General features: G+C 38.8%; 49 protein-coding genes (1 of these 49 running past the window's edge). 17 read left to right on the plus strand and 32 right to left on the minus strand.

Annotation, left to right across the window (positions count from 1 at the left end):
* Positions 1 to 486 precede the first annotated feature (486 nt).
* Positions 487 to 759 (plus strand): hypothetical protein, encoded by a 273-nt coding sequence (locus Q4546_RS09565; protein ID WP_303446172.1) that lies wholly within the window; start codon positions 487 to 489, stop codon positions 757 to 759.
* Positions 760 to 1,380: 621 nt separating this feature from the next.
* Positions 1,381 to 2,586 carry a site-specific integrase gene (locus Q4546_RS09570; protein WP_303446173.1) on the plus strand — a complete coding sequence of 402 codons (1,206 nt, stop codon included), beginning with the start codon at positions 1,381 to 1,383 and terminating at the stop codon, positions 2,584 to 2,586.
* Positions 2,587 to 3,572: 986 nt separating this feature from the next.
* Here Q4546_RS09570 and Q4546_RS09575 read toward each other — a convergent pair.
* From Q4546_RS09575 to Q4546_RS09605, 7 genes are all read right to left on the minus strand, one after another.
* On the minus strand, positions 3,573 to 4,862 hold the full coding sequence (locus tag Q4546_RS09575) for a site-specific integrase (protein WP_102476811.1): 1,290 nt from the start codon (positions 4,860 to 4,862) through the stop codon (positions 3,573 to 3,575).
* 111 nt (positions 4,863 to 4,973) lie between these two features.
* Positions 4,974 to 8,360, minus strand: coding sequence for a PAS domain S-box protein (locus Q4546_RS09580; protein WP_303446175.1), 3,387 nt, complete (start codon positions 8,358 to 8,360; stop codon positions 4,974 to 4,976).
* Positions 8,347 to 9,570 carry an EAL domain-containing protein gene (locus Q4546_RS09585; protein ID WP_303446176.1) on the minus strand — a complete coding sequence of 408 codons (1,224 nt, stop codon included), beginning with the start codon at positions 9,568 to 9,570 and terminating at the stop codon, positions 8,347 to 8,349. The genes Q4546_RS09580 and Q4546_RS09585 overlap by 14 nt, the downstream gene beginning before the upstream one ends.
* A gap of 182 nt (positions 9,571 to 9,752) precedes the next feature.
* Positions 9,753 to 10,136, minus strand: coding sequence for an STAS/SEC14 domain-containing protein (locus Q4546_RS09590; RefSeq protein ID WP_102476814.1), 384 nt, complete (start codon positions 10,134 to 10,136; stop codon positions 9,753 to 9,755).
* A gap of 303 nt (positions 10,137 to 10,439) precedes the next feature.
* On the minus strand, positions 10,440 to 10,742 hold the full coding sequence (locus tag Q4546_RS09595; protein WP_102438623.1) for a YkgJ family cysteine cluster protein: 303 nt from the start codon (positions 10,740 to 10,742) through the stop codon (positions 10,440 to 10,442).
* Positions 10,743 to 10,941: 199 nt separating this feature from the next.
* The gene (locus tag Q4546_RS09600) at positions 10,942 to 11,631 is read right to left on the minus strand and encodes a pseudouridine synthase (RefSeq protein ID WP_102438621.1); all 690 of its coding nucleotides are present in this window, start codon (positions 11,629 to 11,631) and stop codon (positions 10,942 to 10,944) included.
* 43 nt (positions 11,632 to 11,674) lie between these two features.
* Positions 11,675 to 12,427: a hypothetical protein gene (locus tag Q4546_RS09605; protein WP_102438619.1), complete on the minus strand. Its 753-nt coding sequence runs from the start codon at positions 12,425 to 12,427 to the stop codon at positions 11,675 to 11,677.
* A gap of 365 nt (positions 12,428 to 12,792) precedes the next feature.
* Here Q4546_RS09605 and Q4546_RS09610 point away from each other — a divergent pair, with 365 nt between their 5' ends.
* Complete coding sequence (locus Q4546_RS09610) at positions 12,793 to 13,221, plus strand: hypothetical protein (RefSeq protein WP_102438617.1); 429 nt, start codon at positions 12,793 to 12,795, stop codon at positions 13,219 to 13,221.
* A 51-nt stretch (positions 13,222 to 13,272) separates the two neighbouring features.
* On the opposite strand, the gene Q4546_RS09615 is transcribed toward Q4546_RS09610, so the two are convergent.
* Entirely contained in the window at positions 13,273 to 14,001 is a 729-nt protein-coding gene (locus Q4546_RS09615) for a DUF4937 domain-containing protein (protein WP_303412743.1), read from the minus strand.
* A gap of 35 nt (positions 14,002 to 14,036) precedes the next feature.
* Complete coding sequence (locus tag Q4546_RS09620) at positions 14,037 to 15,008, minus strand: bile acid:sodium symporter family protein (protein ID WP_241905018.1); 972 nt, start codon at positions 15,006 to 15,008, stop codon at positions 14,037 to 14,039.
* Positions 15,009 to 15,289: 281 nt separating this feature from the next.
* Here Q4546_RS09620 and Q4546_RS09625 point away from each other — a divergent pair, with 281 nt between their 5' ends.
* Positions 15,290 to 15,469 (plus strand): DUF6435 family protein, encoded by a 180-nt coding sequence (locus tag Q4546_RS09625; protein WP_102476817.1) that lies wholly within the window; start codon positions 15,290 to 15,292, stop codon positions 15,467 to 15,469.
* 34 nt (positions 15,470 to 15,503) lie between these two features.
* On the opposite strand, the gene Q4546_RS09630 is transcribed toward Q4546_RS09625, so the two are convergent.
* The gene (locus Q4546_RS09630) at positions 15,504 to 16,316 is read right to left on the minus strand and encodes a RecX family transcriptional regulator (RefSeq protein WP_303446177.1); all 813 of its coding nucleotides are present in this window, start codon (positions 16,314 to 16,316) and stop codon (positions 15,504 to 15,506) included.
* 166 nt (positions 16,317 to 16,482) lie between these two features.
* Positions 16,483 to 16,887, minus strand: coding sequence for a hypothetical protein (locus tag Q4546_RS09635; protein ID WP_102531371.1), 405 nt, complete (start codon positions 16,885 to 16,887; stop codon positions 16,483 to 16,485).
* Between the two features lie 480 nt (positions 16,888 to 17,367).
* Here Q4546_RS09635 and Q4546_RS09640 point away from each other — a divergent pair, with 480 nt between their 5' ends.
* The 3 genes from Q4546_RS09640 to Q4546_RS09650 all read left to right on the plus strand — a co-directional run bounded on the left by Q4546_RS09640 (position 17,368) and on the right by Q4546_RS09650 (position 20,052).
* The gene (locus Q4546_RS09640; RefSeq protein ID WP_102476820.1) at positions 17,368 to 17,775 is read left to right on the plus strand and encodes a LexA family transcriptional regulator; all 408 of its coding nucleotides are present in this window, start codon (positions 17,368 to 17,370) and stop codon (positions 17,773 to 17,775) included.
* A 40-nt stretch (positions 17,776 to 17,815) separates the two neighbouring features.
* Positions 17,816 to 19,072 carry a Y-family DNA polymerase gene (locus Q4546_RS09645; RefSeq protein ID WP_303446178.1) on the plus strand — a complete coding sequence of 419 codons (1,257 nt, stop codon included), beginning with the start codon at positions 17,816 to 17,818 and terminating at the stop codon, positions 19,070 to 19,072.
* Between the two features lie 296 nt (positions 19,073 to 19,368).
* Positions 19,369 to 20,052, plus strand: coding sequence for a YgjV family protein (locus Q4546_RS09650; protein ID WP_303446179.1), 684 nt, complete (start codon positions 19,369 to 19,371; stop codon positions 20,050 to 20,052).
* Positions 20,053 to 20,162: 110 nt separating this feature from the next.
* Here the strand turns inward: Q4546_RS09650 and Q4546_RS09655 are convergent, their stop codons facing one another.
* Positions 20,163 to 21,236, minus strand: a complete 1,074-nt coding sequence (locus Q4546_RS09655; protein ID WP_102439841.1) for an HlyD family secretion protein — start codon at positions 21,234 to 21,236, stop codon at positions 20,163 to 20,165.
* Positions 21,233 to 21,718, minus strand: a complete 486-nt coding sequence (locus Q4546_RS09660) for a magnesium transporter (RefSeq protein ID WP_303446180.1) — start codon at positions 21,716 to 21,718, stop codon at positions 21,233 to 21,235. Before Q4546_RS09660 ends, Q4546_RS09655 begins: the two co-directional genes overlap by 4 nt.
* A 195-nt stretch (positions 21,719 to 21,913) precedes the next feature.
* Here Q4546_RS09660 and Q4546_RS09665 point away from each other — a divergent pair, with 195 nt between their 5' ends.
* Both Q4546_RS09665 and Q4546_RS09670 read left to right on the plus strand, forming a co-directional pair.
* The gene (locus tag Q4546_RS09665; protein ID WP_102439839.1) at positions 21,914 to 22,711 is read left to right on the plus strand and encodes a LysR family transcriptional regulator; all 798 of its coding nucleotides are present in this window, start codon (positions 21,914 to 21,916) and stop codon (positions 22,709 to 22,711) included.
* A 19-nt stretch (positions 22,712 to 22,730) separates the two neighbouring features.
* A complete protein-coding gene (locus Q4546_RS09670) occupies positions 22,731 to 25,475 on the plus strand; it encodes a bifunctional acetate--CoA ligase family protein/GNAT family N-acetyltransferase (protein WP_102439838.1) in 2,745 nt (914 codons plus the stop codon).
* Here Q4546_RS09670 and Q4546_RS09675 read toward each other — a convergent pair.
* Entirely contained in the window at positions 25,472 to 26,446 is a 975-nt protein-coding gene (locus Q4546_RS09675; RefSeq protein WP_303446203.1) for a GGDEF domain-containing protein, read from the minus strand. The two genes, Q4546_RS09670 and Q4546_RS09675, sit on opposite strands and share 4 nt — an antisense overlap.
* A 212-nt stretch (positions 26,447 to 26,658) precedes the next feature.
* Between Q4546_RS09675 and eco the strand changes: the two genes are divergently transcribed.
* Positions 26,659 to 27,222: a serine protease inhibitor ecotin gene (eco, locus tag Q4546_RS09680; RefSeq protein ID WP_303446181.1), complete on the plus strand. Its 564-nt coding sequence runs from the start codon at positions 26,659 to 26,661 to the stop codon at positions 27,220 to 27,222.
* A gap of 112 nt (positions 27,223 to 27,334) precedes the next feature.
* Here eco and Q4546_RS09685 read toward each other — a convergent pair whose 3' ends face one another.
* The 5 genes from Q4546_RS09685 to pssA all read right to left on the minus strand — a co-directional run bounded on the left by Q4546_RS09685 (position 27,335) and on the right by pssA (position 32,330).
* Positions 27,335 to 27,613 (minus strand): hypothetical protein, encoded by a 279-nt coding sequence (locus Q4546_RS09685; protein WP_102439836.1) that lies wholly within the window; start codon positions 27,611 to 27,613, stop codon positions 27,335 to 27,337.
* 1 nt (position 27,614) lies between these two features.
* Entirely contained in the window at positions 27,615 to 29,621 is a 2,007-nt protein-coding gene (locus Q4546_RS09690) for an ATP-dependent DNA helicase RecQ (RefSeq protein ID WP_303446182.1), read from the minus strand.
* A gap of 179 nt (positions 29,622 to 29,800) precedes the next feature.
* The gene (locus tag Q4546_RS09695) at positions 29,801 to 30,124 is read right to left on the minus strand and encodes a hypothetical protein (protein ID WP_102439834.1); all 324 of its coding nucleotides are present in this window, start codon (positions 30,122 to 30,124) and stop codon (positions 29,801 to 29,803) included.
* Positions 30,125 to 30,168: 44 nt separating this feature from the next.
* On the minus strand, positions 30,169 to 30,939 hold the full coding sequence (locus Q4546_RS09700) for a tRNA-uridine aminocarboxypropyltransferase (RefSeq protein ID WP_303446204.1): 771 nt from the start codon (positions 30,937 to 30,939) through the stop codon (positions 30,169 to 30,171).
* A 77-nt stretch (positions 30,940 to 31,016) separates the two neighbouring features.
* Positions 31,017 to 32,330: a CDP-diacylglycerol--serine O-phosphatidyltransferase gene (gene pssA, locus Q4546_RS09705; protein ID WP_102439833.1), complete on the minus strand. Its 1,314-nt coding sequence runs from the start codon at positions 32,328 to 32,330 to the stop codon at positions 31,017 to 31,019.
* Between the two features lie 460 nt (positions 32,331 to 32,790).
* On the opposite strand from pssA, the gene dacB reads away from it, so the two are divergent.
* Positions 32,791 to 34,242 (plus strand): D-alanyl-D-alanine carboxypeptidase/D-alanyl-D-alanine-endopeptidase, encoded by a 1,452-nt coding sequence (gene dacB, locus Q4546_RS09710; protein ID WP_303446183.1) that lies wholly within the window; start codon positions 32,791 to 32,793, stop codon positions 34,240 to 34,242.
* 66 nt (positions 34,243 to 34,308) lie between these two features.
* On the opposite strand, the gene Q4546_RS09715 is transcribed toward dacB, so the two are convergent.
* The 11 genes from Q4546_RS09715 to aroA form a co-directional block, all read right to left on the minus strand.
* A complete protein-coding gene (locus tag Q4546_RS09715) occupies positions 34,309 to 36,066 on the minus strand; it encodes an acyl-CoA dehydrogenase C-terminal domain-containing protein (protein ID WP_303412717.1) in 1,758 nt (585 codons plus the stop codon).
* Between the two features lie 215 nt (positions 36,067 to 36,281).
* Complete coding sequence (locus Q4546_RS09720; RefSeq protein ID WP_102476827.1) at positions 36,282 to 37,082, minus strand: CLCA_X family protein; 801 nt, start codon at positions 37,080 to 37,082, stop codon at positions 36,282 to 36,284.
* Between the two features lie 112 nt (positions 37,083 to 37,194).
* A complete protein-coding gene (locus Q4546_RS09725) occupies positions 37,195 to 37,746 on the minus strand; it encodes a DUF2058 domain-containing protein (RefSeq protein WP_102439829.1) in 552 nt (183 codons plus the stop codon).
* 27 nt (positions 37,747 to 37,773) lie between these two features.
* Complete coding sequence (locus Q4546_RS09730) at positions 37,774 to 38,577, minus strand: SDR family oxidoreductase (RefSeq protein ID WP_102439828.1); 804 nt, start codon at positions 38,575 to 38,577, stop codon at positions 37,774 to 37,776.
* A gap of 86 nt (positions 38,578 to 38,663) precedes the next feature.
* On the minus strand, positions 38,664 to 39,359 hold the full coding sequence (pyrF, locus tag Q4546_RS09735) for an orotidine-5'-phosphate decarboxylase (RefSeq protein WP_102439827.1): 696 nt from the start codon (positions 39,357 to 39,359) through the stop codon (positions 38,664 to 38,666).
* Positions 39,360 to 39,386: 27 nt separating this feature from the next.
* Positions 39,387 to 40,547 (minus strand): lipopolysaccharide assembly protein LapB, encoded by a 1,161-nt coding sequence (lapB, locus tag Q4546_RS09740; RefSeq protein WP_102476829.1) that lies wholly within the window; start codon positions 40,545 to 40,547, stop codon positions 39,387 to 39,389.
* Position 40,548: 1 nt separating this feature from the next.
* Positions 40,549 to 40,848, minus strand: a complete 300-nt coding sequence (locus tag Q4546_RS09745; protein WP_102439825.1) for a LapA family protein — start codon at positions 40,846 to 40,848, stop codon at positions 40,549 to 40,551.
* A gap of 122 nt (positions 40,849 to 40,970) precedes the next feature.
* On the minus strand, positions 40,971 to 41,258 hold the full coding sequence (gene ihfB / locus Q4546_RS09750; protein ID WP_076536501.1) for an integration host factor subunit beta: 288 nt from the start codon (positions 41,256 to 41,258) through the stop codon (positions 40,971 to 40,973).
* Between the two features lie 72 nt (positions 41,259 to 41,330).
* Positions 41,331 to 43,019: a 30S ribosomal protein S1 gene (gene rpsA / locus Q4546_RS09755; RefSeq protein ID WP_277869102.1), complete on the minus strand. Its 1,689-nt coding sequence runs from the start codon at positions 43,017 to 43,019 to the stop codon at positions 41,331 to 41,333.
* 92 nt (positions 43,020 to 43,111) lie between these two features.
* Positions 43,112 to 43,789, minus strand: a complete 678-nt coding sequence (cmk, locus tag Q4546_RS09760) for a (d)CMP kinase (RefSeq protein ID WP_102439823.1) — start codon at positions 43,787 to 43,789, stop codon at positions 43,112 to 43,114.
* 175 nt (positions 43,790 to 43,964) lie between these two features.
* Positions 43,965 to 45,245 carry a 3-phosphoshikimate 1-carboxyvinyltransferase gene (gene aroA, locus Q4546_RS09765; RefSeq protein WP_102439822.1) on the minus strand — a complete coding sequence of 427 codons (1,281 nt, stop codon included), beginning with the start codon at positions 45,243 to 45,245 and terminating at the stop codon, positions 43,965 to 43,967.
* 423 nt (positions 45,246 to 45,668) lie between these two features.
* Here aroA and Q4546_RS09770 point away from each other — a divergent pair, with 423 nt between their 5' ends.
* Complete coding sequence (locus tag Q4546_RS09770; RefSeq protein WP_303446184.1) at positions 45,669 to 46,859, plus strand: amino acid aminotransferase; 1,191 nt, start codon at positions 45,669 to 45,671, stop codon at positions 46,857 to 46,859.
* Between the two features lie 108 nt (positions 46,860 to 46,967).
* On the opposite strand, the gene serC is transcribed toward Q4546_RS09770, so the two are convergent.
* The gene (gene serC / locus Q4546_RS09775; RefSeq protein WP_303446185.1) at positions 46,968 to 48,059 is read right to left on the minus strand and encodes a 3-phosphoserine/phosphohydroxythreonine transaminase; all 1,092 of its coding nucleotides are present in this window, start codon (positions 48,057 to 48,059) and stop codon (positions 46,968 to 46,970) included.
* A gap of 311 nt (positions 48,060 to 48,370) precedes the next feature.
* Between serC and Q4546_RS09780 the strand changes: the two genes are divergently transcribed.
* Positions 48,371 to 49,516, plus strand: a complete 1,146-nt coding sequence (locus Q4546_RS09780) for a serine hydrolase (protein WP_102476835.1) — start codon at positions 48,371 to 48,373, stop codon at positions 49,514 to 49,516.
* 80 nt (positions 49,517 to 49,596) lie between these two features.
* On the opposite strand, the gene gyrA is transcribed toward Q4546_RS09780, so the two are convergent.
* Positions 49,597 to 52,299: a DNA gyrase subunit A gene (gene gyrA / locus Q4546_RS09785; protein WP_102439818.1), complete on the minus strand. Its 2,703-nt coding sequence runs from the start codon at positions 52,297 to 52,299 to the stop codon at positions 49,597 to 49,599.
* Between the two features lie 356 nt (positions 52,300 to 52,655).
* Here gyrA and ubiG point away from each other — a divergent pair, with 356 nt between their 5' ends.
* From ubiG to nrdB, 4 genes are all read left to right on the plus strand, one after another.
* Positions 52,656 to 53,381 carry a bifunctional 2-polyprenyl-6-hydroxyphenol methylase/3-demethylubiquinol 3-O-methyltransferase UbiG gene (gene ubiG / locus Q4546_RS09790; RefSeq protein ID WP_102439817.1) on the plus strand — a complete coding sequence of 242 codons (726 nt, stop codon included), beginning with the start codon at positions 52,656 to 52,658 and terminating at the stop codon, positions 53,379 to 53,381.
* A 150-nt stretch (positions 53,382 to 53,531) separates the two neighbouring features.
* Entirely contained in the window at positions 53,532 to 54,200 is a 669-nt protein-coding gene (locus Q4546_RS09795; RefSeq protein ID WP_102476836.1) for an HAD family hydrolase, read from the plus strand.
* A gap of 463 nt (positions 54,201 to 54,663) precedes the next feature.
* The gene (gene nrdA / locus Q4546_RS09800; protein WP_102476837.1) at positions 54,664 to 56,952 is read left to right on the plus strand and encodes a class 1a ribonucleoside-diphosphate reductase subunit alpha; all 2,289 of its coding nucleotides are present in this window, start codon (positions 54,664 to 54,666) and stop codon (positions 56,950 to 56,952) included.
* A gap of 55 nt (positions 56,953 to 57,007) precedes the next feature.
* Positions 57,008 to 57,671 carry the 5' portion of a class Ia ribonucleoside-diphosphate reductase subunit beta gene (gene nrdB / locus Q4546_RS09805; protein ID WP_102439814.1) on the plus strand. It continues 467 nt past the right edge of the window, so the window shows 664 of its 1,131 coding nt (coding positions 1–664); its start codon is at positions 57,008 to 57,010; the stop codon falls past the right edge of the window.

Genomic DNA, 57,671 nt, shown 5'->3' on the forward strand with positions numbered 1-57,671 from the left:
TTTAAGTCTTCTGGTGTTTTAATGCTTTTAGCAGCTTCTTTAGCAAAAGCTTCAATATCTTTTTTGTTCATGAGTATCTGCCTATCCTTGACTCTCTATAGAGTACGTGTTAATAAGCAGTTACACAAAATTAGTTACAGTCTCATTTAATCCACAATATCGATTTACGTTTATTTAAAAACTATCTATAAGGAATGTTGAGAATTTATTATCAACATTCCTTTTTATTTAAACTAGCATCATTAGATTGATTGTTAATACCACCATAAACTTGATAAATATCGACGTTGTTCAAATTAACAACGCATAACATTCCATATCCCTAAGTGATTTAAAAACTACTGTACTCGGGCCTTTATTCGTTTCATTACTATTGTTGCCCAATTTCACTTTATTAAGCACGCCCATAAATTTATTGATATTAGTTCTATTGTTTTCAGTGTGATTACGAGATAATCGCGTTAAATACTTAACAGAGAATGTATAATGGACAACCAGCAAGACAGTTACATGACTGAAGAAACTCTAATTGAAACAATCGAAAATCAAATCGCAGATGGTGAGCCAAAAAAGGTAAAAGAAACCTTAATGCGCTTAGTTATGACGGGCACGCCACGTGAAGAAGCGGTTCAATGGATGGCCTGTGCCCTGGCTATTGAAGTATCCGATATCATGGAAAATGATGTTTCATTCAATGAATCACGTTATATCCAGCATTTGAACGCATTACCCAATTTGGATTGGATGAAAGATGATTAGTATCAATGCCTTATAATTACAAAGATTAAGCATAACTGACTAAATTGGAAACGTTAATATGCTCGATAAGCATTATGTAGAGCCCAGTTTACTCGGGGCTGCTTAACGTCATGATAACTGAATTTTGGTAAAAAGTGAGTGTTACAGACTCTAGTTTGTCATTTTAATTAGCTTCTAGATTTCTAACCATCTACCTATTATGCTGCCAATAAGTTTAATTTCTGCTAAGTATTCAAGGATATTTTACGTAAGATAAAAATACATGTATTTTCCGGTAATGTAACATTTTTGTATAAAACGTCAGCTAAATTCAATACTTAATGGATGTACAAATAAAGTAAACACCTATTACTTGTTTGTTCAATTCAGAATTAAGTTATCTTTTCGCCTACATTTATCGTTAAAAATATAACTTTTCAGTTCGTTAAATGATTATTAAATAATTTTATATGCTTTTAAATTATGTGTGTTTTAGTTTAAGTTTAAGTTTTAGTTTTAAGTAGTCTGGATATTTGTTTTTAAAAAGATCGTTGTCAGATAATTATAGAAGAACATTATTCTAAAGAGTTTGTGAATTTGTTACTTCATCAAGAGACACATTTGTAGGTTAATAGAGGTTGTATGGTTGCGGTTAATAAATTATCTGACACGTTTTTACGAAAAATATTGGGGAAACCCTATATAGGTAAATCTGTCATTGCTGATGGTGGGAGCTTATCAGTTCGTATTTCAAAGAAAGGTTTTATTGGTTGGGTTTTTCGTTATAGGCTTGGTGGTCGTGAAACGAATCCTAAGTGGGTCAGTTTAGGGAAATATCCTGAAACGTCGATAAAGCAAGCTAGAGTTAAAAGAGATCAGTGTCGTAAATGGTTGGACAATGGTGAAGATCCCACTGTCGAATTATCATTGGTTAAAGTTAAACGTAAAGAGGCTGTCACAGTTAAAGATGCGCTGGAATATTGGTTGGTGGAATATGCCACTGAAAACCGTAAAAATGTAGATAAACATAGAGCACAATTCTCCCGCCACTTATATCCTTATTTAGGCAAGTATCCATTAGAGAAAACAACCAAACCACAATGGTTGGAATGTTTTGATCGAATAAAAAAAGGTATTTCTAATGAACGAAAGGGCGCTCCTGTCGCAGCAGGTCAAGTCTTGCAAGCGTCAAAACAAGCATTGTTATTCTGTAGAAAAAGAGAGTATGCCAAAAGCTATGTTATTGATGACTTATCTACCACGGATGTGGGTAGAAAGCAGAATAAGCGGGATAGGGTGCTTACAGAAATTGAATTACAAGATGTTATTAATCAAATAAAATTCGGAAATTTTAAAGAATACTACAGTAACTTATTTTTGTTGTTGATTGTATTTGGTGCACGAACACAAGAAATCAGATTATCAACATGGACAGAATGGGATTTCAACAAAGGACTTTGGACCGTCCCTAAAGTGAATAGTAAAACTTCAGAGTTGATTATACGTCCAATTCCCAAAAGCATTTATCCATGGCTTAAAACCTTGAAAGAAAAAAATCAAAAGTCTGGGTATGTCTTAGGGGAGCTAAAAAGATCAGAAGCTGTCAGCGCATATGGTAGTAAAATTTGGGAAAAATTAAACCATGAAACTAAGTGGACGCTTCATGATTTAAGGCGAACGTTGGCAACTCGCCTTAGTGATATTGGTGTAGCTCCACATATTGTAGAACACTTATTAGGACATTCTATAAATGGTGTTGCAGGGATCTATAATCGCAGTCAGTATATAAATGAGAAAACAGTAGCACTTGAAAAATGGTTGAGCATAATTTGTATATTAGAAGACTAACCAGTGACTATTCTGTTCAAGCCTAAACGGACATCAACACTACGCATGCAAACGATTTATCATTCATTTAGTCGTCGACACAATTGTACACTCGTATATTGAAAGCCTTGATCTTTGCGAAACATTAATCCTGCTTTTTGTGTACAGCGATTAAGTGGTAGGCGAGTTGTAATACCCAAAGCATGATAACCTTGGTAGCTAATGCTAACGCATCTGCTTTAAACTCACAGGTATTAGTTTTGCTGACTCAATAATATAATTCAGTTCTTTAACTTTTCTGTGTATAGTGACATTCTCCTTATAGATAAACCATAGTGAGTGGAATCTATAAAGTCCTTTAATTCTCAATGCTAAAAGCTCAAAAATTGATCCAAACTCAGGTTGCAAGGTGTGTAGCAGAGTGTGTAGCACAAGATTTCGATCGAAGGCAATCAGATCTAAAACTACTTAAAATACAACAAGTTAAAGAATCATAATTAGTTTATGAACAATGATCTAATTGATCCAGTTGATCTAATTACAATAGGGTTAGATCCTCTCAAGCTATGGCAAATTAACAGAGTAGTTAAAATAAAAGCTCAAATAAGACCCTGAATAAGCCTTAAAATAAAGAGCTCGAGTATCGCTATAAATAAGTTCTTCTAATAGATTTATGACATTTGATTATTGCGATTAAAAATATCTTCTTTGACTTTAGATAATTTAAAAGACCACAAACACTTTTAACAGCAGCGGTTAACTTTAATCGCAGTTCATATCTAATAGAGCACTGTACGAACTTTCGAATCCTTAAAGGCATAAGCTATTTAACATAATATACATTGTGCGCAGTTGTGTGTGGGTATTTTTATATGCTTTTAAAGCTACATTAGACAACTAACATAGCTTTTAAATATGACCTTATTTTAAATTCTGAGCCATATTACCTTGATTATATCTTCAGATTTCACATAGCGTTGCCTGTTAAATATGCATATTTGATGACATTAATTAGCTAAATGATTAAATGGTTTATTTTGTGCACTTTGATCACGTTCTGTCTGGCTAGTATGTAAATATTGTGACGTGGTATCAATACTTTCATGGCCTGCATCAGCTTGAACATGTGATAATGGTCTTTGGTTTAAATTGATGTCATGAGTTATACCGGTATGACGAATATTATGTGCGGTTAGTTTCCTCATGAGTTGACTGTCATAATCAAAACCATCTTCAAACGCTTTATCTGCTGCGAGATTTATTAAGGTATTAATTTCTTCACGAATTTGTCTTATCCCTAGGTTAGCATTTAGCATTCCAGAATCTCGACCATGACCAGCGGCTTTATGTCTAACAAAAATCGGATGCGTTTCATTGGCACTTGGTAATGCTGACAGGCCTAGATATTCTCTATAGGATTTAAGACCTGTTAGTAGTGATTTCGAAATAGCAATATTTCTTGCTTTGCCACTTTTAGAAAATGGTACATAAAAATACCAAATACCAGTATGCGGATTCTTTTTAAATTGACTCATTAATGGCGAGTATCCAGCTCTAGCGCTGATTTCAGAAATTCTAAGATAGCAACTATAGAGTAAATTAATTAAAAACAAGCTACGTTGATGTTTTTCTGGCTGCGATATTGCTAACTCAGAAACTGTAGAAACCACGTATGACCATTGTAGTTCAGTAAAAGCATGATGATTATCATCGTCATCTTTTATGTATTTTTTCTTAACAGCAAAACGACTGTATTTGAGCCATAATTGTGCAGGATTTTTCTCTGTGTATTCTTCACTAATTAAATAGCTATACATAGATGATACTATTGCTATTTTGGTTTTTAGTGCGTTATCACTCAAACTATATGGTTGTGGTTTTCCAAGTATTTTTTTACCTACAAATGGCCGCCATTGTGGATTTGGTATTCTTTCATTTATGCTTTTTTCTAGCTTAAATTGTGGCACATTAAAATAACCAATAAATTCGTTGGGAGGTGTTTCGCAGTATGCAATATACCTGGCGATATCTTTTCTAGTTACCATTATTGGCGATATTACAGCCACATCAAAACACCAATGTAGAAATGTGGTTAATTCACTTCGGTAGGCTTTATAGTTATTTTCACTATGCCGTTGCTCATATAACCAATCAGAGCAATGTTCAATAATTAAACCGGCATCAGTTACATTATCAAGAGAAATTTGAGTGATGTATTGATTAACGACACTATTACCTTCAAGTAAGAAGTCAGCAGAGTCAAAAAGCGGTAATACTGGTGGTAGAGTGTAATCCATATATTTTATATCTAATTAAAACATGTACTTATTCTAGCATTATCATGATGCCGATAACGTTATTTATCGGCATTAAAATCAATATTTTACTACTACAATCCCATTATTTGCTTACGAATCTTTGATTTGTAAAATTCCACGTTTAACTAATAAGTCCTTTATTCTTAGTGTTTCACTCTCAATTGTATGCAGTTTTTGTTTGATATCGTCAATTTTTGATGCGTTTTGCTCAATCCATTTAAACGTTTCCCCAATAACAGCAGCACCTGTCGAAAACGATATCCCTTTCAATGCGTGCGCTCTGGTTCTTATCAAATCAGATTGCCCTTCCTCTACTGCTTCAATCAATTTTTTAGTGTCATGGGTAACACTATTCCAATACATTAATAAAATTTCGTCAGTTATTGTTTTATCATTGGTACCGATAATTTTAATTAAGTGCTTAAAATCAATACTATCATTAGCCTTATGGCGCTCAGTACAATCTACAACCTCCCCTATAGCTTGTGTGTTTTTGTCCCGACTCATATATTTACTTAGGGCAATTTTGAGCATTTTTAATTCAACAGGCTTAGCAATATAATCATTCATCCCTGCCCTAATACAATTTTCAAATTCACCTACAAGCCCATTGGCAGTTACTGCAATAATCGTCGTTGGGCTTAGCCCTTTGCGACTTTCTTCTTTACGGATTTTTTTTGTTAGCGCAAATCCATCCATATTAGGCATATGACAATCAGTAAGTATTAAGTTGAACCTGCCTGTTATCCATAATTTATATGCAGCATTTCCATCTACTGCTATTTCATGTTCATATCCTAGACTTTCCAATTGATTACTTAATACTAATCTATTCGTTGGCTCATCTTCTGCGAGTAAAATCAGATTACGATTTCGCTTTTTATCTACTTTAAGCGCTACCTCTACCCTATGGTTTTCCTCTATTTCTTTGTTTAGATCTAGTGTTGGGCTTTCAAGTTCACATAAAATAGCTAAACCATGGATTAAGTCGCTGGGTTTTAACGGCTCACACTTGACGACATAGGTCAGTGGATCAATGTAGCCATTATTTTTTATCTGATGTGGATTTAAAATTATTGTTTTTAAGCTTGTTGATTCTAAAATATTAGTTTTATCGACTGCAGATGTAATCACTACAACTTGTTCATCTTTTATGGCGCACAAATTCTCTAGCTTATCAATTCCAACTTGGCTGACATGTAAAGGGTTTAATTGGGCTATAATGTCCTGACAACACTTCGAAAGTTCTTTTGATTCATGAATAATATAAAAACGGTATTCACTAAAATCTAAATGTTCAAATTCATATTTCGTATTTTTATTTTTAGTTATAGGGATTGACAGTCTAAAACAACTGCCCTTTCCTAATTGACTTGTTAATTTAATTTCACCACTCATTAATTCACTAAATGATTTACAAATACTTAACCCTAAACCTGTGCCACCAAATTTTCTTGTAGTCGATGTGTCAGCTTGAATAAAAGGTGTAAATAATTTTTTTTGTTGTAACTCTGAGATCCCAATACCGTTATCTATGACATCAACAACCAAAGAAACACTAATCCAATCAAATCTTGTTTTTATAATCACAACACCTTTTCTTTCTAAGCTTGAAAATTTTATCGCATTGCCTACCAAGTTAAGAATTATCTGTCTGAAGCGTACGGCATCAATTTTAACTTTATCTGGGATTTTTAAATCAGGACAAATATATAGCTGTATATTTTTATTATTTGCATTGATACAGAGTGCATCTACAGCTCTTTCTATTAAAGAAAGAATGCTTACTGATGTCAGTTCTAGTTCAATTTGTCCCGACTCAATTTTTGAAAAATCTAAAATGTCATTAATAATATCTAATAACGAAAACGAAGAATCCTTTATGGTTGCCGTCATACGCTTTTGTTCTGTATCTAAGTGAGTTTGTCTGAGTAAATCAATCATACCGATTACACCATTCATTGGTGTTCTGATCTCATGACTCATAGTTGCTAGAAATCTAGATTTGGCTTCGTTAGCATGTTTTGCCGCTTGGGTTTCTTTTTCTAACTCGATTTGAATTAATTTTTCATGGGTAATATCAATATTGATGCCAAACATCATTGTGGGTTTATTATTTTCATTACAAGATACATTCGCCGCGCACCGAACCCAAACTAACTCATTGGTTTCAAGGTTAAAAACTCTAAACTCAATTTTAAAAGAGCAGATGTTATGAATAGCAGCTAAGATATGATGTTTAATTTCTTCAACGTCTTCTGGGTGAACAGCATTAAGCCAATCTTGGTAAACAAGCTGTTGGTCTAAATTGATCCCATATAGCAGTCGCGTACCTTCATCCCACTTTAATTTATTCGTAACTAAATCTAACGACCAATTATTTACACCTCCTGCCTCTGATGCGATAGTGAGTCCGGCTAATAGCTCTTCTCTTTCTTTACTTATATTTATTAGCGCTGTTTCTATATTTTTTCTATCTGATATATCTTCAATTACAGCGATCATATAAATAGGTTGGTTTGTGACATTATCACACACTAATGATACTGATATGTTAGCCCAAAACTCACTTTTATCTTTCCTAACATACTGTTTATCTAGGTTAAAAAAATAAATTTCTTTACGAAGCAGTTGCCTAATTAGCATCTCTGATTTTTCTATATCAGTATCAACAGTCAAGTCTTTTATTGATAACTTACAAAACTCTTTCTCGCTGTAACCAAAAATTTTGCATAGCATTGGGTTAACTTCAACAATGTATGAATCAACATTTACTCTTGCGATACCAATTGCAGCTTGATTAAAAGCTGATTTGTAAATCATTTCTTTATTAAATAGTTTTACATACAAATCTATTTCGCGTTGTAATTGTTCTTGTTCCGCGGTGATATCTCTTATTAGTGCGAGGTACAATGTTTCATTTTCATGTGGTAGTTTACTAATTGAAATTTCTATAGGGATATATAATCCAACTTTATTTAAAAAATATAACTTTTCAGGTTTACTCACTAATTTTTTAATCCGCTCAATCATAGTGTCAGTTGATTTTTGATGAGTAGGTTCCGTAAAAAACAAAAATAGTGATAAATGGCTTGTTATTATGTCGTCTTTACAACAGACCAAAACCCTTTCCACTCGTTCACTAACATTCAAAATAACACCGTCTTTGTCTATTAGAATATAACCGTCTTTACTTAATTGTGATAAAACATTTTTATTAAAAACATAAAATATTTTCTCTATTAGGTCGTTATTCAGTTTTTCAGGAATGACTTCTTTCCTACAATGGGTAGTTGGAGTTTCGATAATAGCTAGCTCATGCTTATTCAATTTACTTAAATGTAGATAAAGGATTAGCAGCCAACATGTAGCGAAAAAAGTGAGTGTTATCATATGGCCAGCTAAAACAACAATAGCAGCAAGTAACAAAACCCCATATATTATAAAAATGGAACCAACCCTTTTAAGTCCGTTCACATGTTAATTCCCTTTGAAATTTTACCCCGTAATCAAGCCCCTCCTTATTAATAACCGTTATTATTTTATTGGCTGGAAAAGGTTTACAGAAATAGAATCCTTGAGCAATATTGCACCCCAGTTTCTTAATTACATCTACAGTTTCTTTTGATTCAACACCTTCTGCAATCGCTGTCATTTTAAGATCATTGGCAAGTAAAATACTTCGTGTAAACAAAGCTTGAGACTTAGTATTTGTAACAATATTTTCAACAAAGCATCTGTCTATTTTCAGTTCATGAAAAGGTAACATATGTAATTGTTCTAGTGAGGCAAAGCCTGTACCAAAGTCATCGATTGATAGTTTAAATTTCATCATGCGTAATCTCAGTAAAGCTACAATCATCACTGATGGGTTTGAAGGGATTGCAGTTTCAGTTAGCTCGCAAGTAATCGAATTGCAAGATATTTTATTTTTACTGGTTACTTCTTCTAACCAAAAAGGTAAGTCCTCTTCATCAAGCACTTTACCTGAGATGTTAATTGATAAACTCAACGAACGATATTTTACATCCAATTTAGCAAAGTTTTTTATGGCATCTTCAACAACAGCTTTGGTAATACTTAGAATAAATTTATTTTCTTCTGCTGCATGTATAAATTGAGAAGGCGAAATCACTTTATCACCATCAACTATTCTAGCTAATGCTTCAAAGCCACAAATTTGCATGGTGTCAAGATTATATTGTGGTTGTAAGTAAGCGCGAACATTACCTTTATTTAAGTGATACTCTAATTGTTTAGATGTGAGGGTTGCTATGACTTGTGTTTGAGGCATGCTATCAGCATTAGTGGCTTTAACCAAAAACTCACTCAGCATTGTTGCGGTGATGGGTTTACGAACTACACCAAGAATATTAAGATGATAATAAGTGGCTAATACTTTAGCAGAATTAAGTAAAGTTTCACCTTCTCCGCTGAATAATACAATAGCACTGGTATATTGAATTTCTATGAGTCGTTGAAGTAAATATAATCCGTCTTTTACGGGCATATTTAAGTCACAAAATATCAAATCAAAATGTTTTTGTTTGATTAAATTAAATGCTTCTAATCCATCAGCCGCCTCGATAATTTCATAAGTCCCTAGTTGTTCTAGACTTCTTGTGAAAATTCGTCTAACTATTGGCTGGTCATCTACTACTAAAATTGAGTTAATGTGCTTTTTCACTCAGATTTCACCCATCGAATGTCCATTTCTTACTATGAGTATAGACCACTTAAACAAAACAGGTAGATAAACTAATTTTTATATTTTTAGTATTTTACAGGCAGCAAACATACCCGAGTATTCTTTAAATTAATTAACGAATTTTAAATAATCATTATTAATAACTGCATGTTATTAAACATTTATTTTTCTAACCATGCTAACGCCTTTGCTTTTTCTTCAAAAAACTGTACCTCACCACTCATAAACCAAGCTGCAACTTTAGCACTATAATTTTGCCAATTTTTATTACCCCAAATAGCCACTTTTTTAAATTCATTATTATGTTGCAGGCCAAGTTTTAAATCATCCCAGGCTGCTCGAAGTTCCCAGCCATCAAGTTCAGTTCCATCAATAAACACGTTTACTTTCGGGTGTTTTACCTCAGCTAACGCCGCATCGAGTAATGGCGTTATGACTAAATAGTCGTTATGAGTTAAAGTGCCAGTCGCCTTTAATGATAAGTACACATCGTCGTTAACCCGTTCTATACCAATACTCAATCCATGTGTTTTTACAGATGACATAATAAACCCCTTAGTTTATTGTGGGTATAATTAAATTTAGCAGCTTTTAGGCATAATTAAAGCTTTTGTTAGCTTTTAATGAGCACCTGATTGATAGAGGTTTATTTTAAGAACTGACTTTAACACTTGTAAAAATCTAGCAGCTGTAACAATAAAATCTGTGATTGTTGTTAAGGGTTATATCATTTTTAAGGCAAGTTAGAAATATAGAAGAACTTCGGGTTACTCATTGAAAAGTATTGTCTTTTTATATAATCAACCCCACTCATTGAGGCTGTGGCCGCCTCGTAAGCTATAATTAAGTTATTTGTCTAGCTTAACAATATGGGTTCTTTCTTGTTCACACTCATAAGACCCCATTTCAAACTCACGGCAAATCCACGGTCTATTTTCATAAATAGTACACATTAACGTTTCTCTATCTACTGCAGCGCACCATCCATCATCTAATCGTTTCATGGTTTGGCTACCCCAGCTGTCTTCACTGATGTATTGCTCTGGTACACCGGTGTCAGAAATAATCATCACTTCAAGTTTGCAGCAGCATGCTTGGCAACTTGAACAGGTGATTTCTGGATCAACAATGGTCGTGATATCAATAGTCATAATTTACAGCTTATAAGTAATGGCAAGTTTGAAGTGGCTTTTGAGGTTATGTTTTACGTTTTGGTAAAGCAAAGAGTGTTAAACCTAAATATACAGCGGATAATAGCTTAACGAAGTGTTATTCACTATCGCAATTGTCATTTAAAGACTCAATTTAGTGATGTTTTATCATTGACAAGCCAAGCTGATGAAACATCCATCAGCTATTGAACGAATTGACCTCAGCTTCAGTAAGGTAACGCCATTGATTACTGGAAGTATTTAATTTTATCTCACCTATTTGCTCACGATGAAGCTGGGTTACTTTATTGCCCACAGCAAAAAACATACGTTTAACTTGATGGTAGCGACCTTCAGTAATACTTAGTAGTACCTGGCTTTCGTTTACTGTTGTGATTTTAGCTGGCAATGTCGGTTTGGTTTCACCGTCCAGTAAAATCCCCTGCTCTAACTGTTTAATCGCTTGAGTTGATAGCGATTTAGCTAAATGTACCCGGTATAGTTTCGCGCAGCTCATTTCAGGGCGAGTAATATTAAAAGACCATCTGCCATCATCAGTAATGAGCACTAAGCCCGTTGTATCTGCATCAAGCCTGCCAACAATATGTAATTCGTCTTTATTATCGATATCAATATCGTTAAACAATGAAGGATAATGTCCATCGACATTTGAACAAATCTTGTCTGCCGATTTATGCAAAAGTAGATATCGAAATGGCCTTGGAGTTAACGTCTGACTATTTAACTGTATGAGGTTATTCTCATGGACTTGGTGTTTTACATCCTTGATAACCCCATGATTGACACAAACTTGCCCTGCTTCAATTGCGGTTATCACCTGAGTTTTAGTCAGTGCAGTACTTCTTAATACAAATTTATCTAAACGCATAAGGTCCTAATACAATTGCCAATAATCGCTTCAAATAACTCGTTTAATTCCAGCTTTGTTCAATTGCGGTCGATAACGCAGAAGAGTAACTTGATAAAATTGCAGTGTGGCCAGCGGTAAACATGGCAAAAGAAGCATCTATAGGTTCTACAATACCTGTGCTCGTTACATCAACATTTAAAGTTGGAAACAACATCGTTTTAGATTTGATTACGATATCTTGTGCTTCCGTTAGTGAATACTCATCATTAGAGAATGCGGCATTAGACAAAATCGATAGCTCTGAATCTGAAACTTCTTCTATACTTGTGGCATTGTCTAAGGCAAGTACTGAATCTTCACTTGAGTCTGCTAAGTTTGCGATTTTATAATCTTCAGGCTCAGACCATGTGTAGCTATAACCACTATCAAAATCATAAATTCGACTATTTTCAAACTCGATTTTTGCTATCGCACCATCAGCAGGCAAATGAAAAATTACTCGGCTAGCATTGGTACTTTTGGCATAACTATTTTTTAATAACACATCATTAAACGTGTATTCTACTCTTAGTTCAAGGGCACTTTCGTCATTGTAATTGCTGACACAATGAATGCTTATGTTGTCGGTAGCATTACATAAACGTTTAACCGTTGTCTCTGATAAACCTAGTTGTTGAGCATTACTGCTAAAGTTTTTATCTATTTTTGAGTCTTCATCATCGTCTCCGGGATGTAAAATACCGTCGATGAGATCACAACCGCCAAGGTTCAAACACAACACGCTAAAAGCAACGAGCTTAATTTTTGAATCCATTTAACTACTACTCCAATATCTAATATCACCTCATTTTGACACGATAGCATTGTTTTTATAGGTTAAATAGTAAAACCTTAGCTTCATCATGCTTGCTTTCAAAGCTTTAAAATTAAGTCTACATTCATGGTTATTTCAGCTCCAACATCATTAACGTTTAATTCCTATGGTCTAAATATCAACCAGCTCATTAAACACAGCCTATATATGTAGGATTCAATCCTTCATATGGCATTCAGCACAGCGTTAATGATTGATTATGATGTATTTAAACAAATCATCGTAAAAACTTAAAACAGTAGTTATCGGCCTAATTTTAGGTGATTTTAAACATATTTTACGAATTAAAAATTTAGGGTAATAGAATGAAAAAGACATTGGTTGCAGCATTACTTATTTCACTATCTGCAGGTGTTTCTGCAGAGACATTGAACGAAGCAGCCCATCATAAATTAGACTCAGCAATGGAGCAGTTAATAACATTAGATGAGCAAACTGATATTCTTATCACTGTTGATAAAAATGCTAATTTTGAACGCGTTACCTATCAAGGATTTGTCAAAGACGTTTATAGCGAAATTTATACCACAAGCCACAAAGCTAAACAGCTTGGGCTTGAAAAAGTGAACAAATTCTATGTTTATAATGAATCTAATATAGATAAGTTAAGTGATAAAATTGCCGTAAAAATTGATCAAGATAAACCAAAGGCATTCTCAGTTGATTTGTACCGAAACTATCGCAATGACTCTGGTAAATTTAGCTATATCGCTCGTATTATTGAATACAAATAGACTTTTTATTTACCGGTGACTTTTTATTAAAATTAGGCAGGCTGTTGAATATCAGTCTGCTATATCCTTAGCTATTTCAATAGCTCTTGCTTGCACATTCCATTTCGCCTCTAGCTTAATAACCTGTTCAGATAACGCTGTTAACTGCCCTTGTTGTTCTTGCTTTGGCTGGATTTTATTTTGCATTAAAACAACTTTTTGTTGATTGCTCCACCAGCAAACCAGCATGAACTCAACTTTTGCTTCTACGTTTGTATCTTCTTGGGCACTAGCTTGTGACTTAAGTGAGCGACTAAGCCTTAAAAGCTGGCAATCAATCAACCCCTTTGATGAGTAGTTGTCAAAGTAAAGTTGCTGCAGTTGCGCCATTTGCGCTAAATCAGCCACATAATGACTAATGCTGATAATCTCTGAGTTGAGGTGAGCCACAACTAAGTTTGACGATGTTGGCAACATTTCAAAATACTTAACCTGGCAGGTTTGGTAGGTTTTACCCTGATGATTAGTGGTAAATATTTGATCGTGCGTAGTTTGCATGAAGGCAGTAACATCTTCAACTGACTGCCAAAACCCGAAAACCACGGCGGTATTTATGTTTTTATCATGCAACGGTGCAGCATAATTTTGCAAAGGTAGTTTATTTAAATCAGCGCGCCAGCCACCCGCTTGTGCTAAAAATCCGCTACAATTTTCTAATTGCTGCCAAGCACATTGGCTTGCTGTAAAAGCGGCAACATTATCATCATCTACAGTGCAGCTAATTAGTTTTAAAATTGTCATTACCCATCCTTATGCATTGAATTTAATCAGTTACATTATTTTGCTAATCGCTTTGCATAGCGATTAGCTAACAGTGCACAATAAAAAATCTGTATTGGGTGATACAGCATGATGGGTAACAAAATCATTCCCAATGCGGGATCAGATCCAAAAATAACCTGCGCCATCGGTACTCCAGCTGCCAAGGTTTTTTTAGTGCCGCAAAACACCGCGGCGATTTCATCTTCCTTATTAAATTGACATCGCTTAGCGCCCCATTGGATCCCATGCACCATAAACAACAGCACTAGGGTACAAATGGCAATACAATACAGCAGTAACCAAGCTGAAAATTCACTCCAAATACCATTAATAACCGAATCACAAAAGGCATTGTAAACAATTAAGATGATGACGATTTTGTCTACTTTGTTTATCACGGATTTATGTTTCTCTATAAAGCGCAGTAATAACGGCCTTAAAAGCTGGCCAACAATCATTGGAATTAATAATAGTTTGGCGATAGAAAACACCGAATCCATCAGGTTTAATTCAGCGCCATCGAGATTCATAAACAGCTGAATAAATAATGGCGTTATAAAAACGCCTATAATACTTGAAAGCGATGCATTGAAAATTGCCGCAGGTATGTTGCCTTTGGCTACGCTTGTCATTGCTACTGAAGAAGATATGGTACTTGGCAATACGAATAAATAGCAAAAACCAAACGCTAGCGCTGCAGGCATAAAGGCTAAAAGTGAATCCCCAAAAAGTAGCCATAGGATCGGGTAAGCAATAAAAGTGGCCGATTGAATATAAAGGTGTAGTCGCCAGTTAGTAACGCCCGCTTTTATTGCCTTAGGTGACAGGTTAAGCCCATGTAAAAAAAACACCATGGCAATACCAATAGCCGTTACTTGATCAAGCTGTAATATCCCGCCAGACTTGCCCACATCAGCTGACACCATAGCCAATGCAATCGCTGCAACCATAGCGACTAAAAACCATTCTTGTTTTAATTTACTCATTATATTCATATCAAAAAATTTAACCTTAACAACTTAAAAACGTAAACTTATTAAAAAATCTCTTTACTGCAATGATTCTTAGGTTGAATTTTTTTCACGACTTTTTGATGTGCCGAATGAAAAGCGAACCTAGGGGCTCAAACACTGTTAGCAAGCATGACCAACAGCAATTTAATTTAACAGCCAATATATAAACTTACGACCATTAAAATTGCACTTTTATAAACTATTTCCTCGTTGAGGCGTATAACTATGCATCTTCTTTCTAACAGGATTCACCTATGTTTGGCATATTCAAACGAGATCCCATTAAAAACTTACGCAAGCAATATGATTTAACGCAAGAACAAGCCATGCAGGCACAAAGAAAGGGGGATATAAAAAGTTATGCTAGCCTTTCCTCTGCAGCAGAGAGTATTTGGCAACAGATTGAATTAGCACAACGACAAGCTAGTAAGTAGCTTTAAAACTCCAAATAGTTTAAATAGACAGAAGCTATGCATCATCATCTAAAGTCATGGCCTCTTTTATTTCATCACTATCAAAGCCTTTTCGAGATAAGTAAGCATAGGCTTTGGACTTTTCTTTATAGTCGGATAAATCATAACGCTTTTTAGCCAGCTGACTTTTACAACTGAGATAAAAGTCTAACTCTTCTGTTAGGCTTAGTTGGTATATCAGCTCTTCGAAATCACTGACATCAAGAAGCCGCTGTTTTAATTCTTGCAAGATCAGCGTTTTGCCTTTGCCTTTATTATACAACTTGATAATTTCAGACTTCAGGTCAGCCTTGTCTGCTTTTATGGCTAATTTACTGCGCAGGGTGTCAACTTGAGGGTGTTGTGATAGTGCGTAATCAATTTCAGCGCGAGAAAACCCTTTGGTGGTCATCTGTGAATAAACTTTTTCTTTATTAGTGCCATGAAAGTGTTCAAATTTGTTTTGCAATCGCGCTGTCGCCATTTCAAATGAATCGACATTTTGCTCATGCATGACTTGTTCAATTGCGGTATCAATTTCAGCAACTGATACGCCTCTTAATTGTAATTTACGTTTGATAGCGCCTTTACCCGTCTCATGACTAAAGGCCAGTTCGCAATAGCGAACGGCAAAATCAAAATCATTTTTCAAATAGCCACTTTCAATGAGTCTAGCGAGAACAGTGTCAATCCATTGCTGGTTATCGGTTTTACGCTCAAGCTTGGTGCGAATTTCATTGATAGTAAAATCTTGCTGACCAAGGTGCCAATAGGCACTGTTGAATACATTCTCGATTGTTTTGGCTTGAGGAAGTGGCTTACTTTGCATAAAAAATTTTAATTGATTAGAAATGACAAAGGCAGTTTAGCAGACCACTACTCTGTTCAGAACTAGAAGTTCTTGCCACGGTAAAATGTCTGCTTTATTCGTGGTAAATATTAATCGCTTTATGAATATTAACTATGCCCGTACATCTTAATTGTGACCGTACATCTTAATTATTTGCGTAGTGGACACAATCATTCTTTTTAGCCGTTTGTTGCAGCAGTTGTTTTAACTCTGTTTTTCCACCGCTTTTAGTATCATTGATTTGTTGTTCAATGGTTTGTGTTTGCATGACAATTTTTTCAATCGCTGTTTGTCTTGCGCCCTCTTCTGACTGGCCTGATAACACGAGTTGTTCAACAAGATCTGAATAGCGTTCGTAGACTACTCCTTTATAATAATCGGCCTGTGAAGTCATCGGAGTGTGGGCATATACAATTGAGCAGCTTAAAGCACTATTGATTTGCGTGAATGAATCCTGAATTTGAATGACAACGGGCTTTTGAGTCGATGGGCTAGCGCTCGCGCCAAAAGATAATATTGCTAACATTGAAATGATAAATACTTTTTTCATTATGTTTACTCCCGTTGATGAACAACTGATTTCTGGCTGATTAAGCACTTTGCACTTGAACTCATCGTCAGTATTAGCGCTTTATAAAATTCTGATACTGAATTCTGATACTGATAATAAGCTTTAAACTTGCCTCTATTTTACCTACGTAAGCTAAACGTAAGCTGAACAAACAATTAACTTTTAACGTTTTTCCTTAAAGAATGCTTATTAGGTTATTTTCGGCTAATGGTTCGACAGCAGCTCGATAATAGTCGCCACTCAATCTTAAACACTCACGCTTACCTTGCTCATAATTTAGTACTTAGCAATGCTGTTTAGTTCAGCTCACTCAGCAAAGCATTCCCTCAATGACCCATAACAGATTAAATAACCAACAATTCGCACACTTATTCGACAACCTTACGGAATTTATTGCCAATTTTACGGGGACAGCTATAATACTGTATAAACATACAGTGCTGTTGGGTGTCGATTGTTATGAAGGTTATTCCTATTTTTGCTTGTGCCGGTATTACTGGTTTTGAAAGTCCTGCTGCTGAATATCGGCAACTGCCATTAAGTTTAGATGAGCTATTGATTGAACATCCCAGTGCCACTTTTATTGGCCAAGCTAGCGGCGACTCTATGGAGAAAATCGGCATTTTTGATAAGGATATTCTCATTGTGGATCGCCATGTCAGTGTCGAAAACCATGATGTGATAGTGGCAAACTATAACGGCAACTTTGTCTGTAAGCTCATTGATATCAAGCGGCGATTATTATTATCGGCAAATGATCTTCACCAGAGTGTCACGATACAAGAGTATGACAACTTCAGTGTTGAAGGCGTGGTGATCCGTTCAATCCGTTGTCATCGCCAAAGCCCTATATTAGTTAATAACTAATGTTAGCGGATTAAACTAACGACTAACGGACAGTTAAATTATGTATGCACTCGTTGATGCCAACTCTTTTTATTGCAGCGCCGAGCAAGTGTTTCGCCCAGAGTGGCGTGGCCGTCCTATCGTGGTGCTGTCCAATAACGATGGTTGCATTGTGGCGGCTAACCGCCAGGCAAAAGCATTAGGAGTGGGTAAATTTGGTCCTTACTTTGAAGTGCGCGATTTTTGTGAAAAAGCAGGCGTGATTGCGCTTTCCTCCAATTATGAGCTTTATGCCTCTTTGTCTCACTCTATGATGGAAGTGATTGGCCGCTTTGCACCTGAGCAACATATTTACTCTATTGATGAGTCATTTCTGTCATTTAAACATTGTTACCCTGCGATCCCGTGTTTATTAAGCCATGCCGCTATGATCCGCCGCGCGGTATGGAAAGAAACCCGTTTACCTGTGTGTGTCGGTATTGCTGCCACCTTAACCCTTGCCAAAGTGGCCAATCATGCCGCTAAAAAGCTCCAGGGCTATAACGGGGTATGTTATATCCAATCCATTGAGCAAAGAAATGCCATTTTAGCGACAATGAAAGTCACCGATGTGTGGGGGATCGGTTTGCGGATCGGTAACAAATTACATGCCATGGGGATCACCACCGCACTGGATCTGGCTAAATTACAACCAGGCATTGCTCGTAGCCAATTTAGTATTGAAATCGAGCGTACAGTCAGAGAGCTCAATGGCGAGGCTTGTAAAGGCTGGGATAGCGCCAGAGCAGATAAACAGCAGATCTTTTCAACTCGTAGTGTCGGTGAACGTATTAGCGATATAGACTCATTATTACAGGCGCTCAGTAAGCATGCTGGTATCGCGGCAGCCAAAGCCAGAAAGCAAGGCTCTGTGGCTAGCACCATACTGATCTTTGCCAGTAACTCCCCTTATGATGAACAGCCTAATGGCTTTAAATATCATTACCGCTGTGCATATCCAACTAATGACAACCGTGAAATCATCAGTTACGCAGCAGAAATTGCCCGTAAGCTTTATAACCCCAATACTCGCTACTATAAAATCGGGATTGGATTGTTAGATTTATCACCGGTCAAACATTTGCAAACAGACTTGTTTGCCCCAGTAAAAGATCCTGCCTTGATGCAGGTTTTTGATAAGTTAAATCAACGCTACGGTAGTGATGCAATATTTGTCGCCGCCCAAGGTATTGGAGGTAAATGGCATATGCGCCGTGAGCTATTAACCCCGCAATACACCAGCTGTTGGCAAGATATTCCGCAAATCCACTGTGGCTAAATTGGTGATAAATTGATTTGCGTGTGCTGGTTTTTATTCTGACTTGGTTCAGGTTTAGTTGTGGCTTTAAATTAGCGTAAAATGGATAACTAATATCAAACCCAAACAGTACATTAATCGATCTTAAGCTCAACAAAAATACAACTTAGTCAACTCTAGCTGTTCAAAAAACACTCTCCAGTTCACAGTTTTATATCTAATCACATGAGCGAGGCTATTATGCGATTTTAGCCATTGTGTTATTGCTGAAAAAAACGACAATACGCATCCTTAATTTTCTTGGATTGTGCTTGCCTGTGTTAGATTTTTCCGCATTTGATTTTCAGTTTATTGCCGAGCCCCTATTTTACTTTCAGCTTATTGGCTTTGTCTCAATGGCCATTGGCTGGTGGGCAAATAGCCAACAACAAGACTGCAAATTTATTCATGGCAATATGATAGCATCAGTACTTACCGCAATCCATTTAGGCTTATTAGGCAGCTTTCTCGGCATGGCCAACCAACTAGTTAATGTTATTCGCTTTCGTTTATGTCAAAGTTTGAATAGCAATAACCAGCAAAATCTTGCATCGACTGCCTGGTTAACATCGCCTTTAGCCATGTCACTCAGCTTTAGTATTATTGCCATGACGCAGGGTTTTCTATGGGCTGAGCATTGGAGTGAATGGTGTGCGGTTATCGCTGCAGTCGTAATGAGCTTTAGTTTATTCTTCTTAGCGGGCAGTCAACTAAGGTTAGCTATGGTTGCCAGTAATGGATTAAACCTGATGCTTTCAATATATTTGATGTCATGGTCAGGAATACTCTACCAAGTAATGACAATAGCAATATTGGCACTAGGCTTATGCGCGAATTTAGCGACTACTATAACGACCAGCTCAACCAAAACTTTGAGCAAAATAGTGCCCTTGAAAGCTGTAATGAAACACAAGTGGCACTGTCTAAAGGTTAAAGTAATTAGCTTGAATCAATTCAGTTAGGATGAGTAAACCCTGTGGTAATAAGCAATTAAGAGCGAGTCATATTACTCACTCTGCTAATGCTAATACCAATGACTCGCAACGAAAGCACATTCACTAGAACGCATTCACTAAAGCGCATTAAGGTACGACTTTAACGCTTTAAGCCTAACAGTCGCCGCGCCAATGATATCCATAAAGCCCAATGCTGGATGGGGTTTCTCAGCAGAAATCCAAGCTGAGCCGGTTGCCCCAATCGGTAATGAATAACCTTCAGGTTCTTCAAACTCAATAACGACTGTACGACCATGAGAGCCGCCATTGTTACCCACATGCTGGCGCACATGTTGACTGCCACTCATGGGGTTAATCATGGCTTCGCCCGTACCTGAAGTAATGCTGTGCACTCTGCCTCTAAAGATTTCTCCCGGATAAGCATCCACATAGAACTCGGCAAACTGCCCAGGTTTTATATAGCGATATGATTGATCGGCAATGCGCATTTCTAAAAATTTCTTACTGGTATCAAACAAGTGCATATTACCCAAGCGGGTGCCTTCAGTTACATTGGTAATGGCAAGCTGCCCATCATATTGAGCCCGTATTTCACGACGTGAATCTGTCCATTTAGCCGATTCAATATCAGCCTCAATAGCTTGCATTTGCGCTGTTTGCGCGCCCAACTGGGCAATATTGGCAGCCACTTGGGCACGATTGGCATCAATCTGCGCTTGTAAATTATCGCGGTCCACCTGACTTGCATGCTCTTTTAAGGCCGTTAGACGCGCTAAATTACGCTCATCATTATTGATACTGACATTTAAAGCGTTAATTTGTTGGATTGCGGCAGCGTGCTGCGCTTGTACTGCATTTTTACTGGCTTCAAGGGCTTTGATTTGTTCCGTGCTATCCACTGATACTAAGGTGTAAATCAAGTCCCCTTTTTTAACGATTTGGTTATGAGTCACATAGACGTTTTCAACTTCCTGACCAATGAGTGGACTTAGCACTGCATGAGGCGCTTTAATGGTTGAGCTATCGGTTAAATCAGCGGGTGACCAAAAGCGATGGCCAGTAAACAATGAAAAAGCAATAAACATTCCTAAACCAATGGTGCGTACCGCATTAGTAAGGTTCCATTGAATGACCCCTAATTTGACTAAGAGCCATATAATTAACACATAAGGCAACATGATCTCTTTCATGATTTAACTCCTTTGATGCCATTACTAATGATGCTTGATAACCGTTTAGATAGGACATCCCAGCGCCCAAAAGCAATGATTATCGCCAGTACCCACCAGGTCTTATCAATAAACAAACCACATAAAGATAAAGCAAACACAATTTGGGTATGGGCACTCGACATGGCTTCTGCCTTATGAACTGCAACTTCATGTAATTTCCAAAATAACAGCAGTACATAGCAAATGATCAAAATGGTGACCACAAACACAAAGCCCATAAAAAATTCAGAATCTAATAGGGTTAAAATGCTGGGGTAGCCATTAACAAAGTAGCCTTCAGGTAATTGCTTACCGTGTATTTGAGTGAGTAATGAGAAGCCATAACTTAAAAGTCCGATAACCGATAACAATAAAATAAATGTGGTCATTTTTCGCACATAGAAAGATAACTTATTGCTCAATGATGGTTGAACCGTGTCGATATCAGGTAATTCAGTCATAAAGATCCTAAAAACATGAGATATTTAACAGGGAGAGTAACAATGTCTCGCTGTATATGAGCTGAATACTAGCAATAACTCACTGTGATAACGGAATAACCGATATTCCAAATGAACTATTTACTTTAGTCCCAATGTACGCTTCAAATTTATAGTGTAATATATTGTTAAATTGCACTTATTTATCGGTATCTCATGGATTTGAATGCACTGAATGTGTTTGTCACCCTGTATAGATCAGGCTCGACCCAAAAAGCCGCCAAGCAACTGGGCCGCTCACAATCATTTGTCTCAAAAGTATTGGCTCAATTACGTGAAGAACTAAGCGACCCGTTATTTATTCGCACCGCTAATGGCCTACAACCCACCAGTTATGCCGATAAAATCGCCCCGCAAATCCAAAGTTCTATCGAGCAAATTAGCTTAGCCCTAGAACCAGAATACTTTGACCCTAAAAACCTGCAGTTCATTTCGGTGCACTTAGGCGAACCCTTGATGGTATTAATGGGTAAAAGCCTAATCAATGAATTACGCAAACAAACCAATGCCACCATAGAGTTAAGACAATGGCGAAAATCCAGTAATGATGGCTTGATCGATGGCTCCATTGATATCGGCGTGCAATCATTGCGAGACAGACCGCAGCAGCTGTATCAGAAAAAAGTGGCTTCTGGTTATGTTACTAAAGTGGGCAATGAGCAAGGGGAATTTGTAAAGCTATTAGTTGATGATTTAAATGAACATGTTGAATATTTTCGTGAATTAAATGAAAACCATAATCCGACAATCATTACCGACAACTATAGTTTACATCGCCAATTACTGGCCGATCATTACTCCTATAATTTTAAAATCGATGCTGAATTGCACAAAAAAGAAGTCGCCATAGACATGGCGATTATTTGTAGTTCATCGCGGCGCCATGAAGCTAAAATAGTATGGCTATCAGAGATATGTAAAAACGTCTTATTACAAGCAATTACCACGCGTTAATGATTATGCTGAGGGTATTATGAGCCAAAGAAGTATTCACACATTATTTAAACCCACTTCCATCGCCGTTATTGGTGCCTCAAATAGTGAAAAGCGCGCGGGGCGCGTGTTGATGAAAAACTTATTGGCCAGCGGCTTTTCAGGGCCCATTATGCCCGTAACCCCTAAATATTCCGCCGTTATGGGCGTATTGGCTTATCCCAATATTGAATCGCTGCCCATTAAACCCGATTTAGCCGTGATATGTACTCGCGCCAGTCGTGTACCTGATATCGTCGAAACATTGGCGCAGTTTGGCTGTAAAATCGCGATAATTATGGCCTCAGGCATGGCTGATGAGTTTGATGAACATGGTGTTAGCCTGTTAACTCAAACGCTGCAAAATGCAAAACGTTACGGCATGCGAATATTGGGATCAAATAGTTTAGGGATGATTATTCCCACCATTGGTCTTAATGCGAGCCTAGCGCATACCGGCGCTAAAAAAGGCAAAATTGCGTTTGTGTCACAATCTGCCGCCATTTGTACTACGGTGCTGGATTGGGCTAATAATAAAGACATCGGCTTTTCATCGTTTATATCTTTAGGTGATGCATCTGATATAAATTTTGATGAATTGCTCGATTATTTAGGTCGTGATAGCCGCACCAGCGCCATTATGCTTTATATTGATTCTATTAGTGAAAAGCGTCATTTTTTATCCGCAGCGCGCGCAGCAGCCCGTAATAAACCCATATTTGTGATTAAATCGGGTCGCAGTGCTGAAGGCGTTAAGGCCGCTATGTTGCACACAGGCGGTAAAGGCGGCAATGATGCCGTCTACGATGCCGCCTTTAAGCGTGGTGGTATGTTGCGGGTGCATGACTTAATTGAACTGTTTGCCGCAGTTGAAAGTTTGGCCCACTCCACGCCATTAAAAGGTGAGCGAGTCGCCATAATCAGTAATGGCGGCGGCCCTGCAGTATTGGCCGCTGATGAACTCATTATTAAAGGCGGTAAACTGGCACAGTTGTCAGATGACACCATCACTCAATTAAATCGCATATTGCCAACAACCTGGTCTGGTCAAAATCCAATAGATATTGTCGGTGATGCTGACAGTAAACGTTATAGCCAAGCACTAACTATATTGATGGATAGCCAAGAAATGGACGCTATTTTAGTGCTGCATTCACCATCAGCATTAGAAGAAAGTGACCAAATCGCCCAGAGTTTAATTGATGTCATCAAGGGCCATCCAAATCGAAACAAGTTAAATATTTTAACCAATTGGAGTGGTGAGGATTCAGCCTACACCGCAAGAAAGCGATTTAGTAAAGCCGGGATTCCGACTTATCGAACCCCTGAAGGCGCAGTAAAAGCCTTTATGCATATGGTCGAATACCGCCGTAATCAAAAACTATTGCAAGAAGTGCCGCAATCTATTCCAGATAATATTCCCACTGACACTAATACAGCGCGGAATTTATTACAAAAAGCCCAAGCCAATAATCGTTTTATTCTCGAAACCCATGAAGCCAGTGACATTTTAAAAGCTTACGGTTTAAATACCATAGATACAGAGTTTGCCAGTAGCGCAGAGCAAGCCGTTAATATCGCCACCAAGTTGGGCTTTCCTGTGGCACTAAAAGTCCAATCCCCTGACTTGATGTACAAATCTGATGTGCACGGTGTGGTACTAAACCTCAATAATGCTGAAGAAGTGTATCAGGCAGCGCTATCCATTACTTCCAGAGTTAAGGACACCAACCCTGACGCTGAAATCAATGGCATGATAGTGCAAAAAATGGCATTAACCGCTGGCGCTCAAGAAGTGCGGGTCTCTGTGATTAATGATCCTGTTTTTGGCCCTGCAATTTGCCTTGGTGAAGGCGGCTCAGAATGGGACCCGACACGTGATGCTGCAGTTGCCCTACCGCCACTTAATATGGCACTGGCGCGCTATATGGTCATTCAGGCGTTGAAAACTCACAAACTTAGAGACAGACATTTACCCCTTGGTTTAGACATGAATGCACTGTGTGTGATGCTAACCCAAATATCGCACCTGATTATCGATTGCCCTGAAATCGCTTCTTTAGACCTTAACCCAGTGCTCGCCGCAGGTGAAACCATTACCCTGCTTGACGTTAACATGAAGCTCAATTGTACAGATATTGATCCCAAAGCGCGCTTAGCGATCATGCCATACCCAAAAGAGTTAGAACAAAAGGCCACCTTGAAAAATGGCTTGAAGGTCATGCTCAGGCCCATTCTTCCTGAGGATGAGCCAAAGCATTTAGCCTTTGATAACTCACTCAGTGATGAAGATCGCTATAAACGCTACTTTGGCGTTCGTTCGAAAATGACCCATGAGGAAATGGCGGTTTTAACACAAATAGATTACGCCAGAGAAATGGCATTTATCGCCACTGCAGAAGATGAAAATGGTGAGGCAATCACCTTAGGTGCGGTGCGAGCATCGACTGATCCTGATAATACAGAAGCAGAATTTGCTATGGCGGTGCGCGGCGACTATCAAGGAATTGGTTTAGGTAAAATGCTATTAGAAAAACTGATTAACTATTATAAAACCACTAATACTCCTGTGTTAGCGGGCTTTACCATGTTTGAAAACCGCAGTATGGCAAACCTCGCCAAAGGGCTTGGCTTTACGGTATCTTTTGATATGGATGAGCACCTGATTAAGATGCATATGGACTTGCCCCAATGTGAAGCTAACCCGCAAGCTAAAGCGGGTATAGACTCTGCCGATAAACATTAGCCTTTAACACAGTTGCGACCTGATGATTTCGCTTGATACAGCATTTCATCAGCGCGACTTAACCAGGTATCACTATCATCTCCAGGGTGGATTTCAGCAGCCCCTATCGATACTGTGATATTGCCTAAATGCTGCTTTTTTTCTTTACCAATGGTGAGCTGCTTATCTGCAATACGATTTTTAATTTGCTCAGCCACCGTTAAGGCATCTTGTAGCTCAGTATTAGGCAATAAAATCACAAACTCTTCACCGCCATAGCGGGCAACGAAATCATTACCTTTTACCGTTTGTTTTAATGCAAAAGCCACAAATGCCAGCACTTTATCGCCAACTAGATGACCATAAGTATCATTGAATTTTTTAAAGAAATCGATATCTATCATTAATAGGCAACAAGGTGTATTGCTATGGCTAAACAAACTGACTTGCTCTAAAGCAAACACCTCATAGGCGCGGCGATTATTTAACGAGGTTAATTCATCGGTCATTGCCACTTTACTTAAACTGGTCATTTCATCTTTTAAAGTCGTTAATTCATTACCCAGAGAGTCTATGTCGGATTTCATTAAATCGTTGTTTAATAGCACCTTCTCCACTTCAAAACTAATATTGACGATTAACTCGTTAAGTAATTGTGGACTTGGATTTGACTGCAGTTCCTCGTTTAAAGAATGTAAGCTCGATGAAAAGTCACTAGTACCAGAAGAAAGCTGACTGATCTTACTGTATAAGCTATTGATGAGTAATTTGGTTTCAATTTGAACATTATCAATGACTTCTGGAGACTGCTCTTGAATAAAGTTGTTATAAAGGCCTTGATTGACCGCGGCGGTAAACTCAACTTTATTGGCAATTAAACCATCGATCGCACGTTTTAAGTCTAAATTTGTTTCCGCATAATACTGATACCAAATAGCATAATTTTCTGGGGTAACCGGTATATGCAGCGCGGACATTTGCGGCACTGCCATTCTTAGTATTTGTGCAGAATTTTCTAAACTCGTCTTCAATTTCAGATCCTATGCGCTATTTAACCTAAGCAAAACTAAATCAAAATCGATATAGATAACGCCATATTTAAATACTAAGCAAAATAATTACAAAAAATAAAACCCTTTTTCAAACTTGATACGTTTAAAACAGTAACAAACCTAACAATAGCATTTTACATAAGAGAATCCATATGAAAATTTCACTTAAAAACCCATTAAATAAACTATATATAGCAAGTCTATTAACCTTATCAGCAACAATCCTAGTACCCGCTTACGCTACGAGCCCTGTGCCTAATCAATTTAGCCAACCATCTATGATAATAATCCATCAAAATACCGATAAAAACTATCAAGTGATTGAAACTGCGAAGATGTTTCCTAAACCAGAAGCAGATCAAGTGCAGCATATATTACAGTTGTCACAACGCGATGATGAAGCAAATTATAAAATTGAAATTCAAATTGGCCAAAATAAGCTGGTAGATTGTAATCACCATAGACTAAGTGGCAAATTGGTCGAGCAGAATTTATCAGGCTGGGGATATCCGTTTTATAGCGTCGATAGTATAACGGTAGGGCCAAGTACGATGATGATGTGTAATGAACCTAAAACGGCTAAATTTGTGCCAATGGGACAAAGCTTGAGCATCAATTATGATAGCCGTTTACCAAAAATATTTTACCTACCTGAAGATGCAACGTTAAGATACCGTATTTGGCAAGCTAAAGGTGATTACCACTATTCAAATTAATGTGTGGGACCATGGCTAAACAGCGTTATAACAAAGCGTCAGCAGATAACCCAAATAACCATGGTGCATCTGCTAACGCTGTTTAATATTTAACTGGATCCAAGGTAATAATTTAACAACGTTTAACCCGAACAACCTGCATAATCTCTACGCTAAATCCAGCCACAGTATGCTCTTCAGGGTAATACACTAAACTCACAAGTTGATCCTGCAAGCTCTTATATTTTTTAGTACGCTTAAATTTAAATGCTACATCGTAACCCGCTAACATCAAGGTATGGTAAACCCACTCTTCTTTTTCACGCTGAGTATGGGAAACAACTTTAACCCCTTCAATATGGTTAAGTTTTTCATGCTTTTTAAGTAGTGCATCTACGGCTTTCTTCTTCATATTAACCTGGTCCCATATCTGAGTTATTACCGTTTATGTGATTGATATAATCAACGATGTCTTGATATCGATACTGACTGCAATAACCAAAACCTGACAGTTGCTTTACTTTGTTGCGGGTAAAAATCGGCACACTAATACCTGCTAAAAATTTAGTTTGAACCGCTACAGATATCGGCATAATGCCTTTTGCGTTCATATGAGTGCAAAACTCATTAAGATACTGCTGCAATGACGCTAATTGAGTGATTGGCGCTAATGCCTGTTGCGGCAACAATGCTATCTGCCCACGACAGACACTACAATGACCACAATGACTAGGTGCTTGCTGATCATCAAAATAACGCGCCAATTTAGCAGTAATACACTCAGTTGATTCAAAAAAACTAATAAGCTGATTTAAACGTTTTATCTCTTTGACTTCGTTACTTTGGAAGTAATCAGACAAACTTACAATAAGGTTTGGATTACTTAAAGCATTGATATCAACATTAAACACTTGGGTTATTTTTTTGGTTTCTAACTGGATATATTGTTTGTCTGCTAGGTAGTCTAACGCCGAAACTACCCGTTGCCTGTCTGCACCATATTGCTGATATAAGCTATCGAAATCTAGTTGACCCCATATTTTCTTAAAACGAGTATGCTCAAATATTTGCTGCAGAAACGCTTGGCGCTGGGGATCAAAACTGGCCAGCAACAGCTGTTTATCAATCAAAAATTGATACTTAAACTCAGCAAAATAAGCAAAGCTTGGTTGCACCACGTTGGCTAATTCAAGTTGAACTAACAGGGTTTTTAACGGCAACTGTTTAATGTTACAGCTAGTTGAAATCGCATACTCTTGCATTTCCCAGCGGCCATGTTCAACTTCAGCGCTAATATGTTCTATTAAGTTGGTAATCGCTGAGGGTTCTGGCGTATCGCCATAAACAAAGTTTTCAATGGTATTTAAGCCATCTTTGTTAGCTAGCGTAATACAATGAGACAATTGCCCATCTCGGCCTGCACGGCCGATTTCTTGGCTGTAGTTTTCGATAGATTTCGGTAAATCGTAATGAACCACAAAACGGATATTGCTTTTATCTATTCCCATACCAAAGGCAATTGTGGCAACAATTACGTTGATTTGGCCGTCCATAAATTGCTGTTGGATGCGATTTCTGAGCTCTGAATCAAGTCCTGCATGATAAGCGGTGGCTTGAATATTGTTAGCACTTAAAAAAGCCGCGATATCTTCTGCCGTTTTTTGCAAGGTCACGTAGATAATCCCAGCACCTGTGCATTGCGATACTGTGTTGACTAATTCCAATTGCTTAGCGGCTTCAACAACAGGTTTGATACTGATATCTAAATTACTGCGATAAAAACCCGTTTGTACCACTTGCTCAGGCAAAATAGCAAAACGGTTGGCCATATCCAGCTTTACCTTTTCAGTGGCTGTGGCGGTTAATAACAACACTTGGGCAATACTAAATTGCTGCACATAAGATGGGATTTTTAAATAATCAGGCCTGAAGTTATGGCCCCATTCAGAGATACAATGAGCTTCATCAACGACTAATAATGAAATATCAATACTGCTAAGAAACTGCCTAAAACGTTCATTTTTAAAACGCTCAACTGACACCATTAAAATTTTTGTATGCCCGCGGCGAACATCACGCATAACCTGCTGTGTTTGCTCAAAGGTTAAGCTTGAATCTATGCTGGCGGCATTTATTCCCTTAGCATTTAAAAAAGCGATTTGATCTTTCATTAACGCAAGCAATGGCGATACCACTAAGGTGACATTAGCCAGTTGTAAGGCGCTAAATTGATAGCACAGTGATTTACCTGAGCCTGTAGGAAAAATGGCTAAAGAAGATGCTCCTGACAAAATATGTTTAATTACATCAATTTGCCCTTCTCTAAACTGATTAAATCCAAATTGCTGCTCGAGCTTTTGAATTAAATCGGCGTTGTCATGTAGTAATGGCGAAGGACTATCAAACGATGGAGTTTGCATACTGGAGCCTAGATTGATGATTAAAGCGAAGGCAATTATACGCTAGCACGAATAAAATTGAAACTCTGAAGCTTATAAAACAATAACTTATAAAATACTTACCCGAGGTGAACACGGCTTTATTCATCAAAAGAATAAACAGTAATATCGGAGCATAAAGTTGAAATAAACAAGGTCGGTTAGCCTTTACGTGATAGGTATTGATTGATTAACAAGGTTAATTTGTCTTCGAAGGTTTCTTGAGCTTGCTCTAAATCATCGCCAAAGCGAACCATAAATTTAGTGGCTTGCTCACGAGATAACATGTTATTGGCTAGACAGTACGCCATTTCATCGAGTTGTTTGTTGTAACGTGGCTCTAAAAACCATTGGCATGTTGCAGTATCAAGGCTTGCCAGCATTTGCTGTGCTAAATCACAAAATATTTGTATGTGCTCCATACCATCGGGGCCCAAACAACCGGGCTCTAGACGATATAACACAATCAACTTACTTTCTAACATAGAGTAACACTCGCATCCGCTGCTTTTATGATGGTATTTAAACGCTATTTAGCCGCTGCGTTTAGCATTGCTTGTTCAAACTGCTGAATATAACTTTCAATCGGAATGATATCTTCTTTTAAACGACGATTTCTACCCAGTAACGACGACTCAACAAATAAATTAAACCACGAGCTCAATGCTTTGGAGTTTAATGGCTCGTCGATGGCTTCAAGGGCCAGAGCTGCCACTTCAGCAGTTGATAGCTGAAAATCATGGCTGCCTTTTCTTAATTCGTAATTAGCTAAGGTTTCAGGACTAAAAGAAAACAATGGCAATCTATGTAAATAAGGGCTTTTACGAAACATTTTGATCGCTTGACGCCAGCTACCATCTAATAAAATTAACAGCGGTATTTTACCAGTGGCGGCATTGTCACATTGACTAGGATGACTAACCACCATTTGCCCTTCTTGGGCATACTGCTCAGGAAATATCAGCATTGGCTGATATTTGGGGTCGTTGATCGCTTCAATCATTTGTTTATTGGGCTCAGTACGAGACCATAAATAAGCGCTAGTATTAGGGACTAAATCAGCAATTAAACGGCCACTGTTGGTTGGCTTTAGCACTTCATCATCATACATGACTAGCATGAAGTGGGCTTCAGTATTGATATATTGTCTATGTTGACAGGTACAGAAAATTTCTCCTAATAAACACCACTGGCAGCGAATGAGTTTTTTCCCTCTGGCAGCAAATGGTTTAGTTGAAATAGATTTTCGGTATTGATACACGCGATGAACTGCGTGTTGCTGCTCAGGAGGTAACGCCAACATGGGATTATTCTCGGTTACACGTTATAGTTTATAACGTTCAAAAAAATTCATCACCCAATTGGGTGATGAAGTTACTATAGAATTCTTTTTAGTAAAAGGTCAGCTTTTAAGCGCTTTATCCTGGTCATAATCTTTTTCACAGGAGCCGGATACTTTTGCACGGTTTCAATTTGACTATAATGGAACAGTTTTTCGGTATGCTGCAGAATAAATTCTTGTTCCGCCTCAAAACTTTGCTTCCACACACCACTGTCATCATGCAATAACAAACCATTTTCTAAATCCAACGCCCACGCTCTTGGGTTTAAATTAGAACCAGTGATGAGATGCTTTTTGCCATCAGCACTAATCCCTTTTAAATGATAACTATTGATACCGTCTTTCCATAAGTGGATCCGTAACTGACCGTTTTCAATCGCCCATTGCTGACGTTTTACAAACTTACGTAAGGTTTGTTCGTACATGTAAGGCAATGCACCAATGGTAGAAAAATCTTTCTCTGGTGGGATATAAAAATCATTGGCGGTTTTATCACCCACCACGATATCAATACTCTTTCCATTACGTAAATGACGCGTCAACGCTCTCACTAAAGAGTTTGGTGGGTTAAAATACGGCGTACAGATAAACAGTGACTCGGTTGATTCATCAACCAATTTTATCACCACTTCGTTTAACTTATTCTTCTTGCGGCCTAAGCCTACAAGCGGCGTAACACGATTGCCAATACGGGTACTTTCAAACTGATAATCTGAACGTGATAAGCGAGTTTTAAAGGTGCGCATGTCATTTTTATCAGGGCATTTTTCGTCGCTGCTGTCTTGAGTCAACGGACAAACAGCCGGATCGCTAATTAGATGTTGCTCAATGAACTCACCCATACTGCGAGCAAGCTCAGCAGATTCCAGCACATGATAACGATCAAAACGGTACTTATCGTTTTGTTTAAAGTAAATGTTATTAATGCTAGCGCCGCTGAATATTACTGCATCATCAATGATGAAGCCTTTAAGGTGTAATACCCCTAAAAACTCGCGAGACTTAACTGGTACACCTAAGATGTCAAAAGGTGCCTTCGCAGCAGCCATGGCTTTGCGGTACATGATGTAATTACCACTATCACCTTTATGGCCAATTAGGCCACGCCTAGCTCTATGGTAGTCCACTAGGACAACTATTTTTAACTCTGGGTTAGCAGCTTTAGCTGCAAGTAACGCCTCAAGAACTTCTCGGCCCGCTTCATCATCTTCTAAATAAAGCGCAGCAATATATATCGCATTCGTAGCATTCGCGATGCGAGTTAACAATTCTTGTTTAAATTGGACCGGGGTTAATAACCACTTTAACGATTCATTTTGTAATGCGATACCACCAAGCTTATCCAGCAAGGCAACCTCCTTGAACTTAAACAGTTAAATGCTATTAACGTCGATATAAATTGACTAGATAAGTATTTATCGTTTGTTTCTAATTTTGAATAATAAATACTGTCACTTAAAATTTATACTTTGTCATCGTTTTAACTGAATAACAAAAAATATTAGGAGATAGAAATTACCGACTTAGCGGCTTATGAGCAAGGCTTTTCTGATGTTATAGCCCGATTTGATGGGTTTATGAGGCTCAAGTGAACGATTTTGGATCAAACTTTTAAAGTGATTGTTAAGGCCTGTAGAAAAAACAACCTACGCTATCTTGTTTGAATAAATAAAAATCAATCATGTTGAGCAAAAAACAAACACAAAAACTGACGCTAAGGTCTAACATCAATTTTTATCGCTTCATCACTGTAATAATCCGTTAGATCACGTATTTTAGAGAGACTCAAACTTTTACTACTGGCTAGTTATGTATTTACTAATACGTATATTAATTGTTTCTTTATTTAGCTTACCTGTGTGGGCCGATGAATACTTAGCCAATGTGATGCAACATATTGCGCCTCCTCAATCACAACTGGCTATAAACATATGGGATATTGAAAAAAACAGCAGTGTTTACAGCATTAATGAGCAGACATTAATGCAACCCGCGAGCATCCAAAAGCTACTTACTGCCGTTGCAGCTACAAAGCAATTAGGTACTGATTTTTATTATGAAACCCAAGTATATATTGATGGAGTTGTAGTACAGCAGCAACTCAATGGTGATGTGTATATTAAATTTAGTGGTGATCCTAGCTTTACTCGTGAACAACTAAAACAACTACTCACCACACTTAAAACTAAGGATATACAACATATAAATGGCAATGTGATCTTAGTATCACCGACCAGTGAAAGTCTTAGAGCACCTGGCTGGGTATGGGATGACCTCGGTATTTGTTACGCAGCGCCAGTGTCCGATTTTATTATTGATAAAAACTGTGTCAGAGCAAGCCTAAGTCCACTAGCAGATAACGCATCTGAAATCATAATAGATGCACAATACCCAGTTGAAATCAGCACCAAGGCGGTTTTTAAACCTAATATAGACGTTACTCAAGCTAAGGCGCAATTTTGCGAGTTACACATGCAACGCTTTGACGGCAATCGCTATCGAATTTCAGGTTGTTACCCAGGCAATCAAACTATAAGTTTAGCCGTTGCTGTTAATGATCCGTCTCGCTATGCCAAAGATGTGGTCAAAGCCATACTCAATGACAAGCAAGTCAATTACGCTAATTTGATCATAAGTAAGCAAAGCATCCCGCCTAGCGCGCAGTTGTTAGCCACGCATCAGTCTGAAAAGTTACCCAAATTATTAAAGATCATGCTGGAAAAGTCAGATAATTTAATTGCCGATAGCTTATTAAAAAACATTGGCCAAGATTTTTACCGGCAAACGTTTAACAGCGATAACATAGAGGGTCTTGATATTAACGGCTTTACTATGGGCGCTAAAGCATTACAATCGATTTTAATCGAATTGAACTTACCATTTAATGATGCCAATCTCGTTGATGGCTCAGGCTTGTCTCGTTATAACTTACTGACTTCAGCACAAATGTTATCTGTGCTGCAACTCATCGACAGCAATACACGTTTTCAATACCTAACTGAGTTTTTACCTATATCTGGTAAAAGCGGCACCTTAAAATACCAACAACATTTCAATAAACCGCCTTTGAAAGCGGCAATATCAGCAAAAACAGGCACCATGCTAGGGGTTGAAAACTTAGCGGGATTTATTCAGGCAAAAAATGGTAAACACTATGCCTTTGTGATTATAGAAAATGGACTCACTCCTGATGCAAAACAAACAAGACTAGCCCCTTTTAGCGCGCTATTACTGCGAAGATTATATGATTTACAGCCATAAAAAAGCGCATTGTAAACTATGCGCTTTAACTCTCTTTCTCAAGCAGAAAATTGAACCAATTGGTGTTTAAAATAACTCTGCTGGCATAGCCATTATTGCATCATCACCTTGACTGACTTGAGCAATATGAAAATCTGCTTTTGGCAAAATTTTATCCATATAGAATTTAGCCACATAACGCTTTTGCTCACTAAAGCTGCTGTCATCATGACCAACTGCACGCTCTGCCATGAGTAATGAGTAATAGCCATATAGGATATAACCAAAGGCATCTAAGAAATCTACCGCACTGGCGTTGATTAATGCTGCTTGAGTAAGCTTGTTGTCATTGATGTAGTTTGCTAATGTCAGCAAATTATCAAAGCGTGAACTGATAGCTTTTCTGTCAGCTTCAGAAACATGCTCAAAGCCCGCTAAATCAGCATTGATATCTGCCACAAACGCATTCAAAGTAGCAAGGTTATCACCAGTGACTTTACGGCCTAAGAAATCAATTGCTTGGATACCGTTCGTACCTTCATAAATTTGTGCAATACGGGTATCACGCACAAACTGCTCAATACCAGTTTCACGAATATAACCATGCCCACCAAATACTTGTTGCGCCATGATAGTGGCGTCTAATCCGCGGTCAGTTAGAAACGCTTTTGAAACCGGTGTCAGTAAGCCCACATACTTGGCTGCTTTTGCCTGAACATCACCTTCAGCATGCTTTGCTAAATCCAATTGTTTACCGGTAAATACTGATAACGCACGGCCAGCATCGGTAACCGACTTGATGGTTAATAACATGCGGCGCACATCGCCATGAACAATAATGGGGTCAGCCGCACTGCCTGTTGGCGAACCACCTGCTGCAATACCTTGCACACGTTCTTTAGCATAATCAGCAGCCATCTGATAAGCGCCTTGAGCACTACCAAGGCCTTGGATACCAATAGCTAAACGTTCGTAGTTCATCATGGTAAACATGCAAACCAGGCCGCGATCAGGACGTCCAACGAGGAAGCCTTTGGCACCATCATAGTTCATTACACACGTCGCTGATGCTTTTAAGCCCATTTTGTGTTCAATAGAGCCGACCGTCACACCATTAGCCCCACCTAAGCTACCATCATCGTTAACCGTGATTTTTGGTACTAGAAATAATGAAATACCTTTAGAGTTAGGAAGTTTCGCTAACACTAAGTGGATAACGTTTTCAGTAAGATCATGGTCACCACCTGTGATGAAAATTTTGCTACCAGTAATCGAGTAACTACCATCATCTTGTGGTTCGGCTTTGGTGCGAATATTGCGTAAATCAGAACCTGCTTGCGGCTCTGTCATGTCCATGGCACCAGACCACTGACCTGAATACAAGTTAGGTAAATATTTAGCTTTTAATTCATCTGTCGCGTGTGCATTAATACACAGCGCAGCACCAGCAGTTAATGAGCTATACAGGGTAAATGAGTTACATGCGCTGTAATTCATTTCATCAACCAAAACACCTAACATTTTTGGCATTCCCATGCCACCAAAATCAGGTTCGCCACATAAACCTACCCAACCGCCTTCTGAAAACTGCTGGTAAACTTCTTTAAAGCCATCTGGTGTGATGACCTTATCATCTTGGTGCCTAACCCCTTGCTCATCACCACTTCTATTTATAGGATGAATCAAATCACGACTAATCTTGCTTGCTTCATCTAAAATAGCAACAGCAGTGTCCATATCAACCATCTCAGCGATATTTGGCATCGACTGCCAAGTATTCGTCGCATCGAATACGTTTTCTAACAAAAACTGCATGTCCTTTAAAGGGGCTTGGTAAGGGTTCATAGAATGCTCTTAAACAGATAATTAAAACAGTTGTTTCAATTTATACAAAAACCGCACTAAATACAAGATGAATCTAGTATTGTTATTGATTAATTTCTAGTGATAGAACAAACATAAAAGCATATTAAATACTGATAAATAAGTAACTTAGTATAAAGAACGCCTACAAAGAGTACGATTTATAGGCAAAGATGTGGATCTTACAAATAAGCGATTTAATTATTAAGCTTGCGCTCAAAGGCTGCGCCTAATAAAGCAAAATAATCGATCATCGCTGAGAATATTTGCGATCTGTGCTGCGCTGCTGGATACATCAATTGTGTCGCCAAATCCTTTTTTAATGTACCAGAGACTAAGTAATTGTTTTGTATATCACTACAAGCTTCAATCGCCGATTCAAATGCCCGTGCCATCAGTTCTGTGGGCTTAGAAAAATAATAACAGCCTTGCTGCTTATCAAGTTTGATTGCATTAGTGACATACTCACTGGGCTGTTCGCCATCATCAGACAACAACACCACTTTAAACAAAGCAGATAAATTGTCATTAAGCTTATGAGACTTTAATAGTGAATCATTTAGCCACAAGTCACTGGCGCATTGATATTTTTTAAATGAAAACCGGGGTGATACATCAAAAGCCTTATCGACAATATAATGATCAAATGCATGCCAAAACTCATGGGCTAAAGCCCCCGCGCCCGCATTTTTAGCAAGAGCTAACTCGCGAGTTAGCGGAGAATAATGGGCCTGCACACCTTTTTGACCACCACGACCGAATAACAAATTTAGCGTTTTACGAAGGCCAATAAGCTCTGTGGGTACTTGCAGTATTTGCGATAAATCTGCCATTGAATCAAATACTAAATTAGCGGCAAGATCAGATTCTTCTTTGGTTACCCATTTACCCACACTGATATGATTGAGGCCAAAACACTGTTTGATATCAATAAAATTAGCTTGTTCACCAGAGCGGTAATCGGCTCCATTTCGAAAATAGCGGGCTGTTTTTAACAAACATCACCTCAAAATTTATTCTACAGCTATGTAAATATCTGCAATAAAAAATGCCTCTTCATGAGGCATTTATTTCTGTTTTATCCCAAGCATTAGCTTGGGTTAAAAAACCTTACCACATTAAATCATCAGGAATAGCGTAATCAGCATAAGGATCGTTTTCTTCACTGGCCTGTTCAACTTGATTATCAGCAGATTCTTGCCATAAATACCCACACCACTCAGGTACCAACAAGTTAACTCGTTCAGCAAGTTTATGGGGCACAATATAACTTTTGTCTTCAAAACGCACGATACCAACAACACCCGTTTGTAATTGGCCTTGTAGTTTTTCATCCACATAAACAGATAAAATTTTATTCTCAACTGTAAAGTTAAATTTTATCTCGCCGCCTGCAGGTGCTTTAATCGCAAACTTAGTAAATTCAGTGATTAAACCACGTACCTGACCTTTTTCTGACGCTTCAGCAAAGCGCTGCTCGTTTAAGGCTTTGTCCTTCGCTGCTTGTTCAAGTTTTTGCTGGGCAATTTGTTGCTTTAACGCTGCACTGCCATCATCAATTTTCGCTTTCTTTTGTTTACGCTTTTGTGTTTTCACATCGCGCGCTTTTTGCTTACTGGCAAGTCCTGCTTTTAGCAGCTGCTCTTGTAATGCGTTTGCCATTTAAATCACCTATAAAAATTGTTCATATTACTGTGGTAAATGTTTTGCTAATGCATCCATTGCAGCGCCTGCGCCACCTAAAGACCAACCGCCATCGACGGGCAAAATGGTGCCTGTGATGTAGCTGGCCATGTCAGAAGCTAAAAATAACGCTGCATTGGCAATATCTTGTTTTTGACCATTGCGCTTTAATGGCACACTGTCTGCTATCATTGATTTTAAAGCTTTACTGGGCGCTAAGCGATCAAAACCTTCTGTCTCTTCGATTGGGCCAGGTACAATCGAGTTTACCCGTATCCCTTCAACGCCCCACTCCATTGCTAAAGTGCGAGTTAACATATCAACGCCGGCTTTAGCAGCGCATACGTGCACTTGCAAAGCCATTGGCACGTAAGCCTGAGGTGCAGAGATTTGTATCACGCTCGCATTGCCTTTAGTCAACAAAGGGTAAGCTTGCTTAATGACTTGAAAGCTACCTAATAAATCAATATCCATCACTGATTTAAAACCATTAACGGAGAGATCTTTTGCCCTTGAAGGGAAATTACCCGCAGCGCCGCTGATGAGTATATCAATAGTGTTATATTGATCAGCGATGCTATTGAAACCAGATGCAACTGCGTCTGAATCTCTGACATCAAAACTGACCCCAATATGCTTACCTTTGGGATTGGTTTGCTGCAGTAAAGCTAGCGCAGTATTGACTTTATCCATGTTACGACTGGCAACAGCCACATTGGCCCCCACTTTAGCAAAAGCACACGCTATACCTAAATTGATACCACTGGTGCCACCTACAACAACGACATTCTTTCCTTGATAATTAAACATTTTATGCTCCTGCATGTGTGTTATTAATCAGTTTAAAAGTTGCGCTGCTATAGGCTAGTGCTGGCGAAAATGTTCGCTATTAACTGCTATTTAAGCGAGTTAACGATTGCCTGTAACGACGCTAATGGATCTGTCGCTTTAGTAATGGGTCTACCGATTACTAAATAATCTGAACCAGCCGCAATTGCTTTTGGTGGCGTCATAACACGGTGCTGATCACCAACATCAGCGCCAACGGGGCGAATGCCGGGAGTGACTAAATTAAAGTCTCCGCCAAATGTTTGTTTTAGCATAGTTGCTTCTTGAGCTGAGCACACTACACCATCTAGGCCTGCTTGCTGTGTTAACGCTGCTAGGCGTTTAACATGTTCTGAAGCTGGCACATTGATCCCTAATAGCGCGAGGTCTTCATCACTCATAGAAGTCAGCACTGTCACGGCGATTAATAATGGCGCATCTTTACCATAATTCCCTAATGCCGTTTTAGCAGCTTGCATCATGGCTAAACCGCCGCTTGCATGGACATTGGTCATCCAAACACCGAGATCGGCAGCTGCTGATACCGCTTTAGCCACAGTGTTAGGGATATCATGGAATTTTAAATCAAGAAATAAATCAAAATCACGGTCATGGATATCTTTAACCAGTTGTGGGCCGAATAAAGTAAACATCTCTTTGCCTACTTTTAAACGACACATAGTAGGATCAAGTTTATCGATTAAAGCAAGCGCCTCATTTTTATTGTCATAATCTAAGGCCACTACAATCGGTTTATCTGCCATGTTCACTCCAGTAATATAAAAAATTAGTTATTCGCCATCTAGCCCTTTTACGCGTTTTATACTTCCCCACTCTTTACATGATGGACAATGCCAGTAAAGGCTGTGTGCAGGGAAACCGCATGAGCTACAACGATAACTAGGACGAAATTTAATTTGTTGTTCTACTAACTTTTCAAGCATTGAAAGACTTTGTTTCGCTTGGCCATCTTCAGCTTGCTTGATATGCAATTGCATTAAATGTTGGAAACCTTTCATTGTTGGATGTCGATACAAATGATCGAGCACCATTTTTTCGGCATTTTCACTAAAGCCTTGCTGAATTTTATGCTGAGCTAACGCAATAATTACTGACGCGCTAGCGCCTTCTTGTAAAGCTTGCTGAAGCAAGGTTTGGTAACCTTCAAGATCGTTACTGTCGCGGTAGACTTGCTTAGCAATACCAATGGCATCAGCAAATAACTCTATATCGGCAAGTTTTAACTCGACTAAGCTTTTTTTACATAGGCTTACTTGGTTAGCATCAAGATATATCTTTGCTAGCGTTAACCAAGCACGGCCACATTTATCATCTAATTTAATGGCTTGTTGGAGATATTTGATTTTTTCAGCGTTTCCAGATTCTTCATCAGCGAGTTGACAATAAAAATGAGCGGTTACATGTTTTAAAACTTGCTGGCGTTTGCGACTTAGGCGTTTAGTAATATTAATGGCGTTTTGCCATTCTTTAGTGACTTGATAAATTGATATTAATGCAGTTTCAGCTTCTTCGCTGTGATCATCTTGACTAACAAGATTAATAAAGATTTCTTCAGCTCTATCGTAAAAGCCGGCGGCTAAATAGTCTTTACCTAACTCCATCATGGCAATATCGCGTTGCTCTGTGGTCAGGCTTGGTCTAGCGATGAGGTTTTGATGTATTCTAATGGAGCGGTCTACTTCACCGCGCTTTCTAAATAATGAACCTAAAGATAAATGGGTATCTATGGTTTCATCGTCAACATCTAGCATGGTAATGAACAAATCAACCGCTTTATCTGATTCATTAGACAACAAAAAATTAAGCCCTGTAAAATAATCACGGCTTAGTTTTTTACTTTGTTGTTTTTGATTCTGTCTTATACTTCTTCGACCCATATACCAGCCATAGCCGGCCGCGATAGGTAATAACAGAAAGAGGATTTCAAGCATATTACGCTACAGTATCCTGTGACATTGGTTGAGATTGTTGTTCTAACAGTTGCTCTGTTAATTGGGCAATTTGCTTTTTGTTTTTTCTTAATATGATTTTGAATTTTAAAATATAATAAGCAGCAAATAACCAGCTTATGACAAAACCACTGAAAAAAACAACAGCGAGTACGACGGGTAAACGATACTGACCTTCTGCAATAAAATAACTTACAGTGACAATTTGTTCATTCTTAGCACCAAAAAGTAAAGCTAGGACAAAGAATAAACCAACAATAACAATGGCAATAAATGATTTCACGTGAGTCTCCATTCAACGTCGCAATATAATTGATTATCCAAGATATTTGCTAAAGTAACCAGCTTTGCAGTGCAATAGATACAAAAAAGCCTCCAAAAGGAGGCTTTTTAATCAAGCGTTAATTAAACATTAACCGCATCGACACGTTCACGCAGTTCTTTGCCTGGCTTAAAGTGCGGTACATATTTGCCTTCCAAGTCAACTGAGGTTCCAGTTTTTGGATTACGACCAACACGTGGTGCACGATAATGAAGAGAAAAACTACCAAAGCCACGGATTTCAATACGATCCCCGCCTTCTAATGTTGTTGCCATTTGCTCCAACATTTCTTTAATAGCACTTTCCACTTCTTTAGCCGACAACTGCGACTGCCCAGTGGCAAGCTTTTCGATCAGTTCGGATTTAGTCATCCTTTACCCTCTATAATCAAGCCAAAACAGTCGCCTAATGGGGAGCGAACTCCCCAAACAACAGGCGATATATTACTTACGAGCTGCCTTGAACGCTTCAGCCATTGCATTACTAATAACAGCATCTTCTTGCTTGTTAATAGTTGCCATAGCTTCTTTCTCATCTGCTTCATCTTTCGCTTTGATAGATAAGCTGATAGAACGATTCTTGCGATCTACGCCCATGAACTTAGATTCAACTTTGTCACCTACAGCGAATACTGTAGATGCGTCTTCGATACGCTCGCGAGAGATATCTGCAACGCGAAGGTAACCTTCAACAGTTTCAGCTAGTTCAATTGTAACGCCTTTAGCGTCAACAGCAGTAACTACACCATTTACAATAGTACCTTTCTTCTTATCTGCCAAGTAGGCATTGAAAGGATCGTCTTCAGTTTGCTTAACGCCTAAGCTGATACGCTCGCGCTCAGGGTCAACTGAAAGTACTACTGCATGGATTTCGTCGCCTTTCTTGTACTCAGAAACAGCGTCTTCGCCAGTTCCGTTCCAAGAAATGTCAGAAAGGTGAACAAGACCATCGATGCCACCGTCAAGACCAATGAAGATACCGAAGTCAGTGATAGACTTGATCTTACCAGAAACTTTATCGCCCTTGTTGAAACGAGTAGCGAAATCATCCCATGGATTAGTCTTACATTGCTTAAGACCTAGAGAAATACGACGACGTTCTTCATCGATGTCTAATACTAGAACTTCAACTTCATCACCTAAGTTAACAACTTTAGATGGGTGAATGTTCTTATTAGTCCAATCCATTTCAGAAACGTGAACAAGACCTTCAACGCCTTCTTCGATTTCAACGAAACAACCGTAGTCAGTTAGGTTAGTTACGCGACCAGTTAAGCGTGTGCTTTCTGGGTAGCGCTTGCTGATTTCTAACCATGGATCTTCGCCAAGTTGCTTAAGACCTAGTGATACGCGTGTACGCTCACGGTCATACTTAAGAACTTTAACGTTGATTTCGTCACCAACATTAACGATTTCAGATGGGTGCTTAACGCGCTTCCAAGCCATATCAGTGATATGTAGAAGACCGTCAACGCCACCTAAGTCTACGAATGCACCGTAGTCAGTAAGGTTCTTAACGATACCTTTAACTGCTTGACCTTCTTGAAGGTTCTCAAGAAGAGCATCACGCTCGGCACTGCTTTCTGATTCGATAACAGCACGACGTGAAACAACAACATTGTTACGCTTCTGGTCAAGTTTGATAACTTTGAATTCTAATTCTTTGTACTCTAGGTGAGCAGTATCGCGAACTGGGCGAACGTCTACTAGAGAACCTGGTAAGAAGGCACGGATACCGTTTAATTCAACAGTGAAACCACCTTTAACTTTACCATTGATGATACCGATTACAGTTTCAGCATCTTCATACGCTTTTTCTAGAACAATCCAAGCTTCGTGACGCTTAGCTTTTTCACGAGATAATTGAGTTTCACCGAAACCGTCTTCAACAGAGTCAAGTGCAACATCAACTTCATCGCCAACAGCGATTTCTAAAACACCTTGAGCGTTTTTGAATTCGTCAGCAGAGATAGGGCTTTCAGACTTAAGACCAGCGTCAACAAGTACAGTACCGTTTTCGATGCGTACTACTACGCCACGTACGATAGAACCAGGACGGAACTCAAGTTCATTTAGGGATTGTTCAAATAGATCAGCAAAAGATTCAGTCATTTTATGATTACTTTCTTTTATAAACCACCATCCATCCTAGATGTGGAGTCAATTAATTGATTTACATCTTCCGTGATATAAATGTTGTTTGATAAATTCTCAGAATTAAGAAATTACCTTAAGTTTTTATTGATGTGTTCAAGCACAAGCTCAAGCACTTCATTAATACCTATGCCACTAGTATCAATAACTAGCGCGTCATCTGCAGGCACTAAAGGTGAGACAGAGCGATTAATATCGCGCTCATCACGCTCAATGATTTCAGATAAAAGGCGATCGATATTAACATCGAAGCCTTTGTCCTGCAACTGTTTATAGCGTCGCTGCGCCCTTTCCTCTGCGGATGCAGTTAGGAATATTTTTGCGGGTGCGTTAGGAAAAACCACTGTTCCCATGTCACGCCCATCGGCGACTAAACCCGGTTCAGTACAAAAAGCGCGTTGTCGTCTCAGTAATGCTTCTCTTACGCGAGGTAAAGCAGCGATTTTAGATGCTGCATTACCACATTCTTGAGTACGAATACTGGTTGAAACGTCTTCACCTTCTAAAATGACTTTTACAAGGTCACTGCCCGCTAAGAACTGCACGTCTAAATGAGAAGCAAGTAAGGTGATCGCCTCTTCATTTTCTAATTCAACATCGTGATGAATGGCTGCAAGGGCTAAAACACGATAGATAGCGCCGCTATCTAGTAAGTGCCATTCAAGTCGCTCAGCGACGAGTTGGCATATGGTCCCTTTTCCTGCACCGCTTGGTCCGTCGATTGTGACTACTGGAGCACGTTCAGACATAAATTCCTCCGAAAAAAACAATCTTCCATGAATATAAAAAGGTTCATCAAAATGAGCGGGCGGCATTGTACAACAATTTACAGCAAAATACTGGAGAAAATTTACGATATTCAATCAAGATCAAATGACGGCAGTATATTGACTGCCGTCATATTTAAGACTTAAACCAAGCGCTTTACTCACCGATACGTGCAAATTCAGTAAAATAGGCTGGGAAGGTTTTAGAGGTGCAATCTGGATCATTAATGGTAATACCGCAATCAGCAAAAGCCAGCATTGAAAAACACATCGCCATTCGGTGATCGTTGTAAGTGTCAATTGCTGCTGTATTTAAAACAGCTGGTGGCGTAACGGTAATATAGTCATGACCCTCGTCAACGGTTGCACCGACTTTACGTAATTCAGTGGCCATTGCTGCAAGACGATCGGTTTCTTTAATGCGCCAGTTGTAAATGTTTGTGATACGTGTGGTGCCTTCGGCAAATAATGCCGCAGTTGCAATGGTCATTGCCGCATCTGGAATGTGATTCATGTCTAAATCAACCGCGGTTAATTTTGCTTGGCGCGCGATAATAAAATCGTCGCCCCACTCGATGTCTGCGCCCATTTTTTCGAGTACATCAGCAAATTTAACATCGCCTTGAATACTGAGTTTACCGACACCGGTCACTTTGACTTCACCGCCTTGAATTGCGCCAGCAGCAAGAAAGTATGAAGCAGAGGATGCATCGCCTTCAACTAGCACTTTACCTGGGGAAACATATTTCTGACCTGTAGGTATTTCAAAACGGCGGTAGTCATGATTGATCACTTCAACACCAAAACGGGCCATTAGTGCGATAGTGATATCAATATATGGTTTAGACACTAACTCACCTTTAATGGTGATATTAACCGTGTCTTTGGTTAATGGCGCTACCATTAACAAAGCTGTGAGGAACTGACTGGATAAATCCCCCGCTATCTCAACATCACCGCCATTTAAACCATTGGCATTAATCGTCAGCGGTGGAAAACCATCATTTTTAAGATAGCTCACTTCAGCACCGAGTTGACGTAGTGCATCAACAAGATCGCCAATAGGACGCTCTTCCATACGTGGTTCGCCCGTTAAGGTGAACTCGCCACTGCCCAGTGTCAATGCCGCGCATAAAGGCCGCATTGCTGTCCCCGCATTACCTAAAAATAAGCTTTGCGCTTGTTCCGCCGTAATAGGCTTACCTAAGCCTTGTAGCTCACATACGGTGTTATTTTCAGATAATTGGTAATCAACGCCTAATTGCTTTAATGATGCCAACATATAGCGAATATCATCTGAATCAAGCAGATTTGTTAGCGTGGTTCTGCCTTCGGCTAAGGTTGCTAATAACAGCGCTCTATTCGAAATACTCTTAGAGCCAGGAATATTGACAACGCCATTTACTTTTTGGATCGGATCAAGACGCAATTGTTTCATTACAAGTTCTTCTTAAATGTCTTCTCCCTGCTACGGAAGAATAAATGTGTATGGGCTAAAGAGAAAATGACGTCTTTGTCAATTTATCTATACGAATTAGATGGTATAAACTTAATAAATTATTCTTGAATACAAATTTACTGATTGCAGCCAATGATTCAAGGGATAACTGAAATTAAATGACAGTTTTACGCTGAACTTGAATTATTTGCGTAAAAAAAGCGCAACTCGGCCATTTTTATGACCCAAACAGCCAACTTCATTAAGCAAATAAATGACTTTTTTGGTAAAAGTGTAAACTTTAAACTAAGTAAAATCTTTATTTTAGGTAGTTTCTAGAAATAGCCATTTCAATCAGTATTTAAACCACGTTATGCTAAACAAAACCCTACTTTTATTTTTAATACTATAAGGTCAATGGCCATGTTTAACGCGTTAACTGCAATGCCTGCAGATCCCATTCTTGGTTTACTTACTCAGTACCGCCAAGACACTCACCCACAGAAGATTGACCTCGGGGTTGGTGTTTACAAAGACCCAATCGGCAATACGCCTATTCTTGATTGTGTAAAGACAGCAGAGCGACTGCGCACTGAGTCTGAAACGACTAAGGTTTATATTGGCCCTACTGGTTCTCCTCAGTTTAATACTTTGATGACAGAACTAGCATTTGGCGAAGCTCACAGTGCATTAATTGCTGACCGTATCCGAACGGTATCAACGCCTGGTGGCACCGGTGCCCTGCGCGTTGCTGCTGAATTTATTAAAAACTGTAATCCTAATGCCGTGTTATGGGTGAGCGATCCAACCTGGGCTAACCATACCGGCTTATTTGAAGCCGCTGGCATCACTGTAAAAACTTACCCATATTATGATTACGATGCGAAAACTCTAAAATTTGATGAAATGAAAGCGGCATTAAATAAGATCGGTAGTAACGATGTGGTACTACTACATGCATGTTGTCATAACCCAAGCGGCATGGATTTAACCAATGCCCAGTGGGATGAAGTCATCAGCATTACCGCTAAGCAAGGTTTTACCCCATTAATTGATATGGCATATCAAGGGTTTGGCGATGGCGTTGATGAAGATGCTTACGGCGTTCGTCAAATGGCCGCTCAAGTTGAAGAAATGATCTTATGTAGTTCATGTTCTAAAAACTTTGGTTTATACCGTGAACGAATTGGTGCTTGTAGCATTATGGCTAAAGATAGTACTAAGGCGAATATTGCTTTTTCTGTACTCTTGTATGTAGTGCGTTGTATTTACTCAATGCCGCCAGCTCATGGCGCTGCCCTTGTTGAAACCATTTTAGGTGACGCACAATTAAAGCAGCAATGGTTAGATGAGTTAACCGTTATGCGCAACCGCATTAATGGCAATCGACAAATGTTGGTCAACAAATTAATAGAACAAGGGGTTAAACAAGATTTCAGCTTTATTGCTAACCAAAAAGGCATGTTCTCTTTCTTAGGGATTAATGCTGAGCAAGTTGAAACCCTTAAAAAAGAACATAGCATTTATATGGTCGGCTCAAGCCGTATGAGTATTGCGGGTATAAGCGAAACAAATGTTGATTACCTTGCAAAATCAATCGCAATAATTCTTTAACTATCTGGTTGTAAGCCAATAATTGCGTTAAAAAAGCGAATAATGACTGCTCATTATTCGCTTTTTATTCTGTATAACTAAAGCTCAACAATGTAACTTGGTATCGCTTTAGCTATGCTGCTTAGCAAAAGCTTGCATAAAGTCAACCAGCGCCTGCACACCCGCTAACGGCATAGCATTGTAAATACTGGCACGCATGCCGCCTACTACTCTATGACCTTTTAAGGCGACCAAGCCTGCGTGCTCAGCTTGGGCTAAAAACTCACTATCTAAGCTACTATCGCTTAATTGGAATGTCACATTCATCCGTGAACGGTTTTGCTTACAAACACCGTTGGTATAAAACGGGTTGTTATCAATACAGTCATACAGCATTTGCGCTTTTTGCTGATTTAATGCTTCCATTGCAGCTACGCCGCCTACTGATGTTAACCAGTCAAACACTTCGGCAGCTAAGTACCAGGCGAACGTGGGTGGCGTATTGAACATCGAGTCATTGGCTTGTGCGATACGGTAATCCATAATCGATGACTGCGGCAAACTGGGTAGCTGCAACATATCATCTCTGACAATCACGATAGACAAGCCTGAAGGGCCGATATTTTTTTGAGCGCCAGCGTAAATCAAACCATACTTACTGACATCGATTTTTCGCGACATAATGGTTGAAGACAAATCAACCACGACTGGCCAAGGACACTCAATTTCATCAAAAATTTCGATGCCATCAACGGTTTCATTGGCGCAAAAGTGCAAATAACGATAATCGTCACTATGCGCGCTAAAGTCAGGCAGCACCACCTGATTTAAACCATCGAAATTTTCAATGATATTGACTTGATCAATGTTGTTTTCACCAACCAGTTTTATCGCTTCTTTTACCGCAGCCGTTGACCATTGGCCATTAACTAAATACAAGGCTTTACCGTTGTCACCTAAGAAATTATTAACAACATTGCTAAATTGACCTCGTCCGCCGCCATGCATAAACAAAACGTGATAGTTTTTTGGAATATCCATCAAGGTACGTAAGGTTTTCTCGGCATGTTGGGTTAACGCCATAAACTCTTTACTACGATGACTAATTTCCATTACGGACACACCCAAGCCATTCCAGTTAATTAATTCTTGCTGCGCTTTTTGCATCACAGCTTGAGGTAACATGGCAGGTCCAGCACAGAAATTATAAATAGCGCTCACAGCATTGTCCTTATATCGTTTTTAGTTAACACATTCATAATGTATCGAATTCTCAGCAGTATATCGCAACTGTTTGGCAGCTAAAATGAAAATTAATCATCAATGCTGATTCTGTCGAGCTTTATTGCTAGTTAATGACAATAAACGACAACGCTATTTTAAAAACTAAGTGCTATTTATCACTAGTAAAGTGAGAAAAATTACACAACAATAGTCATACTAAAGCATTAGGTTATAGTCTCTTTGGAGATTGGCCTTGTGTCAGTGTTAACTAGAATAATAAATACCGTAACGCGGTCATGGATATTTACATGTTTTCAAAATCGGCTTTTATCGTAGGCACGCTTTCTTTAGCAATAAGCACTGTCCTTGTCAGTAAGCCAACACATGCTTCAATTTATAACGGCGTATCTGATAAATTTAAGCAAAAATTTCATCAGCAACTTAAAAAGAACAAAGTCCCGGGCGGTGCGTTTGTTATTGTCGAAGGCGACAAGATTCTAAAGCTCAGTTATTACGGTAAACGCAGCAAAGGTAGCGCTTTAAATGTAAATGCCAATACGGTGTTTCGACTTGCATCTGTATCTAAAACCTTTGCAGGTACTCTGGCCAGTATGTTAGTCCAGGAAAATAAACTTGACTGGCAACAACCGATAAATGCTTATCTTCCAAGCTTTGTATTAGCTGATCCTAAAGCCAGTCAGAAAATTAACCTAGGCCATATTATCGGTCAAAGCACAGGCTTAATGCCAAATAGCTACGATAACTTAGTCAATGCCAATGTAAGCAAGGATAAAATTCTAAATAAGTTTTCAGAAATAACCCCAATGTGCAGGCCTGGCGTTTGCTATAGCTACCAGAATGTAGCCTTTTCATTTATCGAATCTGCCATTGAGCAAAAAAGTGGCCTAAGCTACGAGAACTACATTGAAAAACGCATCTTTAAGCCACTAGAGATGAATAACGCCTCAACAGGCTATACAGCATTTATGGCGGAAAAAAATCGCGCAGAGCCACACATTAAGACTAAATCAGGCTTTAAAAAAGTATCAGTAAAACCAAACTACTATGAACTGGCTCCAGCGGCAGGCGTCAATGCGAGCATTACTGATATGTCCAAGTGGTTAATCGCCAACTTAGGCGAGAAACCTGCTGTACTTTCAAGCGCTGTGATTAATGATGTGACGACGCCAGGCGTTAAAACAACCAAGGAGCTTCGCCGCCGAGATTGGCGTACCTACCTTGATAATGCTTATTACGGCAAAGGATGGCGGGTATATGAGTTTGAAGGCCGGCCATTAATTTATCACGCTGGTTGGGTAGCGGGTTATGTTGCTGAAATTTCCTATTCTCCCGAGCTGAATATCGGCATGGTAATGCTATTGAATGGTGAGTCGAGAGTTATTGCTAAATTGAGTTCTGCTTTTTGGCATGATGTATTTAAACAGCAAAACTAATTCGGACGTCATTATCATCTATAAATGACAAGCAATAAAAAAGGATGCCAATTGGCATCCTTTTTTGTCACTAGAATAACTTATTCGTCATCTTGTGCAGGTGTATCTGTTGCAGGGTTTTCAGCATCAGAAGTAGTTGCAACTACTTCGCCTTCTACTGTTTGACCTTCTGCTTCAGCATCAAGTTCAGATTCATCCATTTGAATTTCTTCGATACGCTGCAAGCCAACGACTTTCTCATCTTCTGCAGTGCGGATAATCGTTACGCCTTGGGTGTTACGACCAATCAACGACACGCCAGCAGATGGTGTACGAACCAAGGTGCCTTTATCACTAATTAGCATAATTTCGTCAGTTTCAGTAACTTGAACTGCGCCTACTACAGCACCATTACGTTCACTTACTTTGATTGAAACCACACCTTTAGTGCCACGGCTCTTAGCTGGATATTCAGCTAAATCAGTACGTTTACCATAACCGTTTTCAGTGACAGTTAGAATATCACCTTCTACTTTCGGAATGATCATCGAAACAACTTTCTGACCATCTTCAAGTTTGATACCACGAACACCTGTTGCTGTACGGCCCATTGGACGAATCGCAATCATGTCTTCACCAGTTTCAGGATCTTTCTTCACTTCACCGGTTTCTGAATCACGTACTTTTTCGTTAAAGCGAACCACTTTACCTTCGTTTGAGAACAACATGATGTCGTTGCTACCGTCAGTAATATCAACACCAATTAGTTGATCGTCGTCTTTAAGGTTAACGGCAATAATACCGTTCGCACGTGGGTTACTGTAAGCCGTTAATGCGGTTTTCTTCACGGTGCCGTGAGCGGTAGCCATAACAATATATTTGTCATCTGCATATTCACGAACAGGTAGAATTGCAGTAATACGCTCACCATCTGACAATGGTAATAAGTTAATGATTGGGCGACCACGAGCGGTACGGCTTGCCAGTGGTAGTTGATAAACTTTCAACCAATACATTTTACCAAAATCAGAGAAACATAAAATCGTATCATGGGTATTGGCAACTAATAGTTTTTCGACGAAATCTTCATCTTTTACTTTAGTAGCAGCTTTACCTTTACCACCGCGGCGCTGAGCTTGATAGTCAGTTAACGGTTGGTACTTGGCGTAACCCATATGAGAAAGTGTTACGACTACATCTTCTTCATTGATTAAGTCTTCTAGACTCATATCAACTTCGTTTTGGTTAATAACAGTACGACGTGGGTCGCCGTATTGCTCAAGCATTTCTTCTAATTCTTCTTTGATCACTTCCATCAAGCGCTCAGGACTACGAAGAATGAATAATAAGCTTGCAATGAACTCAAGTAACTCTTCGTATTCTGAAAGAATCTTCTCGTGCTCTAAACCTGTTAGGCGATGTAAACGTAGCTCAAGAATAGCTTGTGCTTGTTGCTCAGTCAGGAAGTACTTGCCTTCACGGATACCATACTCTGGCTCTAACCATTCAGGTCGAGCAGCATCATCACCGGCTTTTTCAAGCATGCCTTGAACGTTACCAAGATCCCAACCTTGTGCCACTAATTTTACTTTCGCTTCCGCAGGGGTTGGCGATTCTTTAATTAGTGCAATGATTGGATCAATGTTAGCTAATGCAATAGCCAATGCTTCAAGAATATGAGCACGTTCACGGGCTTTACGTAATTCAAATACAGTACGGCGCGTCACCACTTCACGACGGTGAAGAATGAAGCACTCTAGCATTTCTTTCAGGTTAAACAGTTTAGGCTGACCATTGGTCAATGCCACCATGTTAATACCAAAAGAACATTGCATTTGAGTTTGCGCATATAAGTTGTTTAAAACAACTTCACCGACTTCGCCACGTTTGATCTCGATAACGATGCGCATACCGTCTTTATCAGATTCATCACGTAGACCAGTAATACCTTCAATCTTTTTATCTTTAACAAGCTCAGCAATCTTTTCGATCAAGCGGGCTTTGTTAACCTGATATGGGATTTCAGTAACAATAATACGCTCACGGCCATTATTGTCTTCAATTTCAGCTTTTGAGCGCATAATCGCACGGCCACGACCGGTCTTATACGCGTCAATGATCCCTTTACGACCATTAATGCTGGCTGCTGTCGGGAAATCAGGACCTGGGATGTAATCCATTAATTGCTCAATAGATAACTCAGGTTCTTCAATTAATGCTAAACAGCCTTTAATCACTTCTGAAATGTTATGTGGCGGGATATTTGTTGCCATACCAACCGCAATACCAGACGAACCATTAATTAATAATGTTGGTACACGAGTAGGTAAAACCGCTGGGATAAATTCAGTACCATCATAGTTAGGTACAAAATCTACGGTTTCTTTTTCTAAGTCAGCTAATAAAGAATGTGCCAACTTACGCATACGAATTTCGGTATAACGCATCGCCGCTGCTGAATCGCCATCAACAGAACCAAAGTTACCTTGGCCGTCAACGAGCGTGTAACGCATTGAGAATGGTTGTGCCATACGAACAATCGTATCGTACACGGCCGTGTCACCATGTGGGTGATATTTACCAATTACGTCACCAACAACACGAGCTGATTTTTTATAAGGCTTATTGAAGTCGTTTTTCAACTCGTTCATGGCAAATAACACACGACGGTGAACAGGTTTTAACCCATCACGAACGTCAGGTAATGCACGACCTACGATTACACTCATTGCATAATCTAAATATGAATTCTTTAGTTCGTCTTCGATGTTAATTGGCGAAATTGATGATGCCAGATCAGTCATAAACTGCTCGTTCCCCTAAAATTAGCGCACAATAATTATTCCATTTTATTGTGTAGCTCAAAAACGTGATTTGGCATTCTAACACAGATATTTAAAGAGGCTAGACCCTAGAACAAGGAAATATTAACGCGAGGATAAAAGCTGTCAAAAAATCTTTAAATTCAACAATCTCTATTACATTATTTGCGTATTTCATTTTGATAAATTGCCCCATAAAAAACTGATGTCGTTTTTATGGGCAGACATTGAGCAATATTCCGTCAACCAAAGTGAAATCTTGCTTCATCTCACTATGTTTATTCAATCTAATGGTTATAATACCTGCAATAAATACTAATAATTAATGGGTTCTCGACATGTCTAACCAAGAACAAACCACGCCGCAAAATGTAGATCATCAAGAAATAGAAAAATTTGCCCAAATGGCCCAGTCTTGGTGGGATCCTAATGGCAGTTTCAAGCCTTTGCATCAACTTAACCCATTACGCCTTAATTATATCGATCAAACCAGTGGTGGTATTTTTGGTAAGCAAGTATTAGATATCGGTTGTGGTGGTGGTATTTTGTCAGAAAGCATGGCTAAAATTGGTGCCAATGTAACAGGTTTAGACATGGGTGAAGCGCAAATTGAAGTGGCTAAACTGCATGCATTAGAAACTGGCATCGATATCCAATATCAAACCATGACCGCAGAAGAACATGCACAGCAACATCAAGGCTATTATGATGTGGTCACATGCATGGAGATGTTAGAGCACGTCCCTGACCCATTATCAGTGATTAAAGCATGCTGCGATATGATTAAACCTAACGGTTATGTGTTCTTTTCAACCATTAACCGTAACCTGATGTCATATATTCAAGCAATTGTTGGCGCTGAATATGTTTTAAAGATGCTGCCAGTTGGCACGCATGACCACAGTAAGTTCATTAAACCGTCTGAGTTAATCAATTTGGTTGACCAAACAGAGCTTCATTGCCGTGATGCTCTTGGGATAAGCTTTAATCCTTTAACGGGTGTATATAAGTACACGAATAAAGTTGACGTTAATTATATGATCGCCACCCAAAAAGCTGATTAGTATCACATCGTCATCTTTAATAGCCAGCCATAAATAGTAGAACAATATTAAAGTAGTAATACTGCAGTGAATCAGTGACATTACTACTTTAATCCTTCACTTAATTCATAATCGGATTAAGTAATCGCTAATAACTTCAGCACGCTTAGGATAACTATGAACAAGATTAAAGGTGTACTCTTTGATTTAGACGGTACATTAGCTGATACAGCCCCAGATCTTGTCCATGCATTAAATTTAAGTTTGCAAGAGCGCGGTATCGCTAGTAAAAGTATTGATAACTTACGCTCTGCTGCCTCCCATGGTAGTTTGGCGCTTGTAAAAGCCGGTATACCTGAGCTTTCCCATGAGTTACAAATCGAAGTTCAGCAAGCTTTGTTAGTGCATTACCAACGGGTCAATGGTGAAAAAGCATCATTATTTAGCGGTTTTGATGATTTTCTGTTGTTATTAGAGCAACGTGACATCCCTTATGGTGTTGTTACTAATAAACAAGCCCGTTTTACTCGGCCATTGGTTAAGGCCTTAAACATCGAGCACAAACTCACTGCGATTATCAGTGGTGACTCCACCCAGCACTCCAAACCACATACCGCGCCAATGTTACTTGCTGCCCAGCAAATTAATTGCCTGCCACAGGACATCCTATATATAGGTGATGCTGAAAGGGATTTAATTGCCGCCCGTAATGCTGGGATGAAAGGCGCTATCGCATTATGGGGTTATTTGTCAGAGCAAGATAAACCCAATGAATGGCCGAGTGATTTTCAGTTCAGCAAGGTTGCCGACTTACATCAGGCTTTCCTTAACAAATCTTAAATATAAATAGCAAATAATTTTGTTAACAAAACAATCGATCGCCGAATATTGTAGCGATCGAGCTCACGTTTTTTTTCGGCTAAATATTAATCTTAACCAACAAAATATCGTGTATTTTGACCTAGCAGGTTAGCCTTCACTAACATTGGCCACTATACATAAGATATCCACAACTTATTCACTAAATTGCTGCTTGCAAATCGCCCCAAACCTCACTATCTTGTATGTAAGTTTTAATTAAACACCATATCTTGTGTGTGACATCAGAACAAGACACAAGGCTTTTTCTGCTTTGGGTCTTCAAATAACACTCGTATTTCTTGGATATATTACGTTGTTAGTGCTTATGGATGATCAACTTACAAGGGAACGTATTGTGATTTAATGGCGATCGTAAACGAGACGATTAAAAAAGATCCAAAATTTAAATCACGCAAACTATTTTACAATCAAGGCTTTTTTAATGAACAGCAATATGACAGTCACAAAACGCAGTGGCGAACGCGAAACAATCGATTTAGACAAAATTCATCGCGTTATCGAGTGGGCAGCTAAAGGATTGAAAAACGTTTCAGTCTCAGAAGTTGAATTACGTTCTCATCTACAATTCTTTGACGGTATTCCAACTGAAGCAATCCACGAAACCATTATTAAAGCAGCAGCAGACTTAATCTCACCAGAAGCGCCTGATTATCAATTCCTCGCTGCAAGACTTGCTGTTTTTCATTTACGTAAAAAAGCTTTTGGCCAATTTGAGCCACCGAAGTTAGTTGATCAAGTCACTCGCTTGGTTGAACTTGGCAAATACGATAAGCATATTTTAGAAGATTACACGTCAGAAGAATTAACCATTTTAGATGGTTATATTGACCACTGGCGCGATATGAACTTTTCTTATGCTGCAGTTAAACAGCTTGAAGGCAAATACCTAGTTCAAAACCGCGTCACTAACGAAATTTATGAAAGTGCTCAGTTCCTGTATATTTTAGTGGCAGCTTGTTTATTTGCGCGTTACCCAAAAGACACCCGTTTAGATTACATCAAACGTTTTTATGACGCGGCTTCAACATTTAAGATTTCTTTACCAACCCCAATCATGGCAGGTGTACGTACTCCGACACGTCAATTTAGCTCATGTGTATTAATTGAATGTGACGACAGCCTTGACTCTATCAATGCGACCGCATCTTCAATTGTAAAATACGTTAGTCAACGCGCAGGTATTGGGATCAATGCCGGTCGTATCCGTGCATTAGGTAGCCCTATTCGCGGTGGAGAAGCATTCCATACCGGTTGCTTACCATTTTACAAATACTTTCAAACAGCGGTTAAATCGTGCTCTCAAGGCGGCGTACGTGGTGGTGCAGCTACCCTATTCTACCCGTTATGGCATTTAGAAGTTGAATCGTTACTGGTACTTAAAAATAACCGTGGTGTTGAAGACAACCGTGTTCGCCATCTTGATTACGGTGTACAGCTAAACAAATTGATGTACCAACGTTTAATCAAAGGTCAAAACATCAGCCTATTCAGCCCATCTGATGTGCCAGGTTTATACGACGCTTTCTTCGCTGATCAAGACGAATTTGAACGTCTATACCTTCAGTATGAAGCTGACTTAAGCATTCGTCGTAAAGAGATTAAAGCAGTTGAATTATTTTCATTGATGATGCAAGAGCGTGCATCAACAGGCCGAATCTACATTCAAAATGTTGATCACTGCAATACTCACAGCCCATTTGATCCGCAAGTTGCGCCAATTAAGCAATCAAACCTTTGTTTAGAAATCGCCTTGCCAACTAAACCGTTGAAGAATATTGATGATCCAAATGGTGAAATTGCCCTTTGTACATTATCAGCATTAAACCTTGGTGCTATCAAAGATTTATCAGAGCTAGAACCATTAGCTGACTTAGCAGTACGTGCATTAGATAACTTGCTTGATTATCAAGATTACCCAATCATTTCAGCGCAACTTGGTTCTATGAATCGTCGTACTCTAGGCATAGGTGTGATTAACTTCGCTAATTACCTTGCTAAGAATGGCATGAAATATTCTGATGGCTCAGGTAATAACTTGACCCATAAAACCTTTGAAGCAATTCAATTTTACTTATTGAAAGCATCAAACAATTTAGCAAAAGAGCAAGGCGCATGTCCTTTGTTCAATGAAACAACGTACGCTCAAGGTATTTTACCCATTGATACCTATAAACGTGACTTGGATAAAATTTGTGACGAGCCATTACACATGGATTGGGAAGGTTTACGTGCCGATATTAAACAGCACGGCCTGCGTAACTCCACTCTTTCGGCATTAATGCCGTCTGAAACATCATCGCAAATTTCTAATGCAACCAATGGCATTGAACCACCACGTGGCCTGATCAGTGTTAAAGCCAGTAAAGATGGTCAATTAAAGCAAGTTGTACCTGACTTTGATGAACTTAAAGATAAGTATGAATTACTTTGGAATATGCCAAATAATGAGGGTTACTTACAGTTAGTCGCTTTGATGCAGAAGTTTGTGGACCAAGCAATCTCATCAAATACCAATTACGACCCGACACGATTTGATAATCAAAAAGTGCCTATGCAAACCTTACTGAAAGATTTGCTCACCGCTTATAAGCTTGGGGTTAAGACCCTTTACTATCACAACACCCGTGATGGTGCATCGGATCAGTTTGATGACATCACTGTCGTTGAAAAAGAAGACGATGGTTGTGCAAGCGGCGCTTGTAAGATTTAATCACTAATTAGCATATAAACGCGGGGAGTTTTCCCCGCTTTTTTGGGATATAAAAATGGCTTACTCTACTTTCTGTCAAACTCCGAACAACCCAATGTATGAACCTATGTTCATGGGACAACCCGTTAACGTTGCACGTTACGATCAACAAAAATATGAAGTGTTCGAAAAGTTAATTGAAAAACAATTATCCTTTTTCTGGCGTCCGGAAGAAGTAGATGTAAGTAAAGATAAAATCGATTATCAAAGTTTACCTGAGCATGAAAAGCATATTTTTATCTCAAACCTCAAATACCAAACCTTACTTGATTCAATTCAAGGCCGCTCACCAAACGTAGCATTATTGCCATTAGTGTCGTTACCTGAGCTTGAAACTTGGATTGAAACTTGGTCTTTCTCTGAAACTATTCACTCTCGTTCATATACCCATATTATTCGTAATATTGTTAATGATCCTTCAGTAGTTTTTGATGACATCGTCGTCAACCAAGAAATCTTAAAACGGGCCGGTGATATCGCTCAATATTATGATGACTTGATTGAATTAACCCAAGTGATGAATCTACACGGACAAGGCACGCACCTCATCAACGGTAAAGAAATTACTGTTAATAGCCGTATTCTTAAAAAATCATTGTATTTATGCATGATGTCAGTCAACGCATTAGAAGCAATTCGTTTTTATGTTAGCTTTGCATGTTCATTTGCTTTTGCTGAAC

It is taken from the genome of Shewanella sp. 4_MG-2023 (assembly GCF_030548015.1).
Taxonomy (GTDB): Bacteria; Pseudomonadota; Gammaproteobacteria; order Enterobacterales; family Shewanellaceae; genus Shewanella.

Coding starts and splice junctions, on each gene's coding strand:
- Q4546_RS09595 (WP_102438623.1), bottom strand. CDS start 10,742: ATGACTATTGATATCACGACCATTGTTGATCCAGAAATCACCTGTTCA.
- Q4546_RS09570 (WP_303446173.1), top strand. CDS start 1,381: ATGGTTGCGGTTAATAAATTATCTGACACGTTTTTACGAAAAATATTG.
- Q4546_RS09640 (WP_102476820.1), top strand. CDS start 17,368: ATGAAGGTTATTCCTATTTTTGCTTGTGCCGGTATTACTGGTTTTGAA.
- ihfB (WP_076536501.1), bottom strand. CDS start 41,258: ATGACTAAATCCGAACTGATCGAAAAGCTTGCCACTGGGCAGTCGCAG.
- Q4546_RS09600 (WP_102438621.1), bottom strand. CDS start 11,631: ATGCGTTTAGATAAATTTGTATTAAGAAGTACTGCACTGACTAAAACT.
- Q4546_RS09615 (WP_303412743.1), bottom strand. CDS start 14,001: ATGACAATTTTAAAACTAATTAGCTGCACTGTAGATGATGATAATGTT.
- dacB (WP_303446183.1), top strand. CDS start 32,791: ATGTATTTACTAATACGTATATTAATTGTTTCTTTATTTAGCTTACCT.
- Q4546_RS09770 (WP_303446184.1), top strand. CDS start 45,669: ATGTTTAACGCGTTAACTGCAATGCCTGCAGATCCCATTCTTGGTTTA.
- Q4546_RS09620 (WP_241905018.1), bottom strand. CDS start 15,008: ATGAGTAAATTAAAACAAGAATGGTTTTTAGTCGCTATGGTTGCAGCG.
- Q4546_RS09645 (WP_303446178.1), top strand. CDS start 17,816: ATGTATGCACTCGTTGATGCCAACTCTTTTTATTGCAGCGCCGAGCAA.
- Q4546_RS09715 (WP_303412717.1), bottom strand. CDS start 36,066: ATGAACCCTTACCAAGCCCCTTTAAAGGACATGCAGTTTTTGTTAGAA.
- cmk (WP_102439823.1), bottom strand. CDS start 43,789: ATGTCTGAACGTGCTCCAGTAGTCACAATCGACGGACCAAGCGGTGCA.
- Q4546_RS09670 (WP_102439838.1), top strand. CDS start 22,731: ATGAGCCAAAGAAGTATTCACACATTATTTAAACCCACTTCCATCGCC.
- Q4546_RS09675 (WP_303446203.1), bottom strand. CDS start 26,446: ATGGCAGTGCCGCAAATGTCCGCGCTGCATATACCGGTTACCCCAGAA.
- Q4546_RS09660 (WP_303446180.1), bottom strand. CDS start 21,718: ATGACTGAATTACCTGATATCGACACGGTTCAACCATCATTGAGCAAT.
- aroA (WP_102439822.1), bottom strand. CDS start 45,245: ATGAAACAATTGCGTCTTGATCCGATCCAAAAAGTAAATGGCGTTGTC.
- pyrF (WP_102439827.1), bottom strand. CDS start 39,359: ATGGCAGATAAACCGATTGTAGTGGCCTTAGATTATGACAATAAAAAT.
- Q4546_RS09575 (WP_102476811.1), bottom strand. CDS start 4,862: ATGGATTACACTCTACCACCAGTATTACCGCTTTTTGACTCTGCTGAC.
- Q4546_RS09610 (WP_102438617.1), top strand. CDS start 12,793: ATGAAAAAGACATTGGTTGCAGCATTACTTATTTCACTATCTGCAGGT.
- Q4546_RS09590 (WP_102476814.1), bottom strand. CDS start 10,136: ATGTCATCTGTAAAAACACATGGATTGAGTATTGGTATAGAACGGGTT.
- Q4546_RS09685 (WP_102439836.1), bottom strand. CDS start 27,613: ATGAAGAAGAAAGCCGTAGATGCACTACTTAAAAAGCATGAAAAACTT.
- nrdA (WP_102476837.1), top strand. CDS start 54,664: ATGAACAGCAATATGACAGTCACAAAACGCAGTGGCGAACGCGAAACA.
- Q4546_RS09625 (WP_102476817.1), top strand. CDS start 15,290: ATGTTTGGCATATTCAAACGAGATCCCATTAAAAACTTACGCAAGCAA.
- lapB (WP_102476829.1), bottom strand. CDS start 40,547: ATGCTTGAAATCCTCTTTCTGTTATTACCTATCGCGGCCGGCTATGGC.
- Q4546_RS09635 (WP_102531371.1), bottom strand. CDS start 16,887: ATGAAAAAAGTATTTATCATTTCAATGTTAGCAATATTATCTTTTGGC.
- Q4546_RS09665 (WP_102439839.1), top strand. CDS start 21,914: ATGGATTTGAATGCACTGAATGTGTTTGTCACCCTGTATAGATCAGGC.
- Q4546_RS09565 (WP_303446172.1), top strand. CDS start 487: ATGGACAACCAGCAAGACAGTTACATGACTGAAGAAACTCTAATTGAA.
- Q4546_RS09630 (WP_303446177.1), bottom strand. CDS start 16,316: ATGCAAAGTAAGCCACTTCCTCAAGCCAAAACAATCGAGAATGTATTC.
- Q4546_RS09605 (WP_102438619.1), bottom strand. CDS start 12,427: ATGGATTCAAAAATTAAGCTCGTTGCTTTTAGCGTGTTGTGTTTGAAC.
- Q4546_RS09655 (WP_102439841.1), bottom strand. CDS start 21,236: ATGAAAGAGATCATGTTGCCTTATGTGTTAATTATATGGCTCTTAGTC.
- Q4546_RS09780 (WP_102476835.1), top strand. CDS start 48,371: ATGTTTTCAAAATCGGCTTTTATCGTAGGCACGCTTTCTTTAGCAATA.
- gyrA (WP_102439818.1), bottom strand. CDS start 52,299: ATGACTGATCTGGCATCATCAATTTCGCCAATTAACATCGAAGACGAA.
- eco (WP_303446181.1), top strand. CDS start 26,659: ATGAAAATTTCACTTAAAAACCCATTAAATAAACTATATATAGCAAGT.
- Q4546_RS09730 (WP_102439828.1), bottom strand. CDS start 38,577: ATGTTTAATTATCAAGGAAAGAATGTCGTTGTTGTAGGTGGCACCAGT.
- Q4546_RS09725 (WP_102439829.1), bottom strand. CDS start 37,746: ATGGCAAACGCATTACAAGAGCAGCTGCTAAAAGCAGGACTTGCCAGT.
- Q4546_RS09690 (WP_303446182.1), bottom strand. CDS start 29,621: ATGCAAACTCCATCGTTTGATAGTCCTTCGCCATTACTACATGACAAC.
- ubiG (WP_102439817.1), top strand. CDS start 52,656: ATGTCTAACCAAGAACAAACCACGCCGCAAAATGTAGATCATCAAGAA.
- Q4546_RS09695 (WP_102439834.1), bottom strand. CDS start 30,124: ATGTTAGAAAGTAAGTTGATTGTGTTATATCGTCTAGAGCCCGGTTGT.